The following is a 55151-nucleotide window of genomic DNA, read 5'->3' on the forward strand; positions in this document are numbered from 1 at the left end:
AGGTCGTCACCATGCCATTCTCGCCCAGATGCAAGGTGGCGGGCAAACGGGCCTGACGCAGAACCGCAGACGGTGGCAAGCCGATCCGCTCGACCGCACGCCAGAAGGCCTGCGGCACCTTGCATTTGTCTGCTGGCATCACACTCATCTCAGTCGATCCTCTAAGCTCGATCTCGCAGAATTACGCTCGTCTGTCATCCGCCGGCGGGAATGTTAGCGCATCTGGCTCATGATGATGCGATCAAACATCCGATCACCGAGCCATTTGCGGATCGCAATCATCGGCTTGGCATATTTGCCGGCGACGTAGCGCGTCCGCGGCCTTCTCGCATGCACGGCAGCCGAGACGACATCCGCGATCACTTTCGGATCCGTGCCGCGCCCATGACCATAGGTCGCCCTCGTGGTCTTGGCGACCGCCTGCGAAACCTTGGCATATGCGCCTGCTCCGGAACGTTTCACGAGACCGTCGGCGACCACATCGCCAAATCCCGTCTCGATGAGGCCCGGTTCGACGACAACGACGTCGATGCCGAACGGGGCCAGTTCCAACCGCAGGCTGTCCGACCAGCCCTCGAGCGCATGCTTGGTGGCATGGTACCACGCGCCGAGCAACGTATAGATCTTGCCGCCCATCGAGGTGATGTTGACGATGGTGCCGGAGCCCCTCTGGCGCATCGCAGGCAAGAGAAGCTGAGTCAGGCGAGCCGGACCGAAGACATTGACTTCGAACTGATATCTCGCCTCGTCCATGGCGATGTCTTCGACAGGTCCATACAGTCCGAAGCCTGCATTGTTGACAAGGACATCGACGCCGCCGCTTTCAGCGAGAATGATCCCCACGGCTGCCTTGATCTCGTCATCGTCGGATACATCCATCTGCAGGGCGCGTGCACCAAGGCGTTCGAGATCCAGCATCTTGTCGACGTTGCGCGCCGCCACATAGACCCTGAAGCCATCGCTGATGAGACGCTTGGCGATTTCCTTGCCCATGCCGGAGGATGCGCCGGTCACGAGCGCTGTTTTCTTGCGTGTATTGCTCATATCTGCCTCTCTGTTCGCAAGATCACAAATAGAAGCTCGCTGGCGGCAGATCATTGGCGAAACATGCCATCACTGTTGCATATTACGCCAATCGCGTTAATTAGCATCGCCAGCGCCTGCGGACGAAACGGGTCAGGCACTAGTCATGCGCCAGGATATCGCCAATGGGATGGGAAGCGCTCGGGCAATGGGGTGAGGACGCGGTTCGCCTCGAACCACTCACCGGTGGAGTTGCCAACGATGTATGGAGCGTTCGCATCCATGGACGGATTGCCGTCGCTCGTCTCGGCTTCAGAACCGACGCTGATCTCGCCTGGGAAACGGAGCTACTCCAATACCTCGACCGCGAAGGCATGACCGTTCCGACGCCGATCCCGACGACGGATGGCCGGCTCTTCGTGGATGGTCTGGTGGTAATGAAATACATGGAGGGCGGGCCGCCCGAAACGGGGGCCGATTGGCGTCGCGTTGCCGAGACGCTCCGCAAGCTGCACCGATTGACGCGAGGCTGGCCGCAGCGTCCCGGTTGGAGATCGTCAACCGACCTTCTGCATGTCGAAACCGGAACGAGGGTCAACCTTGCCGCAATGCCATCCGAGGGCGTCACCCGATGCCGAGCAGCTTGGGCGCGGCTTGTCGGGCGTCAAACATGCGTCGTCCATGGAAATCCTAACAACCCTGGCAATATCCGCATGACTGCAGATCGCGTCGCTTTGATCGACTGGGATGAGTCACATGTCGACGTTCCAGACCTCGACCTCGTGTTGCCCGACAACGCTGCCGATCTTGACGATGGTGCATATGATATCGCCGCACAGGCATCAGCCGCATGGGAAGCTGCTGTCTGTTGGCAGGACGAATACTCGGTCAAGCGGCTTGCCGAAGTTCGAGCGGTCTAAGCGGTTTCGGCGGATTGCGAAGCTCCTGCACAAGCGTTCGGCTTTATGAGCACTCGTCCCTACATCCAATTGCCCGATTTCGGCCACGAAACCGGCGGGAAATGATCCATTTTCATTGAAATTGTTGCTGCAGCAACATGCAGCAATATTCGGTCTGCCGAGCCTCAAACCCGTCATGCACGGTGCCCGGCCTTTCGACACATTTTATCGCTGAATCGGGCCTCGGGGCATCGGAGATAGCAGTTCAATCGTGTGAGGCACCGCTTGAAAATCGGCAGCGATATCGCGAGCATTCAATATCTGCGGGCCGTCGCCGCGATTTCCGTTCTTTGCTTCCATGTCTGCGAAACATATGGCCTGGAGTTCAAGAGCGGAGCAGCTGGGGTCGATATATTCTTCGTCATCAGCGGCTTCATCATGTGGGTCACGACCGACGGAAGATCGCTCGGTCCGCAGGAATTCATGTGGCGCCGGCTCATCAGGATCGTGCCGCTTTACTGGATCGCGACGGCGGCAACCTTCATCGTTGCCGTGCTGAAGCCGCAATTCTTCTTCGACACGAATTTGAGCATCGAGAACTTGATTGGCTCGCTGTTTTTCGTGCCCTTCATGAAGGACGAAGCCCTGCACCCTGTCGTCGAGCAGGGATGGACGCTGTCCTACGAGATGTTCTTCTATCTCATTTTTTCAATTTCGCTGCTTGTGCCGGAATTCAGGCGGCTATGGTTCTTGATGGTGGCCCTGGTGACCATTGTGATTGCGCATTACCTGCTGCCTCCCGGCTACCTCAGTGTTTTCACACAGCCGGTCATTCTGGAATTTGCCGCCGGCATCATCATCGGGCGCCTGTGGAAACAGGGTTTTCGACTGCCTTTTCCCGTTGCCATCGGCTTGATGATCGTCGGCGTTGTGCTGCTTGTGGCGAGCGATCCGCTGATCCATTTGGAGCGGGCGGTGCGCTGGGGCATACCGGCAGTGTTGCTGCTGTCAGGCGCTGTTTTTGCCGAGCGGGAACGAGGCGTGCCACAGCTGGCGTTCCTGCATTTCCTGGGGGATGCCTCCTATTCCATCTATGTTTGGCACGTCCTGACCGGCATCCTGGTCACTGCACTGCTTTTGCGCATCGGAGTGCCGCACGATATGCAGCCGATGCCTATCGCATTGGGTTCGCTGGCCTTTGCCGTCGTTTGCTACCTGGGCATCGAGCGCCCGATACAGCGAAAAATCCGATCATCGCGCCCGCAGCCGGCCTATCGCAGCTGACGCATGAAAGTAGACGGCGGGATCACGATGGGGATCGACCACTCGAGAAAACTTACGGCACCGCTCCGGATAGTTTTGCAGTCCCATCGATAACCGGGCAAGACGGCGGCACCGGTCGATCGAACAGAACGGCAATGCCGCAATCCGAGGCGAACATCCCTTCATCATCATGCCCCACGCCGGGTACCTCGACGACCTTCTGATCGAGATCGGAAGGATGCCGCTTCTTCATATAGTCGAAATAGGTGAGCCCGCGTGCAAGCCGATACGGCCCTTGCGCCATCGCCCCGCAGGAGCGGTCGATGAAATGGGTATAGGGATTCGTGTCCGCCTGCCCCAGCAGATAGACCACGTTGCGCGCGGCATATCTCGTTTCGAGAAGCTTCGGGTCCTGTGACGATACGTATGGTGGTGCGCCGGCGAGTCCGTATCGCCATTGCGTCGCCTTCGGGCAGGAAGCCAGCCCTGCCTGCTGATCCGGTAAGGCCGGCCGCTCGTTGTCGAAATAAAGATAGCTCGAGGGATTGGCCACGAGATAGCGGACGGCGATGCCGGCGCTCGTCAGATTTTCCGCCTCCCGTCCGGCGACGGCATAGCGCTGGACCAATTGTGCTCCGGCCGAATGCCCCATCACGACAATGGTCTTCAGCGAAGGGTACAGGCGACGGTCAGCGAAATGCTGCAGCAGGGCATCGAGCGCGGCGAAAGAACTGATCGGCGCCGGCTGGCGGGCGGGTTTTCCGGCTTTCCAGCCATTCTGCGTCCAGGCCAGCGTCTGCGCAGACAGCGAGAAAGCGTTCAAATCCGGTCTTATCAGGAATTGCGGCGCAACCACCATCGTACCGTCAGCGAGATCGCCTGCCTTTGCGAGCACCTCCTGCCCGGTCGCATAATAGGCATCGGCGTTTCGGAGCGTGCCGTGGACGATGATCAGCACCTTCGTCACGTCGGGCGACGCCGCTTCGATCGCATGATCCGCGTAGACGGGCAACTCACCCATCCCCTCGGGCGTATTAAGAAGCAGGCGCTGATCCGCAATCTCCTTGACTGGCTCATTGAGCCGCTGGTGTTGGGAAGCCGCATTGGCGGACCAAGCTCTGGATGATACCCCGACTGTGGCAAGCGCCGCGCTCAGTAACAGAACGCAAGCCAGATCCTCAACCTGCCGCAAAACGCGTCCCAATAAACTTGGATGACTGCTGGCTGAAACGGATAGCATCTTCGATCCTGTAGACCTTCGTTCGCTCTAAATATCAGCATTCCTTATGCGCACCGGCATTACTGATCCTTACAGCGACGCCTTTATAAACGTCAGGTCAAACCGAAATCCGTCGCATCCGCCAAAAATTTTTCCAAACAAATAATCGAATGTCGCGAGTGCCGATTTTTAACTACCCAAGACAGCTGGGAATGTGACTGATGAATGGTTGGTCGATGGCACGTCCCGCCCATATATGACAGTGCATATCAGGCAGGCCCTGCAGAGGCCTACGCAAATCAGCCAGACCTGACGCCATTTATATGGACAAGTTCCAGCGGCCAGAAAACAATGGGATCGTCAATGCGACATTGATCGAGACCTCAAAGATTTCACGACGTTTATCTAACGTATTTCAACATGATAGCGACCGCCTGAATGCGATCGCTTGGGATAGTTCTGATGGAAACATGGCTGCTAGTATCGAATTGCCAAACATTCGGTCTCGCGAATTCCTTGAAGCTTCTCGGCCCTCGCTTCCATATAGACGCGGTCGACATATGGGCGTTCAGAAAGAATATTGGAAAATATAAGGAGAAACTGTCCCAATATTTCAGGGTCATTATTCATCCGCAGTTTCGCGACATGGATTTCGACTTCGGTAGCGCTCAGAACCTCGACTTCATTCCCTCTATCAACTTCGATGCCTACCATCCTGATATCTGCTACGCCTTCTCGGACGGTCCGCTCGAGGGCCCCATGGGATCCTATCATTCCATGATCGTTCTGGCTTCATACGAAGCTGGCCTGAGCGTCGAAGCAACGCGCAAGCTCTTCAGACGTGATATCTTCGAGGCCTGCGGATTTTTCACGCGTTGGGAGCAAGAGCGGACGCAACTCTTTCGGCATTTTTCCGAACATGGCTTGGATATTTCATCGTCTTTCGTGCAATGGTCCCGCGGTGAGCCTTTCATGTATTCCGTCAATCATCCGAAGATCCGCTGTATCTACGATATTGCCCGAATATTCCTACGACGGTTAGGAGTCGATACCACCGACGGCGAAGTTCTGCCTGCCGATAATCTTCTGAACGGGCCGTGCTATCCCGTATATCCAGAGATTGCCGAGACGTTTGGTGCAGGGGGATCCTACCTTTTCAAATTGCCGAATGAATATCGCCTCATCTCGCTCGAGCAATTTATCGAATTCAGTTTCGCGATCTACTCGAGGCTCCCGCCCCGGTCGATCCTGGTCGAGCATGCGGTTCGCCCTCGATACGATAACGTCAAGGCAGTCATAGCGGAGGCAACTCGATGACAAATCCTTATGCGGCGATAGAAAGTTACCAGCTCTGGCGGCGCTCGATATCGCGCATCGAACCTCATCTTTTCGATCCAGTCGTCGATCCGAAATTCCGCATTAACAAGACGATGAAGATAGCTACGGCGGGCAGCTGCTTCGCTCAACATATTTCTCGTCAATTGCAGCGGATCGGATTCTATTATTTCGTAGCCGAAGATGGCAGAGGATTATCCGAAAACGAACGAATCCGGCGCAATTTCGGGGTCTTCTCGGCACGCTATGGCAATCTCTACACGGCCCGACAGCTGCTGCAATTATATGAAGAAGCTTTCGAGGGACGGGAGCTCTCTGAAGATTCATGGAAGCGGGCTGACGGGCGGTATGTGGATCCCTATCGGCCGCAGATAGAGCCTGACGGGTTCGAAACGGTCAAAGCGGTGAAAGATGCGCGGGTCGAACATCTTGCTGCCGTCCGCTCGGTTTTTACGAGGGCGGATGTGCTGGTCTTCACCCTTGGTCTTACCGAAGCATGGCGATCCAAGGTTGACGGCTCTGTATATCCTCTCGCGCCGGGCGTCGTAGCGGGCTCCTTTGATAGTAAGCGTCATGAGTTCGTCAATTTCGGTGTCACTGATGTTGAAGCCGATCTCCTCACTTTCCTGCGGAAGCTCAAGGCAAAGAGCCCGCACATCAAAGTGTTGCTGACAGTTTCCCCTGTACCGCTGATCGCTACGTATGAAAATAGAAACGTGCTCGTATCGACCACCTACAGCAAGTCTGTTCTAAGAGTCGTCGCTGATCAAATCGTTTCTCGCTTTGACTGGATTGATTACTTTCCCTCTTATGAAATCATTACTGGAAGCTACGCTGGCGGCCTTTACTACGAAGCCGACCATCGAGAGGTGAATTCACGTGGCGTCGCACATGCGATGCGTTGCTTCGTCAACAATTATACATCCGATCCGTCGCATCCAACGGACCAGCAGAACGCGGCGAGCCAGCCGATCACACCAGACCCCGTACGCCGGGACGTCATCTGCGACGAAGAGGCAATCGACGCAGTACGTGTATAACATAACTGAGCCTGCCTTGTTCTTTGGCAGCTATGCAAGGCTTGGCACATGGCGAAATCGGTTCGTCTTTGAATTGATGATTTCGATGCTGAACAGGGAGCCACTGATATGTCCGATGCCTTTGAATCCTTTATTGCCAGAGAGCGGTTCGTTGGGCCGCATAAGTTCGATGTCCATATTGAGGATGAGTTGGCGCGCCAGTGGTACAACTACCCCGATCAATGGCAGAGCGAACGGCAGTGGTGGGTTGACACCATCAAGCCGGGTTCAACGGTGCTCGAATGCGGCGCGCATCAGGGCCTTACAACAGTTATCCTTGCCCTCTGCACGGGACCAACGGGCGTGGTTCATGCTTGGGAGGCATCTCCCAGTAACGCAGCGATGATCGAGCGCAACGCAAAGCTGAACAATCTCCGCAATATTATAGTTCATCCGCGCGCAGCCGGAGACAGAGGTGGATTGCTCCCGGTCCAAGATAGCATGGGTTCATTCATGGTCCTGCCCTCGGACCAGGATCCACGTATGTCGACGAAAGTGGAAGTCGTTAGGCTTGACGATGATTATGATCATTCCAAAAAGGTCGACTTCCTGAAGATCGACGTGGATGGCGCCGAGCTGGAAGTTATGCTTGGGGCACAGCGAATCTTGTCTGATCGGCCCTTCATCAACCTTGAGCTGCACAACTTCCTTTTCGACGATCCGGCGAAAACAGTCTCCAAAATCGTCGAAATATTTCATGACCTGAAATACAGCTTCAAAGTAGACGCTTATGACGACAACTGCATCGTCGACGTCGGCACAACCCTCAATGTCTCTTGGCTGATGAGGTTTAAATTCGTGCAGCTGTTCTGCACACCCGTCTGAAATTTTCGCTTTGGCAGGTTCCACCGAAGGTATTTGGACGCACCGGAATATGTCTTGTTACCCGACTTATAGGAAGCGCCCAAGCTTGCCGCGGCGTGATCGTGCGATCTGCGACGTTCATGTCGCGTGCAACGACACCCGCGGCAATCGTTTACCAGGCAATTACATGACACCCTTTGGCCAATTCGCCGAAAACTTGCGACAGAGCGCCCCACCCATGGCATAAGGCCCCCGAAAAACTTTCTTTGGGCCTCGCGTAACCATGATTCGTATCGAAAATATCAGCAAGCAGAATAGCCATCGCATCCTCTTCATCGAGGCATCCGCGGCGCTCAACAGGGGCGAGAGCGTCGGTCTCGTCGGGCCGAACGGCGCAGGCAAGACGACGCTTTTCAGGATGATTACCGGCCAGGAGCAGCCCGACGAGGGGCAGGTTTCCGTCGATAAGGGCGTCACCATCGGTTATTTCAATCAGGATGTCGGTGAGATGGAGGGACGCAGTGCCGTCGCGGAAGTGATGGAGGGCGCCGGTCCCGTCAGCGCCGTTGCCGCCGAACTTCGCGAACTCGAAGCAGCAATGAGCGATCCGGACCAGGCCGACAGGATGGATGAGATCATCGAGCGCTATGGCGAAGTGCAGGCGCGCTATGAGGAACTCGATGGTTACGCGCTTGAGGGCCGCGCCCGTGAAGTGCTTGATGGCCTGAGCTTCAGCCAGGAGATGATGGACGGCAATGTCGGCGGGCTGTCTGGCGGCTGGAAGATGCGTGTGGCACTTGCCCGCATCCTCCTGATGCGCCCCGACGTCATGCTGCTTGACGAGCCGAGCAACCATCTCGATCTCGAAAGCCTGATCTGGCTCGAATCCTTCCTGAAGGGCTACGAAGGAGCGTTGCTGATGACCTCGCACGACCGCGAGTTCATGAACCGCATCGTCACCAAGATCATCGAAATCGATGGCGGCAATCTCACCAGCTATTCGGGCGACTATGAATTCTACGAGCAGCAGCGCGCGCAGAACGAGAAGCAGCAGCAGGCGCAGTTCGAGCGCCAGCAGGCGATGCTCGCCAAGGAAATCAAGTTCATCGAGCGCTTCAAGGCACGTGCCTCGCATGCCTCGCAGGTGCAGAGCCGCGTGAAGAAGCTGGAAAAGATCGATCGCGTCGAGCCGCCGAAGCGCCGACAGACCGTCGCCTTCGAATTCCAGCCGGCGCCGCGCTCGGGCGAAGACGTGGCCGTGCTGAAGAACGTCCACAAGAAGTATGGCAGCCGCACCATCTATGAAGGACTGGATTTCATGGTGCGACGCCGCGAGCGCTGGTGCATCATGGGCATCAACGGCGCCGGCAAATCCACACTCCTGAAGCTGGTTGCGGGCTCGACGCAGCCGGACGAGGGCAGCGTTGCGCTCGGCGCCAGCGTGAAAATGGGATATTTCGCCCAGCACGCCATGGATCTGCTGGATGGAGAGCGCACCGTGTTTCAGCAGCTCGAGCATGATTTTCCGCAGGCCGGTCAAGGCTCGCTGCGGGCGCTGGCCGGTTGCTTCGGCTTCTCTGGCGACGATATCGAAAAGAAATGCCGGGTGCTGTCGGGCGGCGAGAAGGCGCGGCTCGTGATGGCGATCATGCTTTTCGACCCGCCGAATCTCTTGGTGCTCGACGAGCCGACCAACCATCTCGATCTCGACACCAAGGAGATGCTCATTCAGGCGTTGTCGCAATATGAAGGCACGATGCTGTTCGTCTCGCACGACCGGCATTTCCTGGCCGCGCTCTCCAATCGCGTTCTGGAGCTGACGCCGGAAGGCATTCATCAATATCCCGGCGGCTATACGGAATATGTCGAGCGCACCGGTTACGAGGCACCCGGCCTCAGAAGCTGATGCCTTGCCGATTGGGCACTATTGCGTATTCACTGATGGGGCGGCACCGGCGTTGATGACGGCGACGGGCGTTGTCCTGCCGCGCACGCGGATTTCGATGCGGCGTCGTGCCTCGACGGCGCCGCTTTGGCCAGACGTGACAGTATCGCCGGGCAAGATCAGCTGTGCGGCGGACATCGGCAGGATGGTGGCGCTCTTCAGCTTCGGATTGGCCTTAAGCACATTGGCGACGGCAATGGCACGGGCAAGGCCAAGCCCGGCATTGTCGGCCGGCAGCAGGGCGGAGACCGGCAGCTTGCCATCCATTGCGCCGATGATCGTATCGTCGAGATTGGATTTTTCGCGCGCCACCGGCTGCTCGTCGGTGTGGCCGATCACCTCGACGATATTGGCGCCATAGAGGCTCAGATTGCTGGCGATTTCATCCGTGATGGTCGTGCTGAGCAGCTGGGCGAAGGTGCCCGTGAGTTCGGCGCTGCCCGATTGGAAATAGTTCTTCTTGGCATCGTCGAGATTGATGATGGGCGGCCAGTCGTGTGCGCCCTTGCCGCCCGCGTTGCCGGCCAAGAGCTTGTTGACCTCATCGGGTGCCGCCGCCAGCGAGACGCCATGTTCTTTTAGAACGGCGGCAACCTTGGAAAGCGATTTCAGATCGGCGGTTGTCGCGCCCTGATCCGCCATGCTGTCAAGTGTTTCTTTCGCTAGCACCAGTTCCCGCCATTGCTTGTCCACCACGGCCTTGTCGGCAGCGGAGAGATCGCCGGAGACGACCTTGGACTGCAGCAGGACGATTTCGGCTGCCTGCTCCGCTCGCTTCTTCTCCAGCACCGCGACTTGCTGCTCGACCTTCTCAAGCTTCCGCTCGACCTCGTAGCGCTTGTTTCTCTCCGCCGAAATCATGGCGGCAGCCACGAGCAGCAGGCAGAAAACCAGAAGGAGCATGGATTCGGCCATCGTCAGGCCAAGGATGAGGCCACGATTATAGCCCTTGTGCTCCAGTTTCGGCGTGCTGCCCGGGCCTCCAGCTACCATAGCGGCCACCAGCGTTTTCGCGGCACGACTTGGGGCTCAGCAGCGATATCGCCATCGGGCTTCGGCAGCGGCGTTTGCCCCATCGCTTCGGCCACACGACCGAGCGCCAGCTCGATATTGCGCAATGGCTGTAATTGCGCCTCCGACATCTCCTTGATGGCGGCAATCGCCGGTGCCAGCTCGGCGCGTACGACGTCCTCCGGCGCGCGGATCTCTTCCAGCTTCTTGCCGACATTCTCGACGGCGGCACCGAATGTGCCGATGATCTCGGACAGCTGCGATGTCGTCGTCGTCAACTGGGCGGCTGCGTCGTTGATCGGGGTTACCGCCTGCTTCGCCAGCAATTCCAGGATCTTGTTGATCTCCTGGCCATTGCGCTCGGCCTGCCGCGCGATCTCCTCGAACCCTTCCGACAGCATCTGGTTGCTGACGCGGCGGTAATGGGAGAATTCGCGCGAGGAGGAATCGAGTTCGGTGCGGACACGCCGCGTCATCTCGGCAAGCTCATGGCGTACGCTGCGTTCGATGTCGATCGGATCGCGCCGCATCTGGTTGAAGAGGATGCGCAGCGTCACGCCGGCAATGGTCGAGGTAACCGCGATGCCGAAATTGCGGACTATGGTCTCGATCGATGTTTCCCCGGCAAAGAGATAGAGGGATACGCCGAGACTCGATAGGGTGAAGAGAAAACCCATGTAATAGAGGTTGTCGCCCGCCTGCTCATTGCGCAGCCGGAACCCGGCAACGGCCAGCGATACGATGAAGTAGATCCCCATCAACACCAGCGGCACACCGGTTACGATTGGCAGTGACCAGCCCATGAGCTTCGACGACCAGATGAAAATCATGCCGCCAATGGTGATGGAGGCGAATAGCACCATCGGCCCATAATCCCGGACGAGATATCTGGCGTCGGTATTGGCCATCAGCGTATCCCCTCCAGCCGCACGAAGCCGCCAAAATCACCTTTGTTGTTCTTGATCCATTGCGCCCAGAAATTCGCAAGATCCTCCATGCTGAACTTCATGTTGGGCCTTTGAAAGGCAAGGATCTTGACCGTGACACCGTCCAGTGACGTGCGGAAACGGTCATTTGCCGGGCTTTGCTGGTATTTCTGATAGGAGACCCCATCTCGATAATTCGAGAAGGCGGCCGTGTGCTCGATCATGTCGGAGGCAATGTAGAGCCGCTTCGAGATGCCGATCGGTGCATTTGCGAAAACCTCCAGATTGATCTTCTGAATGGCGGCCATGATCGGCGACAGTCGGCCGGACTCGCCCGCCGTCAGCTTGCCGGCGATATCGGCGAGCGGCTTCTGGAAGCCCTTTTCCCAGCGCGCCTGCGCCAGCCGCGGATTGCTGGTCCATTCGTCGACGTTCGCGCCGCTTCCAGGATTGCAGCCATGGAAGGTCTGGATCAGCTCACCTTCCTTTTCGGTGAGCGCATAGATATCGATGGCGCCGCCGATCGGCACGTCCGCGACGATCTTCTGGAACTGGTTGCGCAGATCGAGCGCCGTCGTGTCTGATATCGGATCGGTGACATCGAGCAGGATGGCCGTTTCCGCCTTCGGGCCATCCACGGGGCAGAGCGAGGCCTGGTCGACGGCGACATTGCCGCTTGCCTTGTAGCGCAGCCAACCATAGGCGCCGACGATCCCGAGGGACAGGACGGCGAGACAAACCGTTGCGATGATGAGACCGGCGGATCCGCCGCGCCGGCTACGCCGCTTGCGTCGCGCCAAGGATGCTCTCCGGGAAAAGATTATCGAGCTGATGGTATTTTTCGATGGCGCGCTCGAATTCGTCGCCGATCCGCTTGATCTGCTCCGAAAGCTCCGCTTGGGCGCTCTGGATACGCGAGCCCAGCACTTTGTCGTCCCATTCCTCTTCCGTGCGAATAACGGGCGTCAGGCGCTCCATCTTGTAAGCGGCTTTGAAGTATGACGGCTCCGGCTCGGTGCGCACGGCCCGGTTCGCATCGCGATAAGAGGTGAGCAGCACATTGGCGGCACGCTCGAGATGGTTCTGGTGTTCGGCAAAGAGGCCTGCGGTCCTGGCGCGATGCGCGATGATGGCAGCCGTTTCCTGCCGGCGCAGCGAGAGGTCGCGGATGATCTCCTCGATCTTGCTGTTGTGATCGTCGCGGATTTCGCGGAGATCTTCGATCAGATCAAGCTTGCGGTCGATGTAGTTGTCTCTGGCCGCATCTAGACGCTTCTGGACGCCGGCAAAGCCGGGATAAGGATCGGTCAGATAGCAGCCGTCGATGAAGGCGACGAGCGAGAACATCAGACCAATGGCAAAGAGCATCCAGGAGTTCAGTTCCTGCAACCCGAGCGGTGCGGTCTTGAGCCGCTGGATCACCTCGGCACCGGCTCCGCTCAGGATCGTCGCGGAGACCTCGCGATAATGTGCCAGCGCGATATTGATGCCCAAAGCCACGGCGACATAGGCGACAAGCCCCAGCAGGCCGATCAGCTTCAGCGCAAAGGAGCGATGTACCAGAAAACGGACGCAGAAGAAAGAAAAAATCAGCGTCATGCCGATGTTCAGGAAGGCGAAGGCGGCCGCCTCGGTTACACCACCGACGAGACCCTGCTCGCTTCCTTTGGCGAGAAAACTGCCGTTCATCACCATTTCGATGAGCACGAGGAAGACGATCAGCGAGACCTTGAAGCCCCAGGCTGCCCTGCTTGAAACCTTGGCGGCCCGCTGCAGCTTATGTCTGGCCTTGAAGCCCACCATTTCATCCTCGGCCGTCTTCAGCTTGCGGCGCAGGCCATGAAGCTCGTCCACGCCGCTTGCCACTTCCGCCTTGAAATCCGAAACGCTTGATGCGTTCGCCTGGCGGATCAGTCCGAACTGGCCCTCGAAATCGAGGTTGCGCAAGCGGCTGTCAAAAGTCTGGAACTGATCTTCGAGGATTTGGTAGGAGCTTTTCTTTTCCGCCTCGACCCAGGCGATGATGCGCTGCTCCGTCTCGTCATGCGATTGCGCATCCGGCGGCGGCCGGTTCTGACGCCCGGCAGCGGCACCCCTTTCCTTCAGGTCGAGAGTCGTGCCCAGCTTTTCGATATCGACGACGGGAAACACATCCGTCGAGGCACGGAAATCATGGCTGGTCTCCCGAACGCTATCCCAGAGACGGTTGAGGGCTTCGAAACGCAACGATCTTCCCCGGCGAATTCATCAACTTAGAAAGGACAATTGAGAAATCGATACCGCACTGGTTGTCCACGGTCCAGAGCGATATGGCAGAGGTTAGGATGCGATTGTGGTAAAGACTAGCCCGACCCTGTGTCGATCGGAAAACACTGACGTGAGTAAGGACGACGCTTACACCCGATGGCGGACTGCTGCTATGCCATGGTCACGTTCGGGATTGCCTTCCAGAAACCTGCCCGGCGCAGCCCTTCCCGATAGATGTCACGCTGCCATTGCTCCTTGAACGGCACGACGGAAAGCCATCGATCAACATCGAAATCCGGGTTGGTTCTTTGGACGCGCCGAACGAAAAAGCCTGCCTTTTCCTCATGCCCGAGCATCGCCCAGCTGGCCGCGGAAATCCTGTCCGCCAGGCATGCATTCGCCATTCGGCCGATATAATCGAGGGCAGCTTCGAAGCGACCGAGCGTATAGCTCGCCACGGAAGCAGTCCAAAGATAGGTATCGGGGCTTACCGGATTGAGCGCCATGGCGCTTTCAATCTTCGTCAGCGCCAGATCCGGCCGGGACGCATGAAGCAAAGCCTCTGCATGGTCGGCAATGATGCCGGCATGGCCCGGATTAAGGGCTTCAGCCAGTTTCAAGGCCTCGATGCTCTCCTCACTCGCCTTCCGGAAGACCTTCGTCATGCCAAGCTCGCGATAGCCGTCGGCGATATCGCGCCGCGCTGCGATGGCCTGCATCGCATAGCTTTCCGCCTCGTCCAGCAAGGCCGCATCGCCACCGAAGGTCAGTACCCATTCTTTGGAGTAGGTGCGGGCCATTGAGCTCAAGGCAGGCGCGAAGTGGCCGCCGATGCGCAGCGCCATCTCAAGCTCCCCACGCGCCCTCTGCAGATCGGGTACGGAGAGGCGCTCGATGTAACGCTTGCCGGCGAGATAGCGCTGATAGGCCGCTGGATTTTCCTCGAAATGCGACCTCATCATCTCCCGCCTTTCGATCTGCCCTGCAAGCGACAGCACGATATGACGTGCGACCGCCTGTCTCCGCTCTTCGGGCGAGGATTGTCCGAGGCTGGTGCGCTCGGCCCAGATGATTTCATCGCTTGCGGCGTCGACCAGTTGCGAAAACAGCAGCGGTCCGTTGTCGCGAAGGCTAAGCCGCATCTCGAGAAGGTAGGAGCGATCCCATTGGTCGAAAGTTGCAACGGCACGTTCCCCAGCCCTGCCAACCCGGACCGCCGTGTAACGATCCGCAATCTGAAGACTGTCCAGCGCGCAGAAACCGATTGTGATATCGTTCACGAGGGATGAGGCATCATAATCTTTCCCTTGACCCTCCGTGGAAGGCAGGAGCAGGAGGGGTATCTTCACCCTCGCTCGCGCAGCTGAAATCCGTTCATGGTGGGCATCCCCGGCTCGAATTTCCGAAGCATATTCCCGCTGCGCCGACCATGAGGCCAGCAGCGCGGCACGCTGCGCGAAAATCTGCCTGAAGTGCTCCACCTCACCTTCCGCATCGAATATCCGCAACAGGATGCGATGAATATCGCGATCTTCGGGATCTATACCAAAGACCAGGAGTGCCGCCTCTCTCACCAGAGCGACGTCCGCCATACCATTGGCTTCGGCGGCAGCGGCATTCAGCGCCGCCTTCAGTGCCGACAGATGCCTGCCGCTTTGCGCCTCCCGCCAATGAAAGAAAACCGCGCTCTGGCAATCTGTACCCTGCAGGAACTCCGCCGCGAGCGTCCTCACCAGCGATTGCAATCTTACAAAGATCGGTCTGCCATCATCCGTGCGCGCGAACCAGAGATCGGAGGTGGTTGGAGGCGCGTCGAGTTCGACGGCTGTCTCGCTGAAACGCAGAAATGATCTCCCGAGTGCTTCCTGACGAACCCTGACACGCGAAACCAGCTTGCGCAGATTGACCTGCGCACTGCCATTGTCGTCTCCCCACAAAAACCGGGCGATCGCGCTGCGCGACGCGCGCGACGTTGGTTCCAGCATCAGATAGACCAGGATCAACAGACCCTTTTCGGGAAAGGCGACCTCGTGACCATCGCCGTCCAAAAGCTTCAAACCGCCAAATGTATGGAGTGAAAACATAATCTGTTCACAAAATCCGGGTGAAGCAGCGACGGCTGAGAAGGTATTTCCTTTACCTGTTAACCCCATTCGCGCTTGGACGAGTATGGTGAAATTTCGATAAGGCTGTAGTGTGTCGGAAGGTCTGGCGATTTTCAATTCCAATTGCCGACAATCTGATAAACCACTCGCTGAATCACGGGCTCGCCATATCTTGGCAGAGCATGCGACTTCTTTCGGAGCATCAAATCATGACGCCCTCTCCCTTCAAGAACATCTGTGTCTACGGCGCCGGCGCACTCGGCGGGGCGATCGCGGCCAAGCTCGCCTCCGCCAAAGAAGCGCAGACCAGGATTTCCGTCGTAGCGCGCGGAGCCCATCTGGAGGCCATTCGCGCAGGCGGCATAAGCCTGTGGGAGGCGGATGCGGATAGTCCCCTCGTCGCGCAGATGACCGCAACGGCCGATGCTGGCGAACTTCCGCCGCAGGATCTTGTCATCACCGGCCTCAAAGGCCATCAGCTTGCGGCAGCTGTCCCCGGCATTGCGAAACTGCTGCATTCGGGCACCCGCGTCGTCATGATCCTCAACGGCGTTCCATGGTGGTATTTCCACCGGGACCGTCAAAGCGGCCATGCCGAGTACCAGATGGAAGAGCTCGATCCGAACGGCGATCTCTGGCGCCTGATCGGGCCGGAGCGCGTCATCGGCTGCGTTGCCTATCAGGGAGCGGAAGTCGTCGCACCCGGCGAGGTCAAGCTCGCCAACAACGGACATTTTATTCTTGGCGAACCTTCCGGCGAGACGACGGGCGATATCGAAGCCATCGCAGCACTGCTGCAGCGGGCCGGCGTCAATGTCTCGATTTCCTCGCGCATACGCGACGATATCTGGAGCAAGCTCATGGGCAACGCCGCCTTCAATCCAATCAGTGCGCTGACCCGCGGTTTGATGTCCGATATCATGGACGATCCTGCGCTTGCGACCATGGTCGGCCAAGTGATGAGCGAGGTAAAAGCCGTTGCCGAGGCTTTGGGATCGAACATCGCCATGTCCGTGGCGGAACGTCTTGAGCGTTCCCGTCAGATCGGACCCGTACGCACCTCGATGCTGCAGGATCTGCTTGCCGGCAAGGCGCTGGAAATCACGCCTCTCGTTGGTGTGGTCGTTTCGCTCGGAAAGCTCGTAAATGTGCCGACACCGGTCTCGGCGACGATCCTAGCGCTGGTGACGCAGCTCGACCGCAAGAACCGGCAAGGCGCCGAGTAAGCGGCGGCAGACTACACCAGATAATTTTTCGATGCTCCGGCAGCGGTCCGCAGACCAGTCTCCGGAGGAACTCCGGGCATGTCGGTTCTTTATATTTCACTTACGCCTTCGTCCTTGGCCCCGAATGGATTTCCTATGGGAGCCAGCGTTACGCTTACGGTGGAATATGGAGACAATCCCATGCTCGACATGCACGCCCCCAATCTTACGGAATCCATCCGCGTCCTCGTTCACAACAGCGACGAGAAGCATCATCGTGTTGCGGCATCAGCAGCAACAACGAAAAGATCACGCAAGCGCCCGCTTCATTCGCGCCAGGTCCGGGAAAAGCGCACCTTTCAGGCGATGTTCGCCTTCGGGCTGCTGCTCGGCGCCCTCGAGCTGTACATCGTGCTGCATTACCTCTGAGATCTCACAGAAATGACTAGACCGACTTTTCAAAGGCGCATCGGCGGTGCGATCACCGCGCTTGTGACGCCTTTCCGCGACGGCGTTTTCGATGGCGTCGACATGATGGCCCATATCGAGTGGCAGCTGCTAAGCGGGATCGATGGGCTTCTCGTCTGTTCGCTGATTGGCGAAGGCCCGACGTTGACTGAGGCCGAGCGCATTCGTGCCATCGAAATCTGCATCGAACTTTCGGAAGACAAGGTGCCCGTCATCGTCGCGACCGGAACCAACGACACGAAGACGACCCTGGAGGAAACGATACAGGCACAGCGCCTTGGCGCCGATGCGGCCTTCGTGACGGTCCCCTATTATTCCAAGCCGACGCAGAAGGGAATCATCCACCATTTCGAGCAGCTGGCGGCGCAGACCGAACTGCCGATCATCGTGCATAACCAGCCATCGCATACCGCAGTCGATCTCGCTCCCGCAACCGTCGCGCGGCTCGCCGAAATTCGAGGGATTATCGGGATCGCCGATAGCAGTAGCGACATCTCGCGCGTCGACCTCTGGCGCCCCCTTCTGCCGGAGCGGTTCGGCCTGTTTACCTCGAATGACGCCAGCGCATTCGGCTTTACGGCCGCAGGCGGTCATGGCTGCTTCTCGGGTGCGGCCAATATCGTTCCGCGGCTCTTTCAATCGATGCAGCATTCGGCTGCCTGCGGCAATGTCGGCGCGGCACAATCCATCGACGAGCGGTTGCAGCCATTGTTCAGCGCGCTCGCCCGCGAAAGCGAGCCGGCGACGGTCAAGCACGCCCTGTCACTGGTGAGAGATATCGAGGCGGAAGTTCGCCTGCCATTGGTCCGCGTCGGCACAGAGACGGCTGCGGCCATCCAGGCGGCAATCACCCCGTTTCAACTCGACGGCAGCGGCCGGTTCGCCTCGCGTCATGGCTATCGCCTGGGATTGTGAAATCGCCGCATCCCTATGAGATTTTTATATTTTTGCCGCTTCAGGCAAATGGAAAACCTAGCAACTCCCCCATAGATTCAACAGCGTAGCACCGGAAATGGTCTTATCGGACCCATGGTGCTGGTGGCACTGAAAGGAACTATGATGTCACGCTACAGGCATGTCGGCCTATCCGCCGACCCTCTCCAACGCCCTCGTGCCGCCGTGTTTGCGCGCAACGAGCGGCTCTTCTCTTCGGACGCATTGCTGGACGGAATTCGCTCCGTCGCTCCGCGCCTCGGACTTGTCCTTCTGATCGCTGCCGCTCTGCAAATGGCGCTGTATCTGACCGGACACTGAGTAAAATCGAAGAGATCCAAGAGGAAATAACAATGGCAAACGCACAGCATATTCAGCGGCGCTCGGCTCACAGCACGATTTCCCCGGCTCCGGCCCGCTTCATCATCGGCCGCGACCGCCGCGGCAGCTGGATCGTTCAGGACCGGCAAGGCCTTGTCGGCGGCCTGTTCCGCAATGAAGCAGCCGCCCTGCACTTCGCAGCTGAAGAATGCAACCACAATCCGGCTGATATCTGCCTGGCGCCCGAAGGTGCTGTCCTCGATCTGGACAGCTTCGTCCAAGCCGCTTCCAATCTGCACTGAATTGACCCTTGGCAGGCTTCGACAGCATCTCGCCGAACGCTTCCTTAACCGCCCTTAGGTAAGCTTTCGGCCAGATATCCAAAGAACAGAAAGCCATGTCGAAGCCTGCCTTCCGCTACAGCCACTACGATCTCGGGGAACAGCGCGCCGGAACGGTGATCGAAATCACGCTCTCGGCCGTTGCCAATGTCAGGCTGATGAACGGCTCGAATTTCGAGCGCTTCACCGAAACGCTGAAGCATCAGTTTCTCGGCGGTGTCGCCAAGAAATCGCCGATACGGCTGGTCATTCCGGAGGCCGGCCATTGGCATCTGGTGGTCGATATGGAAGGTCATAAGAGCCTGGCGGAATCGAGCGTCAAAATGGTGGACAGGGTAACCGTTCCACGCATGCAAAAAGCATAGCGGCAATCCGTCACCGTCAGGTGATATATGGACTAGCGTTCACCGCGTTCCTTGCGCAGCTTCGACCACCAGTCCAGCCGCTTGCGGATCTCACGCTCGAAACCCCGCTCCGGCGGATCGTAGAAGGTCTGGCGACCCATCTTCTCCGGAAAGTAATTCTGGCCTGAAAAGGCATCTGGCTCGTCGTGATCGTAGCGATAACCATCGCCATAGCCTTCGGTACGCATCAGCTTGGTCGGTGCATTCAGAATGTGCTTGGGCGGTAGAAGCGAGCCGTTCTGCTTGGCGGCCTGGGTCGCGGCCTTGAAGGCCGTGTAGACGGCATTGGATTTCGGGGCGGTAGCGAGATAGACGCAGGCCTGGGCCAGCGCCAGCTCACCTTCCGGCGACCCCAGATAATCATAGGCGTCCTTAGCAGCATTACAGATGACAAGCGCCTGCGGATCGGCAAGACCGATATCCTCCACCGCCATGCGCACCAGTCGGCGTCCAAGATAGAGCGGATCCTCGCCGGCATCGAACATACGGGCGAGATAGTAGAGAGCGGCATCGGGGTCGGAACCGCGGACAGATTTATGCAACGCCGATATCAGATTGTAGTGACCGTCCTGCGCCTTGTCATAGACGGGCGCGCGGCGCTGGACAATTTTGACCAGCATGTCGGGATCGAAAAGCTCGTCCTTGCGGGCAGCACGCCAGACTTCTTCCGCCAGCGTCAGCACCGAGCGGCCATCGCCGTCGGCCATGCGGATCAGGCTGGCGCGAGCATCCTCCGTCAGCGGCAGCGGCTTGCCTTCCACCGTTTCGGCGCGGCGCAGCAGTTCTTCCAGGCTTTCCTCATCATGCGAACGGAATGTCAGAACGCGGGCCCGGGAAAGAAGAGCGGCGTTGAGTTCGAAGGATGGATTTTCCGTGGTTGCGCCAACGAGAATGACGGTGCCGTCTTCCATAACGGGCAAGAAGCTATCCTGTTGGGCGCGATTGAAGCGATGGATCTCGTCAACAAACAGCAGGGTCTGGCGGCCATCCATTCGCCGCAACCTTGCCGCCTCGAACACCTTCTTCAGATCGGCGACACCGGAGAAAATTGCCGAGATTTGCTCGAAGGCGAGACCCGCCTCGCCCGAAAGCAGTCTTGCAACGGTCGTCTTGCCGGTGCCTGGCGGCCCCCAGAAGATCATCGATCCCAGCGAGCCCGCCTCGATCATCCGGCGCAATACGCCGTCCTCGCCCGTCAGATGTGCCTGACCGGTGACTTCGGCCAATGTTTGCGGCCGCAGACGGTCGGCGAGAGGCCGCTTATTGGCGACCTCCTCCGGTATCCGCGGTGCAAACAGGTCATCGCTCATCGGAAGAACTGCCTGATACGCTGGCCGTCGCGCTCGATCTCGACGCGCCAGAAGCTGGGGTTTGACGTGACGGTCTTCTGAAGGATTTCCGTCGTGTTGATCGCCACCCCATTTATGGAAATGACGATATCGCGGGCGGCAAATCCAAGCCGGTCGGCCGGCGAATTCGGCTTCAGGCTTTCGATGACGACACCCGTGGAATCCGGCGGCATATGCAGGTCATCGGCAACGCGCGGTGAAAGATTGGCAACGGTCGCGCCGGAGAAAGGATTGTTACCCTCGATCACCCGCTCGTCGCGCGGCGTGGATTCGGGGGCGGCGGCGAGCGTCATCGTGGCCTGATGCTCCTTCCCATTGTCGAGCACCGTCAATGCCACTGTCGCACCAAGGCCAGCCGTCGTCAGGCGATAGCCTAGCGCATCGGGATGCTCGATTGAAATGTTATTCAGCGCCGTGATCACCTCACCGGGCTTCAGGCCCGCCTTGGCCGCCGGACCGCCATCGACGACCTTGGTCACCAGCGCACCGCGCACCTTGTCAAGGCCGAGTGCTTCGGCAACATCGGATGTCACCGGCTCGAAGGAGGCGCCGATATAGGGCCGCTCGAAAGACTTGTCGCCACGATCGGCGGCGGCGAGGAAGACCTTGACCAGATTGGCGGGGATGGCGAAGCCGATACCATTGGAGCCGCCGCCCTGGGAGAAGATCGCCGTATTCAGCCCGATCAGCTCGCCGGTCATGTTGACGAGCGCGCCGCCCGAATTGCCGGGGTTGATCGAAGCGTCGGTCTGAATGAAGAAGCCGACCTCGTTCTTGACCTGATTGCGGGCAAGGGCCGAAACGATGCCGCTCGTTACCGTCTGTCCCACGCCGAAGGGATTGCCGATGGCGAGCACGAGATCGCCGACCTCGATGCCATCGGAATTGCCGAGCGGCAGAACCGGGAAAGTCTCATTCTTCGACTGGATCTTCAGGACGGCGAGGTCCACACGATCGTCCTTCAGCACGACCTTGCAGGGAAATTCGCGGCCGTCCGAAAGCGCGATCTTGATGTCGTCAGCGCCGTCGACAACGTGGTTATTGGTGATGACGGTGCCATTTGCCTCCACGATGACGCCGGAGCCCAGCGACGACTGCTTCTCGGTGCGATTCGGCATGCGCTGTCCGAAGAATTGCTCGAAGAAGGGATCGCCGGCAAAGGGGGACTGACGCTGCACGACACGCTCGGCATAGACGTTCACGACAGCGCCCGCCGTCTGTTTGACCAGCGGGGCGAAGGAAAGCTGCATCTGAGTCTGGCTTTGCGGCAGCGTCTTCGCTGTCTGAGCCTCAGCGGAAAGCGGCATCGCCATGACGAGGGCAATCATCGAAACGGCAGTGCGCTTTAGGAGGAGGTGCATGAAATTTCCCTTTTTAATTCTCTTTAAACAACGTTGTAGCGCCCGAAGCTAGAAAGAAAAGGGGGCGGAACCATGAAGCATAAATGGAGTTTTGCAGCGATAAAAAACAGGCTCGCTGAACAAAAACATGCTGTCATGCATTTCGCGTTGGGAATCGTTAAAAGGGAACCAGACATGCGATTGATCCATCTTGCCGCCGCCACTTTTCTCGTCTCTCTGGGTATGGCCGGCACTTCCCGTGCCGCCAGCTTCGATTGCGAGGCGCAGAATCTGAAGCCGGACGAGAAGACGATATGCGACGTTCGCGCTCTCAACGATGCCGATGTGAAAATGGTGACGACCTTCGACCTGCTCTCGGGCCTCCTCGCCATGGGTGCACGGGGCACGATGCAGGACCAGCAGACGGAGTGGCTGAAGAAGCGGCAGGCTTGCGAGGCGGATGTCGCCTGCTTGAAGACGTCCTACGAGGAGCGCCTGAAGGTGCTGAACGACACCTACAAGCAGATCAATCGGCCGCTGTAAGAGTTTGGTTTGAATGGCTTAAAGGTTTTCGCTGGGATGTCCCCTCGCCCCGCCTGCGGGGAGAGGGCTAGGGTGAGGGCCAAGCACAGCGACAGCCAAATTCCGCCGCTGCGATAAAGCTCGAAGGCCCCTCATCCGTCCTCTCGCGGCCGAGCCATGCTCGACCGTTCGAGTCCACCTTCTCCCCGCTGTGCGGGGAGAAGGGGTCTAGTTACTTCCCACCCAGATCGCGAACTGCGCCGCGATCCGCGCTGGTCGCGAATGCAGCATAGGCCTTCAACGCCGTGGTGACGTTGCGCTTGCGCACTTCCGCCGGATGCCAACCCCTAGCATTCTGGGCTTCGCGGCGAGCGGCAAGCTCCTTGTCGTCGACGCGCAGGCTGATGATGCGGTTCGGGATGTCGATGTCGATCATGTCGCCTTCGCGCACCAGACCGATCGTGCCGCCATTGGCCGCTTCCGGAGAAACGTGACCGATCGACAGACCCGAGGTGCCGCCGGAGAAGCGGCCGTCGGTGATCAGCGCGCAGGCCTTGCCAAGGCCTTTCGACTTCAGATAGCTCGTCGGATAGAGCATTTCCTGCATGCCGGGACCGCCCTTCGGGCCTTCGTAGCGGATGACGACGACGTCGCCGGCCTTGATCTCATTGCTGAGAATGCCCTTGACGGCAGCATCCTGGCTTTCGAAGACCTTGGCCGGGCCGGAGAACTTCAGGATCGATTCATCGACACCGGCTGTCTTCACGATGCAGCCATCGAGCGCCAAGTTGCCCTTGAGGACAGCCAAACCGCCATCCTTGGAGAAGGGATGCTCGACGGAGCGGATGACGCCCTTCTCGCGATCGGTATCGAGCTCCTCCCAGCGGGCGTTCTGGCTGAAGGCAACCTGGGTCGGAATGCCGCCCGGAGCCGCGCGGAAGAATTCGCGCACCGTCTCGCTGTTGGTGCGGGTGATGTCCCAGCGATCGATGGCGTCGCCGATGGTCTCGGAATGCACGGTCGGGCAATCGCGGTTGATGAGACCGCCCTTATCGAGCTCGCCGAGGATCGACATGATACCGCCGGCGCGGTGCACGTCTTCCATGTGGACGTCGTTCTTTGCCGGTGCAACCTTGGAGAGGCATGGTACGCGGCGCGACAGCGCATCGATGTCGGCCATGGTGAAATCGACTTCGCCCTCATGCGCGGCCGCCAAGATGTGCAGAACCGTGTTGGTCGAGCCACCCATGGCAATATCGAGCGCCATGGCATTCTCGAAGGCCTGCTTGGAGGCAACGGAACGCGGCAGGATCGATGCATCGTCCTGCTCGTAATAACGGCGGGCGAGATCGACGACCAGATGGCCGGCTTCGACGAAGAGGCGCTTGCGGTCGGCGTGGGTGGCGAGCGTCGAGCCGTTGCCAGGCAGCGATAGGCCGAGCGCTTCGGTCAGGCAGTTCATCGAATTGGCCGTGAACATGCCCGAGCACGAGCCACAGGTCGGACAGGCGGAGCGCTCGATGACCTGAACATCTTCATCGCTGATCTTGTCGTCAGCGGCGGCAACCATGGCGTCGACGAGATCGAGCGCATGCTTCTTGCCGTGCAGGACGACCTTGCCGGCCTCCATCGGGCCGCCGGACACGAAGACCGTCGGAATATTCAGGCGCAGCGAGGCCATCAGCATGCCGGGGGTGATCTTGTCGCAGTTGGAGATGCAGACCATGGCGTCGGCGCAATGCGCATTGACCATATATTCGACGCTGTCGGCGATCAGCTCGCGCGACGGCAGCGAATAGAGCATGCCGTCATGGCCCATGGCGATACCGTCGTCGACGGCGATGGTGTTGAATTCCTTGGCAACACCGCCGGCGGCCTCGATTTCGCGCGCGACCAGCTGGCCGAGATCCTTAAGGTGAACGTGGCCGGGCACGAACTGAGTGAAGGAGTTGACCACCGCAATAATGGGCTTGCCGAAATCGCTGTCCTTCATACCCGTTGCGCGCCAAAGGCCGCGCGCACCGGCCATGTTGCGGCCGTGGGTGGTTGTTCTGGAACGATAAGCTGGCATGGTGTCTTCCTCGTCATCTTGGAAATTGTGCGGCGCCGGGCATCGGCCAAGGGTTTCAGGCCGAAGAGCGCCGGCAACTCCGCTTTTTGGAATTGTCGTAATCCAATCGTGCAGTACTGTCACTATCAACTCAAGCGAATCCGGTACGCCGCCGGGCAAGGGCCACGTCCGGGCAAACAAGTCGCTCGACCAAAGTTGGGAACGAAACAGCCCGATCACAAGCGCACACAAAAAGTTGCTTTCACTTCCAAAGAAATGCCGGCCTAAGAGTGTAACAAAACCTGTGTCCGTTGCGTATCGCTCATATCGAAGCTGCTATCGCATAAAGGAATTGTTCCATGGCCGCCTATCGCCCGCCGAAAATCGCATCCTCCGAGATCACACCCCGCTCGATCTATCTGAAGCGGCGCGAGTTCCTGACGGCGGCCGCGGCCGGTATCGGCGTGGCGGCTATCGGCGGCAAGACGGCGCTGGCCGAAGCCCTGACGGCGACCAAGAGCAATTACACGGTCGATGAGAAGCTGACGCCGCTCAAGGACGTCACCACCTACAACAATTTCTACGAATTCGGCCTCGACAAGTCCGATCCGGCCAGCCTCTCAGGCAAGTTCAAGCCGCGTCCCTGGACGGTCAAGGTCGACGGCATGGTCAACAAGCCCGGCACGTTCGATATCGATGCGCTGATCAAGGAGTTCCCGCCGGAAGAGCGGGTCTATCGCATGCGCTGCGTCGAAGCCTGGTCGATGGTGATCCCATGGGACGGCTTCCAGCTTTCCGCCCTGCTCGACAAGGTGGAGCCGCAGGGCAGCGCCAAATATGTGGCCTTCGAGACTGTCGTGCGGCCGGAAGAAATGCCGGGGCAATCGGGCCTCCTGCAATCTCTCAACTGGCCCTATGTCGAGGGGCTGCGCCTGGACGAGGCGCGCAATCCGCTGACGCTGCTTGCCGTCGGCCTCTATGGCGAGACCCTGCCGAACCAGAACGGCGCGCCGATCCGGCTCGTCGTGCCGTGGAAATATGGCTTCAAGGGCATCAAGTCGATCGTGCGCATCACGCTCACCGACAAGCAGCCGCTGAATACATGGCAGGCGACCAACAGCCAGGAATATGGCTTCTACGCCAACGTCAATCCGGCTGTCGATCATCCGCGCTGGAGCCAGGCGACGGAACGGCGCATCGGCGAAGGCGGCTTCTTCGGCTCCAATCGTCACCCCACCCTGCCCTTCAACGGCTATGCCGATCAGGTTGCCAGCCTCTATAGCGGCATGGATCTCAGGGTGAATTTCTGATGGCCCTCTCCTTCGCTCTCCCAAAACGCTGGCAACCCGCCTCCGTCTGGGCGCTCTACTTTGTCGGACTTTTACCGGCCGCCTGGGAGTTCTATCTCGGGGCGACGGATCAGCTCGGCGCCGACGCGGTGAAGACGTTCGAGCTCTTCCTGGGACTATGGGCGATCCGCTTTCTGCTGCTGACACTTGCTGTCACGCCGCTTCGCGATCTCTTCGGCTGGAACTATCTGCGCTATCGCCGCGCACTCGGTCTGCTCTGCTTCTACTACGCGCTGATGCACCTGACCGTCTATATGGTTCTCGATCAGGCGTTGGACGTGCAGGCCGTCATCGATGACGTATTGAAGCGGCCCTTCATCATGTTCGGCATGGCAGGGCTTGTCATGCTGCTGGCCTTGGCCGTGACGTCGAACAATTTCTCGATCAAGCGTCTCGGCAAGAAATGGATCTGGCTGCATCGCCTCGTCTATATCATCGCCGCCTGCGGTGCTCTGCACTTTGCGCTATCAACTAAGGTCCTCTCGGTGGAGCAGTTCATCTATATCGGCCTGCTGATCGCCATGATCCTATACAGATCCTACCGGCCGATCATGATGGAGAGGCGGCGGGCAGCACGTAGGCCAGCTGCGGCCTCTAGCTCCAGAGCGGCCTGAGGGAGGCCGCTCTCCCTTCAAGCGAAGTCATTCCGCAGCGCTGGCGATCTTTGCTTGGCCCTGTTCCTGCACTTCGACGGTCGCCGTGAGGCCGGCGATGAGCTTCGTGCCATCGGGTACCTTGTCGAGCGCGATGCGCACCGGCACACGCTGCGCCAGGCGTACCCAGCTGAAGGTTGGCGTGATATTGGCAAGCAGGCTGCCGGAGGTGCGCTCGCGGTCCTCGATGCCGTAAGCGATGCTCTCGACATGACCGGTCAGCTTCTCGGCCTGCCCCATCAAGTGGATATGAACTTCGTCGCCGATCTGGATGCGCGGCAGCTTGGTTTCTTCGAAATAGCCTTCGACGCGCAGGGAATCGCTGTCGATGAGCGCGACCTTTGCGGTCCCGGCGGAAACATAGTCGCCCGGACGCAGGCTGAGGTTCGAGATCGTGCCGTTGACGGTGGCGCGAACCTCGGAGCGGTCGAGATTGAGCTGGGCGAGTTCGCGATTGGCAGTCGCCTGACGAACGGCAGCCTCATCCTGCTGCACGGTGGTCAGCGCCTGCTCCTTCTGCTGCAGGGAAGCGGCATCACCAAGGCGAGCCTGCCGCGCGCTTTCGCGCTGAGCTTGCTCAAGAGCCGCCTTGCTGCTTGCAAGGGCTGCATCCGCCTGTTCAAGCGCGATGGCGAAACGATCGCGATCGACGCGGAAGAGGATATCGCCCTTCTTGACGGTCTGGTTGTCCTTGACGAGGACCTCGCTCACGAGACCGGAGACATCGGGGGCGATGCCGACGACATCGGCCCTGAGACGCGCATCGCGCGTCCATGGTTCATCCATGTAATGGCCCCAGAGCTGGCGGCCGACATAGACGGCGGCAATAACGAAGATGAGAGTGACGGCCACACGGCCGATGAGTTTGAACGCGTTCATGTGAAATACCAACGGGAGACTGAGGAGACGGCGCCGAGCAGCAGGACGTAAAGCGCGAGATCGAAAAGACCGCGATGCCAGACCAGAGTGTAGACTCCGATCCATGCCAGCAGGCGTCGAACGACAATGACGACAAACAGCGTCAGGAGCATGAGAACGAGAAGGCGCGGGATATAAACGCCATAAAGATCGAATTCTGCGGGCATGATATTACTCGGCGGCAATGGGAAGAGGTTGAGTTGTATCGGATAGCGGTGGCCGCCAGCTCGCCGGCGGCTCGGCATGGGGGAAGAGCGCCCGGCGAAGGCCGACGAGCGCATCAAGGCTCGCCCGACCGGATTGCCGCTTTTCCTGTGCGACGGCTTCGAGGCTATGGTCGATCGACACACGCAGTTCCTCGGCCGGATCCACAGCCCGTTTTGCCTTCAGCCGCGAACGATAGAAATCCGATACGCCGATCAGGACTTCGCTGACCGATGCAGCGGCAGCCGGCTTCAGCTGGCCACGCTCTTTCTGAAGCATCAGCACGTTGAAGCCGAGACGGACATCGGCGTAACCGTCGACCTTTTTCAGTTCGCGGTCCTCGATGCCTGCAAGACGGGGGACGAGCTGGCCCAGGCGGTCGAGGATGCGGCCTGAGAGGCGTTCATGATCGGCACGGCGGATGCCGGCGGCAGTTTCGGCCAGATCTCTCCAGCCGGCCCGCACCAGCCGCCAGGCGGCAAGCTCGGAACCGAATGGGCGGGTAAGCAAAGTCCAGACCAAGGCGAAGCCAACACCGGCCAGAGCGGCGATCGCACTGTTGGTGAAGCTGGCGAAATCGGCGGTGTAACGATCCTGCAGCGCGATGAAACTTGCGCCGTTCACCGCCAGCAGCATACCGAGCATGTTGGTCTGCGGGCGAGTAATCAGGATGCCCATCACCAGGAAGGGCGGCGCAAAGACCAGCACCAGCATCTCGAAGCCGGAAATCGACGGCAACACGCCGAAAATATAGACGCAGGCGATGACCAGGCTCGCCGCAGTCCAGATGAACATGGTGGTGATGAAGGGCGCGGGACGATCGAGCGCGGCGAAAAACGAGCAGGCAACGGCCACCATGGCGATGAAGCCGGCGCCATCCGCCCAGCCGGAATAGATCCAGAAGAAGCAGGCGACGGCAATTCCGGCGATGACGCTACCGGCCGAGAAGGCAAGCAGGGCGTAATCATAATGCCTGCTGCGACCGACGACATTGCGATAGCGGAAGGCGGGGCGCCAGGTGCCGACCTGCTGTCCCGAGACGATCTGGGCGCGCAGCGTCAGGCAATCCTGCCACAAGTCGACGATTTCCTTGAGGCGAGCGAGAGCGCTCGACCGGACGAGATCGTCCCAGCCGATATCGAGGTCGTTCTCCTGCAACTCCTCGATCTTCCGCGACAAGGTCTCAGCGGTCTCGTCGGCCTTGCCGCGACCACCCTGCCCCAGCCAATCGGCCACCTCATTCAATACAACGACCAATTCCTGCGGTAGCGGCTTGCCACCAGCCTTCAAGGCGTGCAGGCGATCGGCAAGGGAGGAGAAGAGCGGCAGCAGCATCAGCAGGCGGCCGCGCAGCTCGCGCGAATGCCTGACGATGTCGCGGCTGCCGGCATCATAGCGCAACTGGCTGATGACGAGATCCAGGCCGGAAACGTCGGCGGCAAGCTTCTGCCGCTTCAAGGGCGTTGCCGGCGAAGCGCCCTCGCCGCGCAGGATCTCGTCGGCCCAGGTGCCGGCGTCGTCCAGCCAGGAACCTATACGCTGGCCGAGGACGGTGCCGACGCTGCTCGGAAAGACGACGGCGCTAACCACGCTCGCACAGACGATGCCGATGAGAATTTCCTCAGAGCGGGCAAGCGCGACATCGAAAATGGTTTCGGGCGAGCCGACGGTCGGCAGCGCGATCAGCGGCAACGTATAGCCGGCCAGCATGAAGACATAGCTGCGCGACGTGCGGTCGAGCATCGAGATGAACAGCAAGGTGCCGGTCCATAGCGCGACAACGATCGAAAGCAGTTCCGGCGCGTTGACGAAGAGCGGGATGAAGATCACCGATGCGGTGGCACCGATAAGCGTGCCGAGCGCGCGGTAAAGCCCCTTGGAGCTGGTCGCGCCGGCAAGAGGATTGGCGACCACATAGACGGCGGCCATCGCCCAATAGGGACGCGGCAGATCGAGCGACAGGGCGATGAACAGCGCCATAATCGCAGCGATGAAGGCTTTGACGGAAAATAACCACTCGCGCCAGGATGGAATGCTCATGAGACCTTCTCCGGCTCCGGTTCGACGGCTTTGGATGCCTCAAACTCCTCGAAAGCCTTCAGGACGCGAACCGCAGCTTCGATATCCGCGGGGTCGACATTGGCGAGGATCTTGCCACGCAGCTCATCAAGTACGTCTTCCATACGGGAGGCCAGCTTTTCGCCTTCCGGCGTCAGCCACAGGCCTTTCGCGCGTCGATCCGTCGGATCATCCTTGCGGATGACAAGATCCATGCTTTCGAGCTGATCGATCAGCCGAACCAGAGACGGGCCTTCGATGCCGACATAAGTGGCGAGCACCACCTGCCGCACGCCTCCTCCCAGGCGACCGATCCAAAGCAGCGGCGCGGCCACCGCCTCAGATATGCCATGGGAGCTCAGCGCGAGATCGACCGCCCGTCGCCATTGGCGGCCGGTCGTCAGCAGGTTTGCGGTGAATACGCGTTGCAGGGCATTGGACGAGTTCATGAGAACCTATTAGCACTAAACTAATTAGGATTCAAATTATTATTATCGAAAGCGCTATATGGAATGCGAAATGCAGCTATGCAGATATCGAGAGAGCCGTGGTAACCGGCCCGGATCGCAAGCGACCAATAGTCTAATAAATCACTTAGTAATGATCGACGTCGCCGAGATAAAAGTGGGCAAGAACATCATGCTGAGCGCTTCGGCCCGAATAGGATGCGATGAAGCGCCAACGCCAGCGCGATGCCGGCGGCATAGGCGACGATATTCCAGAGCGAGAATACCCTGCCCAGCAACAGGGCTCCGGCGGCAGTCAATCGAAAGGCGTCAAGATCAGGCGTGTGCCAAAGCCTGAAAAACTCTACGGCGATCGCGACGAGCAACGCCGCCACGGCAATCCTGACACGTCCCGAAGACACGAATATTGTCGCCAGGAGCCAATAGACCATCGCTCCCCACAATAACGAGCCGCCATATTTGACGATCGCGAAAGGCAGATCGAGCGCATAACCATAGCGCCGCAATGCAAGACCGGCGGCGATGGTCACCAGGAGCGCGAGGAACAGAAGCGGTCTCTCACGCGTCAATTTTCGCTGCATGTCCCACGATGCTCCCTGCTCTAACGCCACCTGAGCCGAATGCGACTCAGCAAGGCTGATTGCGATACTCCAAAGCAATCAGGGAGATTGAAAGACCGCTCCAGTCGCGGAAACGACAAAAGGCCGGATGATCGCTCATCCGGCCTTCAATTTCTGATCCGAAGCTTAGCCTTAAGCGGCTGCGGCTTCTTCTTCAGCGGCAACGCGAGCCTTGTCGGCTGCGCCCTTGGCATTGACGTCGCGATCGACGAACTCGACGACTGCGAGAGCGGCATTGTCGCCCTGGCGGAAGCCGGCCTTCATGATACGCAGGTAGCCGCCATTGCGGGTGGCGTAGCGGGTTGCGATCGCGTCGAACAGCTTCGAAACGACGGCGACGTCGCGGATCTGCGAGATGGCCTGACGACGAGCGTGCAGGTCGCCGCGCTTGCCGAGGGTTACCAGCTTCTCGACGATCGGGCGAATTTCCTTCGCCTTCGGGAGCGTGGTGACAATCTGCTCATGGGTGATGAGCGAAGCCGCCATGTTGGCGAACATCGCCTTACGATGGCTAGCGGTTCTATTCAGCTTGCGGCCGGCTTTACCGTGGCGCATGGCTATTCTCCTTCACTTGCAGGCATCGTTCGCCCGCAGTTTGATTGGTTAGTATTGGTCTTCGTATCGCTTGGCGAGATCTTCGATGTTCTCAGGCGGCCATGCCGGCACTTCCATGCCGAGGTGCAGGCCCATGGAAGCGAGAACTTCCTTGATTTCGTTCAGCGACTTGCGACCAAAATTCGGCGTGCGGAGCATTTCTGCTTCGGTCTTCTGAATGAGGTCGCCGATGTAGACGATGTTGTCGTTCTTCAGGCAATTTGCCGAGCGAACGGACAGTTCCAGCTCGTCCACCTTCTTGAGGAGCGCCGGGTTGAAAGCGAGTTCGGTGACTGCTTCTTCTTCGGCTTCCTTCTGCGGCTCGTCGAAGTTGACGAACACGCCAAGCTGATCCTGGAGGATGCGAGCCGCAAAAGCGACGGCATCTTCACCGCTGATCGAACCGTCGGTTTCGATCGACATGCTCAGCTTGTCGTAGTCGAGAACCTGTCCTTCGCGGGTATTTTCGACCTTGTAGGACACCTTCTTGACCGGCGAATAGAGGCTGTCGACCGGGATGAGGCCGATCGGAGCGTCTTCCGCACGATTGCGCTCGGCGGGCACATAGCCCTTGCCGTTGTTGACGGTGAATTCCATGCGGATTTCGGCGCCCTCGTCGAGCGTGCAGATGACATGCTCGGGGTTGAGGATTTCGATATCGCCGACCGTCTGGATGTCGCCAGCCGTTACAACGCCTGGGCCCTGCTTGCGGACGACCATGCGCTTGCTGTCATCGCCGTCCATCTTGATGGCGATTTCCTTGATGTTCAGCACGATATCCGTCACGTCTTCCCGGACGCCCGGGATAGAGGAGAACTCATGCAATACGCCGTCGATCTGCACGGCCGTCACAGCGGCGCCACGCAGAGAGGACAGCAGAACGCGACGCAGCGCGTTGCCGAGGGTGAGACCAAAGCCACGCTCCAGCGGTTCCGCCACGAGCGTTGCCTTGGTGCGGCCGCTCGAGGTGAACTCGACCTTGTTGGGCTTGATCAGTTCCTGCCAGTTTTTCTGAATCATGTTTTTGCCTTCCGTTCGTTGCCACCATCCAATCGTGGCAACCGAGCTTGAGTAACACCAAGCCGGGCGCATCTACCCCGGCCGGTGTCGTGAGTGGCGATGATCAGACGCGACGCTTCTTGCGCGGGCGGCAACCATTGTGCGGGATCGGGGTCACGTCGCGGATGGACGTGATCATGAAACCAGCAGCCTGGAGCGCGCGCAGAGCGGATTCACGACCGGAGCCCGGACCGCAAACTTCAACTTCGAGCGACTTCATGCCGTGTTCCTGAGCCTTCTTGGCGCAATCTTCGGCAGCGATCTGGGCGGCGAACGGGGTCGACTTGCGCGAACCCTTGAAGCCCTTGGCACCAGCGGACGACCAGGCAATCGCGTTGCCCTGTGCGTCGGTGATGGTGATCATCGTGTTGTTGAAGGTCGAGTTGACGTGTGCGACGCCCGACGTGATATTCTTGCGCTCGCGACGACGAACGCGGACGGCTTCCTTGGCCATGTTAGTCCTTTCTTGGATCTCTGCACCGCCGTAATCCCAGCGGCTACACCGAAGCGGCACCCATGGAGCACCGCTTCAAACTCAAAAGAGGCCGGCGGACCGCCAGCCTCCCAAATCCGGTTGCCCGGAAATTACTTCTTCTTACCAGCGATCGCCTTTGCCGGACCCTTGCGGGTGCGGGCATTGGTGTGCGTGCGCTGGCCACGAACCGGCAGGCCGCGGCGATGACGCAGGCCACGGTAAGAACCCAGGTCCATGAGACGCTTGATGTTCATCGCGGTCTCGCGACGCAGATCACCTTCGACCTGATAGTCACGGTCGATGGTTTCGCGGATCTGCAGAACCTCAGCATCGGTCAACTGGTTGACGCGACGCTCGGCCGGAATACCGACCTTCTCGCAGATTTCCTGTGCAAACTTCGGTCCGATCCCGTGAATGTAACGAAGCGCAATAACTACGCGCTTTGCAGTCGGGATGTTGACGCCAGCGATACGAGCCACGCCTGTTCTCCTTGCATTCCTTTTGCCTTGGCAAAGGGTCTTGTTATGCAGCCCGGGAGCTGCTTGTTCAATGTGTGTCCGCCACATGTCAAAACGACCGTACCCGGACTTCCCGTTGGAAATCCGCGCCGATCGCATGGCATGTCGCGAGTTGGCGCGGTGTTTAGCGGAATCAGCGCAAAAAAGCAACCGCTCCGGCAAGTTTATTTTAGGCTATCTAAAGCTTAGCCAGGATAGCCTCTATGCTCTCAGTCACATGCTCGATATCGGCCATGCCGTCGATGCTCTGCAACTTGCCCTTGGCATAGTAGTAACCGATCAGCGGCGAGGTCTCCTTGTAGTAGACCTGAAGACGGGTCGCCATGGTTTCGGCATTGTCATCCGGGCGGCGCTTGAAATGCGTCGAGCCGCATTTGTCGCAGACACCGGCATTTGCCGGAACCTTGTCAGTGTCGTGATAGACGCTGCCGCAATTCGAGCAGGAATAGCGGCCAGAGACGCGGCGAATCAGTTCGGCGTCGTCCACTTTGAGCTCAATCACGACGGAGAGCTCGAGGCCCTTCGCGCTAAGCATCTTCTCCGTGGCATCAGCCTGTACAAGAGTGCGCGGGAAACCATCGAGAATGAAACCCTTGGCACAATCCGGCTGATCGATGCGTTCGGAAACGATCGCGTTGACGATCTCATCCGAAACAAGCTTGCCGGCGTCCATGACAGCCTTGGCGCGCTTGCCAACTTCCGTGCCGGCCTGAACGGCCGCACGCAGCATATCGCCAGTGGAAAGCTGCGGAATGCCATGCTTTTCCACGATGCGCTGGGCCTGGGTCCCCTTACCTGCTCCCGGCGGCCCTAAAAGTATGAGTCTCATCGCCCCCTCTTTCCTCCACGCAACTTCGATTTCTTGATCAGGCCTTCATATTGCTGTGCGATCAGGTGACCCTGAATCTGCGCCACCGTATCCAGCGTTACGCTAACCACGATCAGAAGCGAAGTGCCACCCAGAGACAAGGGAATACCTGTCTGGGATACGAGAATTTCGGGCAGGATGCAGACGAAGACAAGATAGATCGCGCCGATGACCGTGATGCGGGTCAGCACGTAATCGATATATTCGGCGGTGCGCTCACCCGGACGGATACCGGGAATGAAGCCGCCGTGCTTCTTCAGATTGTCGGCCGTGTCCTTCGGATTGAAGACGAGAGCCGTGTAGAAGAAGGCGAAGAAGGCGATCAGAGCGGCGTAGAGCACCATATAGACGGGCTGTCCGTGGCCGAGCGCTGCAACGATGGACGTTACCCAGGCCGGAAGCGCGGTGTTGTTGCCGAGACCGGCGACGGTTGCCGGCAGCAGAAGCAGCGACGACGCGAAGATCGCCGGGATGACGCCCGAAGTGTTCAGCTTCAGCGGCAGGTGCGACGTATCGCCCTGGAACATCCGCGTGCCAACCTGGCGCTTCGGATACTGGATCAGAAGGCGACGCTGCGCGCGCTCGACGAAGACGATGAGCGCGATGACCAGAATAGCGACGACCAGAACGGCGAGAATAAGAGGCGTGGAAAGCGCGCCCGTGCGGCCAAGCTCAAGAGTGCCGGCGAGCGCAGTCGGAAGACCGGCAGCGATACCGGCGAAGATGATCAGCGAAATGCCGTTGCCGATACCGCGCGACGTCACCTGTTCGCCAAGCCACATCAGGAACATGGTGCCGCCAAGCAGCGTTATGACGGTGGAAATGCGGAAGAACCAGCCGGGATCGACAACGACGCCGTTGCCATGCTCCAGGCCGATCGCAATGCCATAGGCCTGCAATGCACCGAGCAGCACCGTGCCGTAGCGGGTGTACTGGTTGATGATCTTGCGGCCCTGCTCGCCTTCCTTCTTCAGGTTCTCGAGCGAGGGAACGACCGACGTCATCAGCTGAACGATGATCGAGGCAGAAATATAAGGCATGATGCCGAGCGCGAAGATCGCCATGCGCTGCACGGCGCCGCCCGAGAACATGTTGAAGAGACCGAGAATGCCGCCCGACTGATTCTGGAAAGCCTGGGCATAGGCGGCAGGGTTGAGGCCAGGAAGCGGAATGTGGGTGCCGAGCCGGTAGACGAGGAGAGCGCCGAGGGTAAACCACAGGCGCTTCTTGAGATCCTCGGCTTTGGCAAAGGTCGAAAAATTGAGGTTGGACGCCAATTGTTCCGCTGCAGAAGCCATGCAAATCTCCGCATCACCAATTCCGGCATAGTCGGCCGAGTCCAGAATCGGTCTGTAAATTGTTCAAAAGCCGGGCTTCGGACGGATTGCGCTGCAATCGGGCGCCTCACCCTTGGTTCCCGTTATCGATCGGAAAGACACTTGCCGCATCGATCAGATTCGTGAGGCTCACATATGGGAGCAAAATCGCCCGAAGTGAAGTCACTTCGGGCGATTATTGATAATATTATTCTGCGGCAGCAGCGAGCAGCTTGACGGAACCGCCAGCCTTTTCGATCTTCTCGACTGCGGACTTGGAAGCGCCTGCAACTTCAAGAGCAAGCTTCGCCTTCAGTTCGCCGTCCGAGAGAACCCGAACGCCATCCTTGACGCGGCGAATAACGCCGGCAGCCTTGAGAGCTGCTGCATCAACAGTGCTCTTGGCATCGAGCTTGCCGGCATCGACGGCAGCCTGGATGCGTGCCAGCGATACGACAACGTAGTCGGATGCGAAGATGTTGTTGAAGCCGCGCTTCGGCAGACGACGGTAGATGGGCATCTGACCGCCTTCGAAGCCGTTGATCGCAACGCCCGAACGGGACTTCTGACCCTTCACACCACGGCCACCGGTCTTGCCGGAGCCGGAGCCGATGCCGCGGCCGAGGCGCTTGCGGCTGTGGGTCGAGCCTTCGTTATCCTTGATTTCATTCAGTTTCATAGCGAATTACCTCCGGCTCACTTCTCGTCGACAACGCGAACGAGATGCTGGACAGCACGGATCATGCCACGAACAGCCGGAGTATCTTCCAGCGTGCGGCGACGGTGCATTTTGTTCAGTCCGAGACCGATCAGCGTCTTCTGCTGAACATCCGGACGGCGGATCGGGCTGCCAATCTGCTCGACCGTAACGGTCGCCTTAGCTTCAGCCTTCTTGGTCGTCTTGGCCATAGGTCAAACTCCCTTATTCTTCGGAGGCGTTGCCCGAAGCGGCGCGGCGAGCCTGCAGGGTGGCATACTTGATGCCGCGCTGAGCTGCGATGTCCTTCGGGTGAACCTGGTGCTTCAGGGCGTCGAACGTGGCGCGAACCATGTTGTACGGGTTCGACGAACCGGTCGACTTGGCAACGACGTCATGAACGCCGAGCGTTTCGAAAACGGCGCGCATCGGGCCGCCGGCGATGATACCGGTACCGACCTTGGCCGAGCGCAGCAGAACCTTGCCGGCGCCATGACGGCCATGAACGTCGTGATGCAGCGTACGGCCGTCGCGCAGCGGTACGAAGATCATGTCGCGCTTGGCGCTTTCGGTTGCCTTGCGGATGGCTTCCGGCACTTCGCGTGCCTTGCCATGGCCGAAGCCTACGCGGCCCTTCTGGTCGCCAACGACGACGAGAGCGGCGAAGCCGAAGCGACGGCCACCCTTAACAACCTTGGCGACGCGGTTGATCGCGACCAGCTTGTCGACGAATTCGCTATCGCGCTCTTCACGGCTCTGACGGTCTTCCCGCGGAGCCCTCTTTTCCTGTGCCATTGTCCTCTTCCTTTTTCTTTTCCGGGTGCAACGGGCAAACAAAACGAAGACCGCATGAACCTCCCAACGGAGATTTGCGGTCCGGTGAATATCCGGCCGGCATCCTTGAGATCACCGGCCGGAAATCTGATTAGAAGGTCAGGCCGCCTTCGCGGGCTGCTTCAGCCAAGGCCTTGATGCGGCCGTGGTAGATGAAAGCGCCGCGATCGAACACGACTTCCTTCACGCCGGCCTTGGAGGCGCGCTCTGCAACGAGCTTGCCAACGAGGGCTGCGGCTGCGGTATCGGCACCGGTCTTCAGAGAACCGCGCAGATCCTTGTCGAGGGTAGAGGCAGCCGCGAGGGTCTTGCCAGCCACATCATCGATGATCTGAGCGTAGATGTTCTTCGACGAGCGATGAACCGACAGGCGCGGACGGCCATTGGCCACCGCCTTGATTTGACGGCGCACGCGGTTGGCGCGACGCGCAAGTGCTTCTTTCCTGCTAGCCATTTCGCGTGTTCCTTACTTCTTCTTGCCTTCTTTGCGGACGATCCGCTCTTCGGCATACTTAACGCCCTTGCCCTTGTAGGGCTCAGGACCGCGATATTCGCGGATTTCAGCGGCAACCTGACCAACTTGCTGCTTGTTGATGCCGGTGACGACGATTTCCGTCGGCTTCGGCACAGCAATGGTGATGCCCTGCGGCGGCTGATAAATCACGTCGTGGCTGAAGCCGAGCGCCAGCTGCAGGTTCTTGCCCTGCATGGAGGCACGGTAGCCGACACCGTTGATTTCGAGCTTGCGCTCGTAGCCGTCCTTAACACCCTTGAAGATGTTCTCGATCATGGTGCGGGACATGCCCCACTTTGCGCGAGCATCCTTGGAGTCGTTGAGCGGCGTCACGACGATTGCATTGTTTTCCAGCTTGAGACCGATTTCGTCGTTAGCGACGAAAAACAGCTCGCCCTTGGGGCCCTTGGCAGTCACTTTCTGGCCATCAACCGTGGCCGTGATCCCTGCAGGTACCTGAACGGGCTTCTTACCGATACGAGACATTTTTCAAACCTGTCTGTTTCGAAGGAGATATCTCTGTTCGATCTTAGAAGACCGAGCAGAGAACCTCGCCACCAACATTCTGTTCGCGAGCCTGGTGATCGGCCATCACACCCTTCGGAGTCGAAAGGATGGTAATGCCGAGACCGTTCGCGACCTGCGGAATGGACTTGACCGAGACGTAAACCCGGCGGCCCGGCTTGGACACACGGCCGATCTCGCGGATCACCGATGCGCCTTCGTAGTACTTGAGTTCGATGTTGAGCTCAGACTTGCCGTTGCCGAAATCGACGACGGAATAGCCACGGATGTAGCCTTCAGCTTGGAGCACATCGAGAACGCGTGCACGGAGCTTGGACGCAGGCGTCGAAACCGACGACTTGCGGCGCGAAGCGCCATTGCGGATGCGGGTGAGCATATCGCCCAAAGGATCAGTCATAGACATCTAATCTGCTCCTTACCAGCTGGACTTGACGATGCCCGGCACCTTGCCGAGATTGCCGAGTTCACGCAGCGCGATACGCGACATGCGCAGTTTGCGGTAGTAGGCGCGCGGACGGCCAGACACTTCGCAACGGTTGCGAATACGGGTCTTCGATCCATCGCGCGGGAGCGATGCCAGCTTCAGAGTGGCCTTGAACCGGTCTTCGATCGAGAGAGACTGGTTCATGATGATTGCCTTGAGAGCAGCCCGCTTCGCGGCCTGGTTGGCAACCGTATTGCGGCGGCGCTTGTTCTTTTCAACTGCGCTTGTCTTCGCCATATCAGGGTTCCTTTTCTACGCTCGTCGTTACGGTTATTGACGGAACGGGAAGTTGAACTCTTTCAGAAGAGCCCGTGCTTCGTCGTCGGTCGTCGCCGTCGTGCAAACGATGATGTCCATGCCCCACATCTGATCAACCTTGTCGTAGTTGATCTCAGGGAACACAATGTGCTCCTTGATGCCCATGGCAAAATTGCCACGACCGTCAAAGCTCTTCGGGTTCAGGCCGCGGAAGTCGCGAACGCGCGGAAGCGCGATGTTGACCAGACGATCCAGGAACTCATACATGCGGGCGCCGCGCAGGGTAACCTTCGCGCCGATCGGCATATTTTCGCGGACCTTGAAGCCAGCGATGGAGTTGCGTGCGCGGGTGATGACCGGCTTCTGGCCAGCGATGGCCGCCAGGTCGGCAGCAGCAACGGTCGGCTTCTTCGAATCAGCCGTCGCTTCGCCAACACCCATGTTGATCACGATCTTGTCCAGCTTCGGGATCTGCATCTCGTTAGCGTAGGAGAACTGCTCCTGCATGGCTGCACGGATGCGAGCAACATATTCCTTCTTGAGCCGCGGCTCGTACTTTGCCTCAGCCATCGATCACTTCTCCCGAGGTCTTGGCCACACGGACCTTCTTGCCATCCACAACCTTGAAACCGACGCGGGTCGGCTTGCCGTCCTTGTCGACGATCGCAATGTTGGACAGGTGAAGCGGGGCTTCCTTGCTGATGATGCCGGCTTCCTGGTTCTGCGTCTGGCGCTGATGGCGCTTGATGACGTTGACGCCACGAACGACCGCACGGTCTTCCTTCGGCAGCACTTGAATGACTTCGCCGGTACGGCCCTTGTCCTTACCGGTCAATACGACAACCTTGTCGCCTTTACGGATCTTCTGCATCGCTCCGCTCCTTACAGTACTTCTGGAGCCAGCGAGATGATCTTCATGTGGTTCTTGGCGCGAAGTTCGCGCGGAACCGGTCCGAAGATACGGGTGCCGATCGGCTCTTTCTTGTTGTCGATGAGGACTGCTGCGTTGGTATCGAAGCGGATGACGCTGCCATCCGGACGACGGATGTCCTTGGCGGTACGAACAACAACCGCCTTCATCACGTCACCCTTCTTCACACGGCCGCGCGGGATAGCTTCCTTGATCGAAACGACGATAACGTCGCCGATCGAGGCATACTTGCGCTTCGAGCCGCCCAGCACCTTGATGCACATGACACGACGTGCGCCGGAATTATCCGCCACGTCGAGGTTTGTTTGCATCTGAATCATGTCAGGTCGCCTTCTTGTTGTTACCGGAATGGTTGGGCCAATCGACCCCCTACCCCGGCTTATGGACTAGTGTCTTGTCTGATTATGCCTGGGCTTCGGAACCGCAACGGGTCGCCTCTGCCGGCCATCAATAAAGCAAAAGAACGCCCGTTCGCGAGCGTCCTGCTTCCAAGCTCGTGCTTCATACAGATATTTCGCCCAAGCGCAAGGGCCTGAGCGAAATTCTGTTACTTGGACTGGGCGGAAACGACCGTCCAGGTCTTATCCTTGGAGATCGGCGCGCATTCCTCGATGGAAACGACGTCGCCGGTCTTGTACTGATTGTTTTCGTCGTGAGCCTTGTACTTCTTGGAACGACGAACGGTCTTCTGGAGCAGCGGGTGAGCGAAACGACGCTCAACGCGGACAACTACCGTCTTCTCGTTCTTGTCGCTGACCACGACGCCCTGCAGAATGCGCTTCGGCATGTTATTCTTCCTTTAGGCCTTTGCTTCTGCCGCCTTCTGGCGGGCAATGGTTTTTACGCGAGCGATGTCCTTGCGGACTTCGTTGATGCGCGAGGACTTCTCGAGCTGGCCGGTCGCCTTCTGAAAGCGCAGGTTGAACTGCTCCTTCTTCAGCTTGGCAAGCTCGTCCTTGAGTTGGTCGGCGCTCAGGGCGCGAACATCTGCGGCTTTCATGAGCTTCTTCCTTACTCTGCAATGCGCTGAACGAAGCGCGTCTTGACCGAGAGCTTGGCAGCGCCGAGGCGCAGGGCCTCACGAGCGATTTCTTCGCTCACACCGTCGATCTCGAACATCATACGGCCGGGCTTGACCTTGCATGCCCAGTATTCGACAGAGCCCTTACCTTTACCCATACGGACTTCGGTCGGCTTTGCGGTTACCGGAACATCCGGGAACACGCGGATCCATACACGGCCGGCGCGCTTCATATAGCGCGTGATCGCCCGGCGGGCCGCTTCGATCTCGCGAGCGTTGACGCGGTTAGGCTCCTGCGACTTCAGGCCGAATTCGCCGAACGCCAGATCAGAACCACCCTTGGCAACGCCCTTGATGCGGCCCTTGAATTGCTTGCGGTACTTCGTACGCTTTGGCTGCAACATTTTCTTATTCTCCGAACTTATCTGCCACGTACGCTATCAAGCGTTGTCGCGGCGACGGTCTCTATCGCGATCGCGGCTAGCCGGACCCTGGGCGTCGCCTTCGAGCGCGCGGCGTTCGGAGGCCATCGGATCGTGCTCAAGGATTTCGCCCTTGAAGATCCAGACCTTGATGCCGCAGATACCGAAAGCGGTTTCTGCTTCAGCCGTACCGTAGTCGATGTCGGCGCGCAGCGTATGCAGCGGCACGCGACCTTCGCGGTACCATTCCGTACGAGCGATTTCAGCACCGCCGAGACGGCCGGCGCAGGTGATCTTGATGCCTTCGGCGCCAAGACGCATCGCGGACTGAACGGCGCGCTTCATGGCGCGACGGAAAGCAACACGGCGTTCCAGCTGCTGAGCGATCGACTGGGCAACCAGCGTCGCGTCGATTTCCGGCTTGCGAACTTCAACGATGTTGAGGTGCGTTTCGGAATTCGTCATGTCCGACAGCTTCTTGCGGAGCTTGTCGATGTCAGCGCCCTTCTTGCCGATGATCAGGCCCGGACGAGCCGAGTGGATCGTGACGCGGCACTTCTTGTGCGGACGCTCGATGACCACCTTGGAGATACCAGCCTGCTTCAGTTCGTTCATGACGAACTTGCGCATCTTCAGGTCTTCGTGGAGGAGTTGGCCGTACTCGGCATTATCCGCGAACCAGCGGCTATCCCAGGTACGGTTGATGCCAAGACGAAAGCCGATCGGATTGATTTTCTGACCCATTATGCGGCCTCCCCTTGAGCTTCCACTTCACGAACGACGATCGTCAGGTGCGCAAACGGACGCTCGATGCGAGATGCGCGGCCGCGGCCACGAGCGTGGAAACGCTTCATGACGATCGACTTGCCGACGTAAGCTTCTGCAACGACCAGCGAGTCAACGTCGAGATCGTGATTGTTTTCTGCATTGGCGATCGCAGATTCGAGCGTCTTCTTCACGGCGCCAGCGATACGCTTGCGCGAGAATTCCAGCTCTGCGAGCGCGCGGTCAACCTTCTTGCCGCGGATCGAAGCCGCGACCAGGTTGAGCTTCTGCGGGCTGACGCGGAGCGTGCGCGCAACTGCCTGCGCCTCGTTGTCCTTCAGCCGGCGTTCGGTTTTTGCCTTGCCCATTGTTACTTCCTCTTCGCCTTCTTGTCCGCACCGTGACCATAATAGGTACGGGTCGGGGCGAACTCGCCGAACTTGTGTCCGACCATGTCTTCATTGACGCTGACCGGAATGTGCTTGCTGCCGTTGTAGACGCCGAAGGTGAGACCAACGAACTGCGGCATGATGGTGGAGCGACGGCTCCACATTTTGATTACTTCGTTACGTCCGCCTTCACGCACCTTCTCAGCCTTCTTGAGAAGATAGCCGTCAACAAACGGACCTTTCCATACTGAACGAGCCACTTGAGACTTCCTCTCTTACTTCTTGCGCTGATGGCGCGAGCGCATAATCATCTTGTCGGTCGACTTGTTCGACCGCGTACGCTTGCCCTTGGTCGGCTTGCCCCACGGGGTCACCGGATGGCGACCACCGGAGGTGCGGCCTTCACCACCGCCGTGCGGATGGTCGACCGGGTTCATGACAACGCCGCGGTTATGCGGCTTCTTGCCACGCCAACGCGAACGACCGGCCTTACCGTCGTTGATGTTGCCGTGATCCGGGTTCGAAACCGCACCGATCGTGGCAAGGCAGGTGCCGTGCACAAGGCGCTGTTCACCCGAGTTCAGGCGAAGGATCGCCATGCCCTGGTCACGGCCGACGAGCTGAGCGTAGGAGCCGGCGGAGCGAGCGATCTGACCGCCCTTGCCAGGCTTCATTTCCACATTGTGGATGATGGAGCCGACCGGGATGAACTGAAGCGGCATGGTGTTGCCAGGCTTCACGTCCACTGCCTTTTCCGAAGCGATGACCTTGTCGCCCGAAGCGAGACGCTGCGGAGCGAGGATGTAGGCCAGTTCGCCGTCCGTGTACTTCACCAGAGCGATGTAAGCGGTACGGTTCGGATCGTATTCGATACGCTCGACGGTTGCTTCGACGTCGAACTTGCGACGCTTGAAGTCGACCAGACGATAGCTGCGCTTGTGACCACCGCCCTGGAAACGGACGGTGATGCGGCCGGTGTTGTTACGGCCACCCTTGGAGGTGAGGCCTTCGGTCAACGACTTGACCGGCTTGCCCTTGTAGAGCGAGGAGCGATCGACAATGACCAGCTGACGCTGGCTCGGGGTCGTCGGATTGAATGTTTTCAATGCCATTTTCTTATTCCTCAGAGACCGGTGGAGACGTCGATCGACTGGCCTTCGGCGAGCGTCACAACAGCCTTCTTCACGTCCTTCTGCTTGCCGACGAGACCCTTGAACCGCTTGGTCTTGCCGAGGCGCAGCAGAGTGTTAACGGCCGTCACCTTGACGCCGAAGAGCGCTTCGACGGCAGCCTTGATTTCCGGCTTCGTCGCGGTCTTCGCAACGTTGAAAACAACCTGGTTATTGTCCGACAGCAGCGTGGACTTTTCGGTGATCGCCGGAGAAACGATCACATCATAATGGCGAAGATCCGTCACTTGAATCGCTCCTCTAGAGCTTCAACTGCAGCCTTGGACAGCACGAGCTTGCCGCGGCGCAGGATGTCGTAAACGTTGATGCCCTGAACCGGCAGAACATCGATGTTCGGGATGTTCTGGGCTGCGAGCTTGAAGTTGCTGTCGAGCTCAGCACCGCCGATGAACAGAGCGTTCGTCAGGCCGAGCGTCTCGAAAGCGCCAGCGAGTGCCTTGGTCTTGGCTTCGGTAGCGACGAGATTGTCGATGACAATCACGTCTTCAGCCTTGAACTTGGCAGAGAGAGCGTGACGCAGGCCGAGGGCGCGAACCTTCTTCGGCAGATCATGCTCGTGGCTGCGAGCGACCGGGCCGTGAGCCTTACCACCGCCGCGGAACTGCGGAGCGCGAGCCGAATGGTGACGAGCGCGGCCCGTACCCTTCTGCTTGTACATCTTGGCACCGGTGCGCGCTACGTCTGCGCGGCCCTTGGCCTGATGCGTGCCCTGCTGCTTCTTGGCAAGCTGCCAGCGAACGACGCGAGCGAGAATGTCTTCACGCGGCTCGAGGCCGAAAATCGCATCAGAAAGGGAAACCTTCCCGGCGTCTTTGCCCTCAAGGGTCTTGACGTTGAATTCCATTGGTTTGGCTCCCTTACTTCGCTGCCGACTTGACGGCGTCGCGCACGATGATCCAGGCGCCCTTGGAGCCGGGAACCGCACCCTTGACGAGGATTAGACCGCGATCTTCATCGGTCGATACCACTTCAAGGTTCTGCGTCGTGACGCGGGTCTGGCCCATGTGACCAGCCATCTTCTTGTTCTTGAACACCTTGCCCGGGTCCTGGCGCGAGCCGGTCGAACCGTGCGAGCGGTGCGAAACCGACACACCGTGCGTGGCGCGCAAACCGCCGAAGCCGTGGCGCTTGATGGCGCCGGCAAAGCCCTTACCGATCGTCGTGCCGGTCACGTCGACGAGCTGACCCGCCGTGAAGTGACCTGCGTTGAGCTCGGTGCCAACTGCGAGCAGATTGTCTTCCGTGACACGGAATTCTGCGAGCTTGGCCTTCGGCTCTACGCTTGCGACGGCGAAATGGCCGCGAAGAGCCTTCGTCGTGTTCTTAACTTTAGCCTGGCCGGCACCGAGCTGAACTGCGGTGTAGCCATTCTTTTCAACTGTGCGCTGGGCTACGACCTGGCAGCCTTCCATACGCAATACGGTAACCGGGACATGCTCGCCGGCGTCGTTGTAGACGCGGGTCATTCCCACCTTCTGTGCAATCACACCTGAACGCATCGGTTCAATCCTTCTCACTCAGCTCGAGGACCGGAGGCCTTAGAGCTTGATCTCAACATCGACACCGGCGGCGAGATCGAGCTTCATCAGCGCGTCTACCGTCTGCGGGGTCGGGTCAACGATGTCGAGGAGGCGCTTATGCGTGCGCATCTCGAACTGCTCGCGGCTCTTCTTGTCGATGTGCGGGGACCGGTTTACCGTAAACTTCTCGATACGAGTCGGAAGCGGAACGGGGCCCCGGACGCTTGCACCGGTGCGCTTCGCCGTCGACACGATCTCGCGCGTGGAAGCATCGAGAATCCGGTGATCGAACGCCTTCAGGCGAATGCGGATATTTTGGCCGTTCATTCGACGTTATCCTTGTGTTTGTTATCTCGCGTGCCTTTCGAAAAGGCACGGTTTGTTCTGTTTCCTAAGGCGGACCACCGGTTTCAAAGATCGAGAGGGACGCCGGCTACGGCATCCCCATCCACTCTTTAGGCCTTTCGGCCCACCTTATTGTTAATTTCATTGGCCGCTTCGTCATCCGAAGCAGCGCGCAAATCGCGCTCGCGCGCCATTTGCAACATTTCTATGTCATAAGCAAGCGGCTAGAGCCGCTTACATCATAATATTGTCATCGAATCGGCCACTCGAATGGAGTGGCCGTCTTCGAATTACTCGACGATGGAGGCGACGATGCCAGCGCCGACGGTACGGCCGCCTTCGCGGATCGCGAAGCGAAGCTTTTCTTCCATCGCGATCGGAACGATCAGCTCGACGTCAACCGTGACGTTGTCGCCTGGCATAACCATTTCCGTGCCTTCCGGAAGCGTCACGATGCCCGTCACGTCCGTCGTACGGAAGTAGAACTGCGGACGGTAGTTCGTGAAGAACGGCGTATGACGGCCGCCTTCTTCCTTCGTCAGGATGTAGGCTTCGGCCTTGAACTTCTTGTGCGGCTTGACAGAACCCGGCTTGCACAGGATCTGACCACGCTCGACGCCGTCACGGTTCACACCGCGGATCAGCGCGCCGATGTTGTCGCCGGCCTGGCCCTGGTCGAGCAGCTTGCGGAACATTTCAACGCCGGTAACCGTCGTCTTCGACGTCGGACGGATGCCGACGATCTCGACTTCTTCACCAACCTTGATCACGCCACGCTCGACGCGGCCCGTCACAACCGTACCACGGCCAGAGATCGAGAACACGTCTTCGATCGGCATCAGGAACGGCTGGTCGATCGGACGCTCAGGCGTCGGGATGTAGGCGTCAACCTGAGCCATCAGCTCGCGGATCGCGTCTTCGCCGATCTTCTTGTCCGAATCTTCAAGAGCAGCAAGCGCCGAACCCTTGACGACCGGGATGTCGTCGCCCGGGAAGTCGTAGGACGACAGAAGTTCGCGAACTTCAAGCTCGACGAGCTCGAGAAGCTCAGCGTCGTCAACCTGGTCGACCTTGTTCAGGAATACGACGATTGCCGGAACGCCAACCTGGCGGGCGAGCAGGATGTGCTCGCGCGTCTGCGGCATCGGGCCGTCAGCAGCAGAGCAAACCAGGATCGCGCCGTCCATCTGGGCGGCACCCGTGATCATGTTCTTCACGTAGTCGGCGTGGCCGGGGCAGTCAACGTGCGCATAGTGACGGTTCGGCGTCTCGTATTCAACGTGGGCCGTCGAGATCGTGATGCCACGAGCCTTCTCTTCCGGAGCCGCGTCGATTTGGTCATACGCCTTGAACTCGCCGAAGTACTTCGTGATCGCTGCCGTCAACGACGTCTTGCCGTGGTCAACGTGACCGATCGTCCCGATGTTAACGTGCGGCTTATTGCGCTCAAACTTACTCTTTGCCATTTTCGGCTCTCCGTTTTCCTGTCCCCTGAGGGATCAATTCTTGTTATCGGTCAATTGGTATTCCGGTCACTTCTGACCGGAATACTTTGCCTGGATTTCCTGTGCGACGTTCGACGGAACCGGCGCATAATGATCGAAGGTCATCGTGTACTGTGCACGGCCCTGAGACATCGAGCGCAGGTTATCGACGTACTTGAACATGTTCGCCAGCGGGACGTTCGCGCTGATGACGACGGCGATACCGCGGCTCTCCTGGCCCTGGATCTGACCACGGCGAGAGTTCAGGTCGCCGATAACGTCACCGACGTAGTCTTCCGGCGTTACGACTTCGACCTTCATCATCGGCTCGAGGAGCTGAGCACCGGCTTCGCGAGCTGCTTCACGGAAGCAAGCGCGAGCGGCAATTTCGAAGGCCAGAACCGACGAGTCGACGTCGTGGAAGGCACCGTCGATGAGCGTCGCCTTGACGCCGAGCATCGGGAAGCCAGCCAGCGGGCCCGAAGACAGAACGCTTTCGATACCCTTCTGAACGCCCGGAATGTATTCCTTCGGAACAGCACCACCGACGATCTTGGATTCGAACTTGAAGTCTTCGCCTTCCGGGTTCGGCTCGAATACGAGCTTGACGCGTGCGAACTGACCGGTACCACCGGTCTGCTTCTTGTGCGTGTAGTCCTTTTCCGTCAGGCGCGTGATGGTTTCGCGGTAAGCAACCTGCGGCGCGCCTACGTTTGCTTCAACCTTGAACTCACGACGCATGCGGTCGACGATGATGTCGAGGTGCAGTTCGCCCATGCCGGCGATGATCGTCTGACCGGATTCCTGGTCGGTCTTAACGCGGAAGGACGGGTCTTCTGCAGCCAGGCGGTTGAGCGCGAGGCCCATCTTTTCCTGGTCGCCCTTGGACTTCGGCTCGATCGCGATCTGGATGACCGGCTCCGGGAATTCCATGCGCTCGAGGATAACCGGCTTCAGCGGGTCGCAGAGCGTGTCACCCGTCGTGGTTTCCTTGAGGCCGGCGAGAGCAACGATGTCGCCAGCATAGGCTTCTTCGATGTCTTCACGCGAGTTGGAGTGCATCTGCAGCATGCGGCCGACGCGCTCGCGCTTGTCCTTGACCGTGTTCATGACCGAAACGCCCTTCTCCAGCTTGCCGGAGTAGATACGGGCAAAGGTGAGCGAGCCGACGAACGGGTCGTTCATGATCTTGAACGCGAGCATGGAAAGCGGCTCGTTGTCGTCAGCGTGACGCTCGATCTCGGCTTCCGTCTTGGCATCGATGCCCTTGATCGCCGGAATGTCGAGCGGCGACGGCAGGTAATCGACAACGGCGTCGAGGAGCGGCTGAACACCCTTGTTCTTGAATGCGGTGCCGCAGAACATCGGATGGAACTTGACGTCGATCGTGCCGCGACGAACGAGTTCGCGGATCTTGTCGTTGTCAGGCAGATTGCCTTCGAGGTAGGCTTCCATCGCGGCTTCATCGATCTCGACAACGGTCTCGATCAGCTTTTCGCGATATTCTTCAGCCTTGGCCTTCATGTCTTCCGGGATTTCGACGACGTCCCACTGGGCGCCGAGCGACTCGTCGCGCCAGATCAGAGCGTTCATCTCGACCAGGTCGATAACGCCCTTGAAGTCGCTTTCAGCGCCGATCGGCAGCTGCATGACAACTGCGGTCGCACCGAGGCGCGTCTTGATCATCTCAACCGAGCGGTAGAAGTCGGCCCCGGTCTTGTCCATCTTGTTGCAGAAGATCATGCGCGGAACATGATACTTCTCAGCCTGACGCCAAACGGTTTCCGTCTGCGGCTCAACGCCGGCGTTGGCGTCGAGCAGCGCGATGGCACCATCGAGAACACGCAGCGAGCGCTCGACTTCGATGGTGAAGTCAACGTGGCCGGGGGTGTCGATGATGTTGAAGCGGCGGGTCTTGCCGTCACGGCCCTTCCAGAAGGTCGTGGTAGCAGCAGAGGTGATCGTGATGCCACGCTCCTGCTCCTGCTCCATCCAGTCCATCGTGGCAGCGCCATCATGAACTTCGCCGATCTTGTGCGACTTACCGGTGTAGTAAAGAATACGCTCGGTCGTCGTGGTCTTGCCGGCGTCGATATGCGCCATGATACCGAAATTGCGGTAGTCTTCGATTTTATATGCGCGAGCCATTGTGGACTGCCTTTCCGAAACCGTTCGGGATTACCAGCGATAATGCGAGAACGCACGGTTGGCATCAGCCATCTTGTGCGTGTCTTCGCGCTTCTTGACGGCAGCGCCGCGGTTGTTGGAGGCATCGAGAAGTTCGCCGCACAGACGGTCGATCATCGTCGTCTCGTTACGCTTGCGAGCAGCGGTGATCAGCCAGCGGATGGCCAGAGCCTGGCGACGCTCAGGACGCACATCGACCGGAACCTGGTACGTAGCACCACCAACGCGGCGCGAGCGGACTTCAACGTGCGGAGCGATGTTATCCAAAGCCTGATGGAACACGCCGAGCGGTTCCTGCTTTGCCTTGCCCTGCACGGCGTCAAACGCGCCATATACGATGTTTTCCGCTACGGACTTCTTGCCGTCCAGCATGATGGCATTCATGAACTTGGTAACAACCAGATCGCCGAACTTCGGGTCCGGATTGATCTCGCGCTTTTCTGCTCTATGACGTCGGGACATGTAACTTCTCGTCTCTCAACTGTTGCGACGCTTAACCACGCGGAGAACCTCGCGCAGCGCCGGATTATCTAAAAATCCGAATTACTTCGGACGCTTTGCACCGTACTTCGAACGGCGCTGCTTGCGGTTCTTGACACCCTGGGTATCGAGAACGCCACGGATGATGTGGTAGCGAACACCCGGAAGGTCCTTAACGCGGCCGCCACGGATCATGACAACAGAGTGTTCCTGAAGGTTGTGACCTTCACCGGGGATGTAACCAATGACTTCGAAGCCGTTGGTCAGGCGGATCTTTGCGACCTTACGCAGAGCCGAGTTCGGCTTCTTCGGCGTCGTGGTGTAGACGCGGGTGCAAACGCCGCGCTTCTGCGGGTTCTCCTGAAGAGCGGGAACCTTGTTACGCTTTACCTGCGCCTGGCGAGGCTTGCGGATCAGCTGGTTTACGGTAGGCATTCAACCATCCCTTGTAAATCTATCTCGACACCCTTGCGGGCATGACTTTCGCCGTCACCGGCACGACACACGTTCGTCTCAATGCGCAAAACGTGGCCCGATCCGCTCTCGCAGATGGACCACAGAAAAGCAGAGGACACCGAAGGTGGCGTCGTGCGAGCAGCATTCGTGTCTTCAACGTGCGTTTAGAACCTTGTTTGAGGTGAACTCCAGGGCGCGTCGCCCCGAATAGCCATGCCTCACATGGGTTCCGATGGCGGCGGTACTACTGGTTTCCCACCGGTTCGTCAAGGCCGGTTAAGAAATTATCTTTGTCATAAAGCCCGGAAACCCCGGCCAAACCAGCCATTTGGCGCATTGGATAGGGAAATGCCGCCCCTTCGGCAAGATGGACTTTGGTATTTCGGCAAAATCCCTATAAGGAATCACGGAAGAACATTTCCATCTGACGGACCCACGCGGCGAAAAGGAATCGCCGGGTCGATTCGATACTCCCGAAGGAAGATCCATGATTACTGCGCCAGACAATGACAACAAATCCGACGGCCCCATGGTCTTCATCATCATCGGCAAGGGTTATGAGACCGATGGCGGCGAAGGCATCGACCTGCACGTCATGCTGAAAGCGCCCGACGATGATACCGCCGTGCGCGAGGCACTGAACGCTCTTGCCGAAGAGGGCTTCATCGAGGCCGACCTCGACCAGATCGGACTCCTGACGGATATTCCGGACGAGGAGCCGCATGCCTCCGCCTATCAAGGCGCACTCGAAGGCGAAGTCGCAATCATCCGCTTCCGCTGATCGGACAACCGTCTGAGGAAGGCGGCCCCCCTCACCTTGCCGATTTCATTATGCACAAAAAGAAACCGCCCGGATCGCTCCGGGCGGTTTTGATTTTTGTCAATTCAGACCAGCTTATTCAGCCGGGCTGTTCTCGCTGGCGAGATCCTGCAGCATCGGCGTTGCAACGCCGGCGCCCGTGCCCTTGCGACGCTCTTCGAGGATGAGCTCGTCGCGGGCCGTAGCGATACGGCGGATCTGCGTCATGGTACCGCCGGTACCGGCCGGGATCAGGCGGCCGACGATGACGTTTTCCTTCAGGCCCTGCAGACCGTCGGTCTTGCCGGCGATTGCAGCTTCGGTCAGCACCTTCGTCGTTTCCTGGAAGGATGCAGCCGAGATGAAGGACGGCGTCTGCAGCGATGCCTTGGTGATGCCGAGCAGAACCGGATCGCCATAAGCAGGCTTCTTGCCTTCTTCGATCAGGCGGTCGTTGGCGTCTTCCAGCTCGATACGGTCGACGTTGTCGCCGACGATGTACTGGCTGTCGCCCGCATCGGTGATTTCCACCTTCTGCAGCATCTGACGGACAATCACTTCGATGTGCTTGTCGTTGATGACAACGCCCTGCAAGCGGTAGACTTCCTGGATTTCGTTGACCAGGTAAGAAGCCAGAGCCTCCACGCCCTTGATCGCCAGAATGTCGTGCGGAGCCGGGTTACCGTCGAGGATGTAATCACCCTTTTCGATATAGTCGCCTTCCTGAAGGTGGAAGGGCTTGCCCTTCGGGATCAGGTATTCGACCGGCTCGACACCGTCTTCCGCCGGCTCGATGATGACGCGGCGCTTGTTCTTGTAATCGCGGCCGAGGCGGATCGTACCATCGATCTCTGCGATGATGGCGTGGTCCTTCGGACGACGAGCTTCGAACAGTTCGGCAACACGCGGCAGACCACCGGTGATGTCCTTGGTCTTGGCGCTTTCCAGCGGCGAACGGGCGAGAACGTCACCCTGAGACACCTTCTGCCCCGGCTCGACCGACAGGATCGCGTCGACCGAAAGCAGGAAGCGTGCTTCACCACCGCGCGAGAGCTTGGCGACATTGCCGCTGGCGTCCTTGATGACGATCGCCGGCTTCAGATCCGAGCCGCGCGGCGTCGAGCGCCAGTCGATAACCTGACGCTTGGTGATGCCGGTGGATTCGTCCGTCGCTTCGAGGACCGAGAGACCGTCGACGACATCTTCGAAGTGAACCGTACCGGCCACTTCCGTCATCATCGGACGGGTATAGGGGTCCCACTCTGCGAGACGCTGACCGCGCTTTACCTTGTCGCCATCGTCGACATAAAGCTTCGAGCCGTAGGCAACGCGCTGCGAGGAGCGTTCAACGCCACGTTCGTCCAGGATCTGCACCGTCATGTTGCGGCCCATGGCAACGAGGTTGCCTTCGGAGTTGCGCAGCATATTCCGGTTCTTGATCTGAACCGTGCCCTCGTAAGAGGCTTCCAGGAACGACTGGTCGACCACGGTCGCCGTGCCGCCCAGGTGGAAGGTACGCATGGTCAGCTGCGTGCCCGGCTCACCGATCGACTGTGCGGCGATGACGCCGACAGCTTCACCGATGTTGACAGGCGTACCGCGAGCAAGGTCGCGACCGTAGCAGACCGAGCATACGCCCGTCTGGATTTCGCAGGTCAGAGCCGAACGGATGCGGATGGACTGGATACCAGCCTTCTCGATCTCGATGACATCGGGCTCGAGGATCATCTTGCCGGCATCGACGATGCGCTCACCCGTGACCGGATGATCGATGTCGTCCAGGGCCGTACGGCCGAGGATGCGGGCGCCGAGCGAGGCAACGACCTGACCGGCATCGACGATGGCGGTCATGGTGAGGCCGTTTTCGGTACCGCAATCGATCTGCGTGACGATGCAATCCTGCGCGACGTCGACCAGACGGCGGGTCAGGTAGCCCGAGTTCGCGGTCTTCAAGGCGGTGTCGGCCAGACCCTTACGGGCACCGTGCGTCGAGTTGAAGTACTCGTTAACGGTGAGGCCTTCCTTGAAGTTCGAAATGATCGGCGTCTCGATGATTTCGCCCGACGGCTTGGCCATGAGGCCGCGCATGCCGCCCAGCTGGCGCATCTGGTTCGGAGAACCACGAGCACCCGAGTGGCTCATCATGTAGATCGAGTTCATCGGCTTCTGACGACCGGTCTTTTCGTCGAATTCGACGGCCTTAATGCGGGCCATCATTTCTTCGGCGACCTTTTCGGTGGCCTTACCCCAAGCGTCGACAACCTTGTTGTACTTTTCGCCCTGGGTGATCAGACCGTCGTTATACTGCTGCTCGTATTCCTTCACGAGCGCTTCGGTATCGCCGACGATCTTGGCCTTGGTGTTCGGGATGACCATGTCGTCCTTGCCGAACGAAATGCCGGCGCGGCAGGCATGGGCAAAGCCGAGCTGCATGATGCGGTCGCAGAAAATGACCGTGTCCTTCTGGCCGCAATGACGGTAGACCGTGTCGATCATCTTGGAGATGTTCTTCTTGGTCATTTCCTGGTTGCAGATGTCGAAGGTGACCTTTGCATGCTTCGGCAGAAGTTCGCCGATCAGCAGACGGCCGGGGGTCGTTTCATAGATCTTCGAATATGGCTTGCCATCTTCGCCGACCGACTTGAAGCGGCCGCGGATCTTCGAATGCAGCGTCACGACCTTGTTCTCAAGTGCGTGATGCAGCTCGCCGAGATCAGAGAAGGCCATGCCTTCGCCCGGCTCGTTCTGGTTCAGGATCGACAGATAGTACAGGCCGAGAACCATGTCCTGCGAGGGAACGATGATCGGCGCGCCGTTTGCCGGGTGCAGAATGTTGTTGGTCGACATCATCAGCACGCGGGCTTCAAGCTGGGCTTCCAGCGAGAGCGGAACGTGAACGGCCATCTGGTCACCATCGAAGTCGGCGTTGAAGGCCGTGCAGACGAGCGGGTGCAGCTGGATGGCCTTGCCTTCGACCAGCGTGGGTTCGAAGGCCTGGATGCCCAGGCGGTGCAGCGTCGGTGCGCGGTTCAAGAGAACCGGATGCTCGCGGATGACCTCGTCGAGGATATCCCAGACTTCCGGCTTTTCCTTTTCGACCAGCTTCTTGGCCTGCTTGACGGTCGAGGAGTAACCCTTCGCATCGAGACGGGCATAGATGAACGGCTTGAACAGCTCGAGCGCCATCTTCTTCGGCAGACCGCACTGATGCAGCTTGAGCTCCGGACCGGTCACGATGACCGAACGGCCGGAATAGTCGACGCGCTTGCCGAGCAGGTTCTGACGGAAGCGGCCCTGCTTGCCCTTGAGCATGTCGGACAGCGACTTCAGCGGACGCTTATTGGCGCCGGTGATGACGCGGCCGCGACGGCCGTTATCGAACAGCGCATCGACAGATTCCTGCAGCATGCGCTTTTCGTTGCGGATGATGATGCCCGGAGCGCGCAGTTCGATGAGACGCTTCAGACGGTTGTTACGGTTGATGACGCGACGGTACAGATCGTTCAGATCCGAGGTCGCGAAACGGCCGCCATCGAGCGGAACCAGCGGACGCAGGTCCGGCGGGATGACCGGGACGACCTTCATGATCATCCATTCCGGGCGATTGCCGGATTCCATGAAGTTCTCAACGATCTTCAGGCGCTTCATCAGCTTCTTCTGCTTGAGATCCGACGTCGTGTCGGCAAGCTCGGAGCGCAGGTCGCCGGCGATCTTTTCGAGATTCATGCTGGCCAGCATCTCGTAGATCGCTTCAGCGCCGATCATGGCGGTGAACTGGTCCTCGCCATATTCGTCGACGGCGAGCATGTACTCTTCTTCCGTCAGGAGCTGATGCTCCTTGAGCGCGGTGAGACCCGGCTCGGTGACGATGTAGTTTTCGAAGTAGAGAACGCGCTCTACATCCTTCAGCGTCATGTCGAGCAGCGTCGAAATGCGCGAAGGCAGCGACTTCAGGAACCAGA

Annotated in this window: 63 protein-coding genes (1 of these 63 running past the window's edge); 16 read left to right on the forward strand and 47 right to left on the reverse strand. The window is 59.1% G+C overall.

What is annotated here, in order from left to right:
* Positions 1-213: 213 nt before the first annotated feature.
* Positions 214-1044: an oxidoreductase gene (locus tag JJQ51_RS25610; RefSeq protein WP_152096436.1), complete on the reverse strand. Its 831-nt coding sequence runs from the start codon at positions 1042-1044 to the stop codon at positions 214-216.
* Between the two features lie 164 nt (positions 1045-1208).
* Between JJQ51_RS25610 and JJQ51_RS25615 the strand changes: the two genes are divergently transcribed.
* Positions 1209-1943: a phosphotransferase enzyme family protein gene (locus tag JJQ51_RS25615; protein WP_152096435.1), complete on the forward strand. Its 735-nt coding sequence runs from the start codon at positions 1209-1211 to the stop codon at positions 1941-1943.
* A 264-nt stretch (positions 1944-2207) separates the two neighbouring features.
* On the forward strand, positions 2208-3206 hold the full coding sequence (locus JJQ51_RS25620; RefSeq protein WP_233788740.1) for an acyltransferase family protein: 999 nt from the start codon (positions 2208-2210) through the stop codon (positions 3204-3206).
* Between the two features lie 52 nt (positions 3207-3258).
* Here JJQ51_RS25620 and JJQ51_RS25625 read toward each other — a convergent pair whose 3' ends face one another.
* The gene (locus tag JJQ51_RS25625) at positions 3259-4206 is read right to left on the reverse strand and encodes an alpha/beta fold hydrolase (RefSeq protein WP_233788739.1); all 948 of its coding nucleotides are present in this window, start codon (positions 4204-4206) and stop codon (positions 3259-3261) included.
* Positions 4207-4866: 660 nt separating this feature from the next.
* On the opposite strand from JJQ51_RS25625, the gene JJQ51_RS25630 reads away from it, so the two are divergent.
* The 4 genes from JJQ51_RS25630 (at position 4867) to JJQ51_RS25645 (ending at position 9528) form a co-directional block, all read left to right on the forward strand.
* The gene (locus JJQ51_RS25630) at positions 4867-5721 is read left to right on the forward strand and encodes a WcbI family polysaccharide biosynthesis putative acetyltransferase (protein WP_113352653.1); all 855 of its coding nucleotides are present in this window, start codon (positions 4867-4869) and stop codon (positions 5719-5721) included.
* Positions 5718-6779 (forward strand): GSCFA domain-containing protein, encoded by a 1062-nt coding sequence (locus JJQ51_RS25635; protein ID WP_113352654.1) that lies wholly within the window; start codon positions 5718-5720, stop codon positions 6777-6779. The genes JJQ51_RS25630 and JJQ51_RS25635 overlap by 4 nt, the downstream gene beginning before the upstream one ends.
* A gap of 108 nt (positions 6780-6887) precedes the next feature.
* On the forward strand, positions 6888-7643 hold the full coding sequence (locus JJQ51_RS25640) for an FkbM family methyltransferase (RefSeq protein WP_113352655.1): 756 nt from the start codon (positions 6888-6890) through the stop codon (positions 7641-7643).
* A 262-nt stretch (positions 7644-7905) separates the two neighbouring features.
* The gene (locus JJQ51_RS25645; protein WP_113352656.1) at positions 7906-9528 is read left to right on the forward strand and encodes an ABC-F family ATP-binding cassette domain-containing protein; all 1623 of its coding nucleotides are present in this window, start codon (positions 7906-7908) and stop codon (positions 9526-9528) included.
* Positions 9529-9546: 18 nt separating this feature from the next.
* Here JJQ51_RS25645 and JJQ51_RS25650 read toward each other — a convergent pair whose 3' ends face one another.
* The 5 genes from JJQ51_RS25650 to JJQ51_RS25670 all read right to left on the reverse strand — a co-directional run bounded on the left by JJQ51_RS25650 (position 9547) and on the right by JJQ51_RS25670 (position 15835).
* Positions 9547-10560 (reverse strand): OmpA family protein, encoded by a 1014-nt coding sequence (locus JJQ51_RS25650; protein WP_113333523.1) that lies wholly within the window; start codon positions 10558-10560, stop codon positions 9547-9549.
* Positions 10554-11486 (reverse strand): hypothetical protein, encoded by a 933-nt coding sequence (locus JJQ51_RS25655; RefSeq protein ID WP_113352657.1) that lies wholly within the window; start codon positions 11484-11486, stop codon positions 10554-10556. Before JJQ51_RS25655 ends, JJQ51_RS25650 begins: the two co-directional genes overlap by 7 nt.
* Positions 11486-12304, reverse strand: a complete 819-nt coding sequence (locus JJQ51_RS25660; protein WP_113352658.1) for a hypothetical protein — start codon at positions 12302-12304, stop codon at positions 11486-11488. Before JJQ51_RS25660 ends, JJQ51_RS25655 begins: the two co-directional genes overlap by 1 nt.
* Complete coding sequence (locus tag JJQ51_RS25665; RefSeq protein WP_269245485.1) at positions 12282-13730, reverse strand: hypothetical protein; 1449 nt, start codon at positions 13728-13730, stop codon at positions 12282-12284. Before JJQ51_RS25665 ends, JJQ51_RS25660 begins: the two co-directional genes overlap by 23 nt.
* A gap of 191 nt (positions 13731-13921) precedes the next feature.
* Positions 13922-15835: a hypothetical protein gene (locus JJQ51_RS25670; RefSeq protein ID WP_113395823.1), complete on the reverse strand. Its 1914-nt coding sequence runs from the start codon at positions 15833-15835 to the stop codon at positions 13922-13924.
* Between the two features lie 230 nt (positions 15836-16065).
* Here JJQ51_RS25670 and JJQ51_RS25675 point away from each other — a divergent pair, with 230 nt between their 5' ends.
* The 6 genes from JJQ51_RS25675 to JJQ51_RS25700 all read left to right on the forward strand — a co-directional run bounded on the left by JJQ51_RS25675 (position 16066) and on the right by JJQ51_RS25700 (position 19489).
* Entirely contained in the window at positions 16066-17082 is a 1017-nt protein-coding gene (locus JJQ51_RS25675; RefSeq protein ID WP_113352693.1) for a ketopantoate reductase family protein, read from the forward strand.
* A 78-nt stretch (positions 17083-17160) separates the two neighbouring features.
* Positions 17161-17490 (forward strand): hypothetical protein, encoded by a 330-nt coding sequence (locus tag JJQ51_RS25680; RefSeq protein WP_162750796.1) that lies wholly within the window; start codon positions 17161-17163, stop codon positions 17488-17490.
* A gap of 12 nt (positions 17491-17502) precedes the next feature.
* On the forward strand, positions 17503-18444 hold the full coding sequence (gene dapA / locus JJQ51_RS25685; protein ID WP_113352662.1) for a 4-hydroxy-tetrahydrodipicolinate synthase: 942 nt from the start codon (positions 17503-17505) through the stop codon (positions 18442-18444).
* A 144-nt stretch (positions 18445-18588) separates the two neighbouring features.
* Positions 18589-18783 (forward strand): hypothetical protein, encoded by a 195-nt coding sequence (locus JJQ51_RS25690; protein ID WP_145651006.1) that lies wholly within the window; start codon positions 18589-18591, stop codon positions 18781-18783.
* A gap of 32 nt (positions 18784-18815) precedes the next feature.
* Complete coding sequence (locus tag JJQ51_RS25695; protein ID WP_113352664.1) at positions 18816-19085, forward strand: hypothetical protein; 270 nt, start codon at positions 18816-18818, stop codon at positions 19083-19085.
* A 95-nt stretch (positions 19086-19180) separates the two neighbouring features.
* Positions 19181-19489, forward strand: a complete 309-nt coding sequence (locus JJQ51_RS25700; RefSeq protein ID WP_113333532.1) for a DUF1883 domain-containing protein — start codon at positions 19181-19183, stop codon at positions 19487-19489.
* Between the two features lie 32 nt (positions 19490-19521).
* Here the strand turns inward: JJQ51_RS25700 and JJQ51_RS25705 are convergent, their stop codons facing one another.
* Positions 19522-20838: a replication-associated recombination protein A gene (locus tag JJQ51_RS25705; protein ID WP_112341028.1), complete on the reverse strand. Its 1317-nt coding sequence runs from the start codon at positions 20836-20838 to the stop codon at positions 19522-19524.
* Positions 20835-22238 carry a DegQ family serine endoprotease gene (locus JJQ51_RS25710; RefSeq protein ID WP_113333533.1) on the reverse strand — a complete coding sequence of 468 codons (1404 nt, stop codon included), beginning with the start codon at positions 22236-22238 and terminating at the stop codon, positions 20835-20837. The genes JJQ51_RS25705 and JJQ51_RS25710 overlap by 4 nt, the downstream gene beginning before the upstream one ends.
* 174 nt (positions 22239-22412) lie before the next feature.
* Between JJQ51_RS25710 and JJQ51_RS25715 the strand changes: the two genes are divergently transcribed.
* The gene (locus JJQ51_RS25715; RefSeq protein WP_113352666.1) at positions 22413-22760 is read left to right on the forward strand and encodes a lysozyme inhibitor LprI family protein; all 348 of its coding nucleotides are present in this window, start codon (positions 22413-22415) and stop codon (positions 22758-22760) included.
* A gap of 211 nt (positions 22761-22971) precedes the next feature.
* Here the strand turns inward: JJQ51_RS25715 and ilvD are convergent, their stop codons facing one another.
* Positions 22972-24810, reverse strand: coding sequence for a dihydroxy-acid dehydratase (gene ilvD, locus JJQ51_RS25720; protein ID WP_113352667.1), 1839 nt, complete (start codon positions 24808-24810; stop codon positions 22972-22974).
* A 338-nt stretch (positions 24811-25148) separates the two neighbouring features.
* Between ilvD and msrP the strand changes: the two genes are divergently transcribed.
* Both msrP and msrQ read left to right on the forward strand, forming a co-directional pair.
* Positions 25149-26099, forward strand: coding sequence for a protein-methionine-sulfoxide reductase catalytic subunit MsrP (gene msrP, locus JJQ51_RS25725; protein ID WP_113352668.1), 951 nt, complete (start codon positions 25149-25151; stop codon positions 26097-26099).
* Positions 26096-26752, forward strand: a complete 657-nt coding sequence (gene msrQ / locus JJQ51_RS25730; protein ID WP_113333536.1) for a protein-methionine-sulfoxide reductase heme-binding subunit MsrQ — start codon at positions 26096-26098, stop codon at positions 26750-26752. Before msrP ends, msrQ begins: the two co-directional genes overlap by 4 nt.
* A gap of 27 nt (positions 26753-26779) precedes the next feature.
* Here the strand turns inward: msrQ and JJQ51_RS25735 are convergent, their stop codons facing one another.
* The 36 genes from JJQ51_RS25735 to rpsL all read right to left on the reverse strand — a co-directional run bounded on the left by JJQ51_RS25735 (position 26780) and on the right by rpsL (position 50369).
* Positions 26780-27670 carry an efflux RND transporter periplasmic adaptor subunit gene (locus tag JJQ51_RS25735; protein ID WP_113333537.1) on the reverse strand — a complete coding sequence of 297 codons (891 nt, stop codon included), beginning with the start codon at positions 27668-27670 and terminating at the stop codon, positions 26780-26782.
* The gene (locus JJQ51_RS25740) at positions 27667-27876 is read right to left on the reverse strand and encodes a DUF1656 domain-containing protein (protein WP_092715835.1); all 210 of its coding nucleotides are present in this window, start codon (positions 27874-27876) and stop codon (positions 27667-27669) included. The genes JJQ51_RS25735 and JJQ51_RS25740 overlap by 4 nt, the downstream gene beginning before the upstream one ends.
* A gap of 4 nt (positions 27877-27880) precedes the next feature.
* A complete protein-coding gene (locus tag JJQ51_RS25745) occupies positions 27881-29953 on the reverse strand; it encodes an FUSC family protein (RefSeq protein ID WP_269245486.1) in 2073 nt (690 codons plus the stop codon).
* Positions 29950-30420: a MarR family winged helix-turn-helix transcriptional regulator gene (locus tag JJQ51_RS25750; protein WP_113352670.1), complete on the reverse strand. Its 471-nt coding sequence runs from the start codon at positions 30418-30420 to the stop codon at positions 29950-29952. Before JJQ51_RS25750 ends, JJQ51_RS25745 begins: the two co-directional genes overlap by 4 nt.
* Positions 30421-30608: 188 nt before the next feature.
* Positions 30609-31019 carry a ribosomal maturation YjgA family protein gene (locus tag JJQ51_RS25755; protein ID WP_113333540.1) on the reverse strand — a complete coding sequence of 137 codons (411 nt, stop codon included), beginning with the start codon at positions 31017-31019 and terminating at the stop codon, positions 30609-30611.
* A 171-nt stretch (positions 31020-31190) separates the two neighbouring features.
* Complete coding sequence (rplQ, locus tag JJQ51_RS25760; RefSeq protein ID WP_069611907.1) at positions 31191-31613, reverse strand: 50S ribosomal protein L17; 423 nt, start codon at positions 31611-31613, stop codon at positions 31191-31193.
* 48 nt (positions 31614-31661) lie between these two features.
* On the reverse strand, positions 31662-32672 hold the full coding sequence (locus JJQ51_RS25765) for a DNA-directed RNA polymerase subunit alpha (RefSeq protein ID WP_047634789.1): 1011 nt from the start codon (positions 32670-32672) through the stop codon (positions 31662-31664).
* Positions 32673-32775: 103 nt separating this feature from the next.
* Positions 32776-33165, reverse strand: a complete 390-nt coding sequence (gene rpsK, locus JJQ51_RS25770) for a 30S ribosomal protein S11 (protein ID WP_004118426.1) — start codon at positions 33163-33165, stop codon at positions 32776-32778.
* A gap of 131 nt (positions 33166-33296) precedes the next feature.
* Positions 33297-33665, reverse strand: a complete 369-nt coding sequence (gene rpsM / locus JJQ51_RS25775) for a 30S ribosomal protein S13 (RefSeq protein ID WP_004118424.1) — start codon at positions 33663-33665, stop codon at positions 33297-33299.
* 217 nt (positions 33666-33882) lie between these two features.
* Entirely contained in the window at positions 33883-34533 is a 651-nt protein-coding gene (locus JJQ51_RS25780) for an adenylate kinase (protein WP_113333541.1), read from the reverse strand.
* Entirely contained in the window at positions 34530-35870 is a 1341-nt protein-coding gene (gene secY / locus JJQ51_RS25785) for a preprotein translocase subunit SecY (RefSeq protein ID WP_069611905.1), read from the reverse strand. The genes JJQ51_RS25780 and secY overlap by 4 nt, the downstream gene beginning before the upstream one ends.
* Before the next feature lie 226 nt (positions 35871-36096).
* Complete coding sequence (gene rplO, locus JJQ51_RS25790) at positions 36097-36567, reverse strand: 50S ribosomal protein L15 (protein ID WP_069611904.1); 471 nt, start codon at positions 36565-36567, stop codon at positions 36097-36099.
* 17 nt (positions 36568-36584) lie between these two features.
* Positions 36585-36797: a 50S ribosomal protein L30 gene (rpmD, locus tag JJQ51_RS25795; protein WP_007690786.1), complete on the reverse strand. Its 213-nt coding sequence runs from the start codon at positions 36795-36797 to the stop codon at positions 36585-36587.
* A gap of 13 nt (positions 36798-36810) precedes the next feature.
* A complete protein-coding gene (gene rpsE, locus JJQ51_RS25800) occupies positions 36811-37380 on the reverse strand; it encodes a 30S ribosomal protein S5 (RefSeq protein WP_004118414.1) in 570 nt (189 codons plus the stop codon).
* Between the two features lie 130 nt (positions 37381-37510).
* On the reverse strand, positions 37511-37873 hold the full coding sequence (gene rplR, locus JJQ51_RS25805; protein ID WP_113333543.1) for a 50S ribosomal protein L18: 363 nt from the start codon (positions 37871-37873) through the stop codon (positions 37511-37513).
* Between the two features lie 12 nt (positions 37874-37885).
* Positions 37886-38419, reverse strand: coding sequence for a 50S ribosomal protein L6 (gene rplF, locus JJQ51_RS25810; protein ID WP_069611902.1), 534 nt, complete (start codon positions 38417-38419; stop codon positions 37886-37888).
* A gap of 43 nt (positions 38420-38462) precedes the next feature.
* A complete protein-coding gene (gene rpsH / locus JJQ51_RS25815) occupies positions 38463-38861 on the reverse strand; it encodes a 30S ribosomal protein S8 (protein ID WP_015339607.1) in 399 nt (132 codons plus the stop codon).
* Positions 38862-38873: 12 nt separating this feature from the next.
* Positions 38874-39179 (reverse strand): 30S ribosomal protein S14, encoded by a 306-nt coding sequence (gene rpsN / locus JJQ51_RS25820; RefSeq protein ID WP_004118406.1) that lies wholly within the window; start codon positions 39177-39179, stop codon positions 38874-38876.
* A gap of 33 nt (positions 39180-39212) precedes the next feature.
* Positions 39213-39770: a 50S ribosomal protein L5 gene (rplE, locus tag JJQ51_RS25825; protein ID WP_069611901.1), complete on the reverse strand. Its 558-nt coding sequence runs from the start codon at positions 39768-39770 to the stop codon at positions 39213-39215.
* Positions 39763-40071 (reverse strand): 50S ribosomal protein L24, encoded by a 309-nt coding sequence (gene rplX, locus JJQ51_RS25830; protein WP_069611900.1) that lies wholly within the window; start codon positions 40069-40071, stop codon positions 39763-39765. Before rplX ends, rplE begins: the two co-directional genes overlap by 8 nt.
* A gap of 11 nt (positions 40072-40082) precedes the next feature.
* Positions 40083-40451 (reverse strand): 50S ribosomal protein L14, encoded by a 369-nt coding sequence (gene rplN / locus JJQ51_RS25835; protein WP_003573790.1) that lies wholly within the window; start codon positions 40449-40451, stop codon positions 40083-40085.
* Positions 40452-40678: 227 nt separating this feature from the next.
* Positions 40679-40918: a 30S ribosomal protein S17 gene (rpsQ, locus tag JJQ51_RS25840; RefSeq protein ID WP_069611899.1), complete on the reverse strand. Its 240-nt coding sequence runs from the start codon at positions 40916-40918 to the stop codon at positions 40679-40681.
* Positions 40919-40930: 12 nt separating this feature from the next.
* Complete coding sequence (gene rpmC / locus JJQ51_RS25845; RefSeq protein ID WP_007690763.1) at positions 40931-41131, reverse strand: 50S ribosomal protein L29; 201 nt, start codon at positions 41129-41131, stop codon at positions 40931-40933.
* An 11-nt stretch (positions 41132-41142) separates the two neighbouring features.
* Positions 41143-41556 (reverse strand): 50S ribosomal protein L16, encoded by a 414-nt coding sequence (rplP, locus tag JJQ51_RS25850; protein ID WP_004118395.1) that lies wholly within the window; start codon positions 41554-41556, stop codon positions 41143-41145.
* A gap of 36 nt (positions 41557-41592) precedes the next feature.
* Positions 41593-42318 (reverse strand): 30S ribosomal protein S3, encoded by a 726-nt coding sequence (rpsC, locus tag JJQ51_RS25855; protein ID WP_004118393.1) that lies wholly within the window; start codon positions 42316-42318, stop codon positions 41593-41595.
* Entirely contained in the window at positions 42318-42707 is a 390-nt protein-coding gene (gene rplV, locus JJQ51_RS25860; protein ID WP_004118391.1) for a 50S ribosomal protein L22, read from the reverse strand. The genes rpsC and rplV overlap by 1 nt, the downstream gene beginning before the upstream one ends.
* Positions 42708-42709: 2 nt before the next feature.
* The gene (gene rpsS / locus JJQ51_RS25865) at positions 42710-42988 is read right to left on the reverse strand and encodes a 30S ribosomal protein S19 (protein ID WP_037199970.1); all 279 of its coding nucleotides are present in this window, start codon (positions 42986-42988) and stop codon (positions 42710-42712) included.
* Positions 42989-43003: 15 nt separating this feature from the next.
* A complete protein-coding gene (rplB, locus tag JJQ51_RS25870) occupies positions 43004-43840 on the reverse strand; it encodes a 50S ribosomal protein L2 (RefSeq protein ID WP_069611898.1) in 837 nt (278 codons plus the stop codon).
* A gap of 11 nt (positions 43841-43851) precedes the next feature.
* Positions 43852-44145: a 50S ribosomal protein L23 gene (locus JJQ51_RS25875; RefSeq protein WP_015339600.1), complete on the reverse strand. Its 294-nt coding sequence runs from the start codon at positions 44143-44145 to the stop codon at positions 43852-43854.
* Positions 44142-44762, reverse strand: a complete 621-nt coding sequence (rplD, locus tag JJQ51_RS25880; RefSeq protein ID WP_015339599.1) for a 50S ribosomal protein L4 — start codon at positions 44760-44762, stop codon at positions 44142-44144. The genes JJQ51_RS25875 and rplD overlap by 4 nt, the downstream gene beginning before the upstream one ends.
* Positions 44763-44775: 13 nt before the next feature.
* A complete protein-coding gene (gene rplC / locus JJQ51_RS25885) occupies positions 44776-45417 on the reverse strand; it encodes a 50S ribosomal protein L3 (RefSeq protein ID WP_075852342.1) in 642 nt (213 codons plus the stop codon).
* Between the two features lie 39 nt (positions 45418-45456).
* Positions 45457-45765, reverse strand: a complete 309-nt coding sequence (gene rpsJ, locus JJQ51_RS25890) for a 30S ribosomal protein S10 (protein WP_003547547.1) — start codon at positions 45763-45765, stop codon at positions 45457-45459.
* Between the two features lie 308 nt (positions 45766-46073).
* Positions 46074-47249, reverse strand: a complete 1176-nt coding sequence (gene tuf, locus JJQ51_RS25895; RefSeq protein ID WP_095434658.1) for an elongation factor Tu — start codon at positions 47247-47249, stop codon at positions 46074-46076.
* A 66-nt stretch (positions 47250-47315) separates the two neighbouring features.
* Positions 47316-49415, reverse strand: coding sequence for an elongation factor G (fusA, locus tag JJQ51_RS25900; RefSeq protein WP_106997622.1), 2100 nt, complete (start codon positions 49413-49415; stop codon positions 47316-47318).
* A 30-nt stretch (positions 49416-49445) separates the two neighbouring features.
* A complete protein-coding gene (gene rpsG, locus JJQ51_RS25905) occupies positions 49446-49916 on the reverse strand; it encodes a 30S ribosomal protein S7 (protein ID WP_069614847.1) in 471 nt (156 codons plus the stop codon).
* An 81-nt stretch (positions 49917-49997) separates the two neighbouring features.
* Positions 49998-50369: a 30S ribosomal protein S12 gene (gene rpsL, locus JJQ51_RS25910; RefSeq protein ID WP_003507760.1), complete on the reverse strand. Its 372-nt coding sequence runs from the start codon at positions 50367-50369 to the stop codon at positions 49998-50000.
* 508 nt (positions 50370-50877) lie between these two features.
* Here rpsL and JJQ51_RS25915 point away from each other — a divergent pair.
* Complete coding sequence (locus tag JJQ51_RS25915; RefSeq protein WP_113353737.1) at positions 50878-51171, forward strand: transcriptional regulator; 294 nt, start codon at positions 50878-50880, stop codon at positions 51169-51171.
* 114 nt (positions 51172-51285) lie between these two features.
* On the opposite strand, the gene rpoC is transcribed toward JJQ51_RS25915, so the two are convergent.
* Positions 51286-55151 carry the 3' portion of a DNA-directed RNA polymerase subunit beta' gene (gene rpoC, locus JJQ51_RS25920; RefSeq protein WP_113353738.1) on the reverse strand. Its footprint extends 343 nt past the window's final position, so the window shows 3866 of its 4209 coding nt (coding positions 344-4209); its start codon lies beyond the right edge, outside the window — the gene reads right to left on this strand; the stop codon is at positions 51286-51288.

The organism is Rhizobium sp. AG207R (assembly GCF_027109195.1).
GTDB classification, from domain to species: domain Bacteria; phylum Pseudomonadota; class Alphaproteobacteria; order Rhizobiales; family Rhizobiaceae; genus Rhizobium; species Rhizobium dioscoreae.

Excerpts from the sequence above, each read along its gene's own strand:
- rpsH (WP_015339607.1), bottom strand. The coding sequence starts at position 38,861 with ATGTCTATGACTGATCCTTTGGGCGATATGCTCACCCGCATCCGCAAT.
- JJQ51_RS25745 (WP_269245486.1), bottom strand. The coding sequence starts at position 29,953 with ATGAGCATTCCATCCTGGCGCGAGTGGTTATTTTCCGTCAAAGCCTTC.
- JJQ51_RS25645 (WP_113352656.1), top strand. The coding sequence starts at position 7,906 with ATGATTCGTATCGAAAATATCAGCAAGCAGAATAGCCATCGCATCCTC.
- rpsQ (WP_069611899.1), bottom strand. The coding sequence starts at position 40,918 with ATGCCGAAGCGCATTCTGCAGGGCGTCGTGGTCAGCGACAAGAACGAG.
- ilvD (WP_113352667.1), bottom strand. The coding sequence starts at position 24,810 with ATGCCAGCTTATCGTTCCAGAACAACCACCCACGGCCGCAACATGGCC.
- JJQ51_RS25765 (WP_047634789.1), bottom strand. The coding sequence starts at position 32,672 with ATGATTCAGAAAAACTGGCAGGAACTGATCAAGCCCAACAAGGTCGAG.
- dapA (WP_113352662.1), top strand. The coding sequence starts at position 17,503 with ATGACTAGACCGACTTTTCAAAGGCGCATCGGCGGTGCGATCACCGCG.
- rpmC (WP_007690763.1), bottom strand. The coding sequence starts at position 41,131 with ATGAAAGCCGCAGATGTTCGCGCCCTGAGCGCCGACCAACTCAAGGAC.
- rpsG (WP_069614847.1), bottom strand. The coding sequence starts at position 49,916 with ATGTCCCGACGTCATAGAGCAGAAAAGCGCGAGATCAATCCGGACCCG.
- rplD (WP_015339599.1), bottom strand. The coding sequence starts at position 44,762 with ATGGAATTCAACGTCAAGACCCTTGAGGGCAAAGACGCCGGGAAGGTT.
- JJQ51_RS25635 (WP_113352654.1), top strand. The coding sequence starts at position 5,718 with ATGACAAATCCTTATGCGGCGATAGAAAGTTACCAGCTCTGGCGGCGC.
- rpmD (WP_007690786.1), bottom strand. The coding sequence starts at position 36,797 with ATGGCCAAGACGACCAAGAAGGCTGAAGCTAAGGCGACCGTTACGGTC.
- rplO (WP_069611904.1), bottom strand. The coding sequence starts at position 36,567 with ATGAAACTGAATGAAATCAAGGATAACGAAGGCTCGACCCACAGCCGC.
- JJQ51_RS25680 (WP_162750796.1), top strand. The coding sequence starts at position 17,161 with ATGTCGGTTCTTTATATTTCACTTACGCCTTCGTCCTTGGCCCCGAAT.
- JJQ51_RS25915 (WP_113353737.1), top strand. The coding sequence starts at position 50,878 with ATGATTACTGCGCCAGACAATGACAACAAATCCGACGGCCCCATGGTC.
- JJQ51_RS25735 (WP_113333537.1), bottom strand. The coding sequence starts at position 27,670 with ATGAACGCGTTCAAACTCATCGGCCGTGTGGCCGTCACTCTCATCTTC.
- JJQ51_RS25740 (WP_092715835.1), bottom strand. The coding sequence starts at position 27,876 with ATGCCCGCAGAATTCGATCTTTATGGCGTTTATATCCCGCGCCTTCTC.
- secY (WP_069611905.1), bottom strand. The coding sequence starts at position 35,870 with ATGGCTTCTGCAGCGGAACAATTGGCGTCCAACCTCAATTTTTCGACC.
- rplE (WP_069611901.1), bottom strand. The coding sequence starts at position 39,770 with ATGGCTGAGGCAAAGTACGAGCCGCGGCTCAAGAAGGAATATGTTGCT.
- rplF (WP_069611902.1), bottom strand. The coding sequence starts at position 38,419 with ATGTCTCGTATCGGTAAGAAGCCCGTTCAGGTACCTGCAGGGATCACG.
- JJQ51_RS25670 (WP_113395823.1), bottom strand. The coding sequence starts at position 15,835 with ATGTTTTCACTCCATACATTTGGCGGTTTGAAGCTTTTGGACGGCGAT.
- msrP (WP_113352668.1), top strand. The coding sequence starts at position 25,149 with ATGGCCGCCTATCGCCCGCCGAAAATCGCATCCTCCGAGATCACACCC.
- rplR (WP_113333543.1), bottom strand. The coding sequence starts at position 37,873 with ATGGCTAGCAGGAAAGAAGCACTTGCGCGTCGCGCCAACCGCGTGCGC.
- rpsN (WP_004118406.1), bottom strand. The coding sequence starts at position 39,179 with ATGGCGAAGACAAGCGCAGTTGAAAAGAACAAGCGCCGCCGCAATACG.
- JJQ51_RS25640 (WP_113352655.1), top strand. The coding sequence starts at position 6,888 with ATGTCCGATGCCTTTGAATCCTTTATTGCCAGAGAGCGGTTCGTTGGG.
- JJQ51_RS25610 (WP_152096436.1), bottom strand. The coding sequence starts at position 1,044 with ATGAGCAATACACGCAAGAAAACAGCGCTCGTGACCGGCGCATCCTCC.
- JJQ51_RS25690 (WP_145651006.1), top strand. The coding sequence starts at position 18,589 with ATGTCACGCTACAGGCATGTCGGCCTATCCGCCGACCCTCTCCAACGC.
- JJQ51_RS25705 (WP_112341028.1), bottom strand. The coding sequence starts at position 20,838 with ATGAGCGATGACCTGTTTGCACCGCGGATACCGGAGGAGGTCGCCAAT.
- JJQ51_RS25780 (WP_113333541.1), bottom strand. The coding sequence starts at position 34,533 with ATGAGACTCATACTTTTAGGGCCGCCGGGAGCAGGTAAGGGGACCCAG.
- JJQ51_RS25700 (WP_113333532.1), top strand. The coding sequence starts at position 19,181 with ATGTCGAAGCCTGCCTTCCGCTACAGCCACTACGATCTCGGGGAACAG.
- rplX (WP_069611900.1), bottom strand. The coding sequence starts at position 40,071 with ATGCAGAAGATCCGTAAAGGCGACAAGGTTGTCGTATTGACCGGTAAG.
- JJQ51_RS25615 (WP_152096435.1), top strand. The coding sequence starts at position 1,209 with ATGGGATGGGAAGCGCTCGGGCAATGGGGTGAGGACGCGGTTCGCCTC.
- fusA (WP_106997622.1), bottom strand. The coding sequence starts at position 49,415 with ATGGCTCGCGCATATAAAATCGAAGACTACCGCAATTTCGGTATCATG.
- rpsC (WP_004118393.1), bottom strand. The coding sequence starts at position 42,318 with ATGGGTCAGAAAATCAATCCGATCGGCTTTCGTCTTGGCATCAACCGT.
- JJQ51_RS25630 (WP_113352653.1), top strand. The coding sequence starts at position 4,867 with ATGGAAACATGGCTGCTAGTATCGAATTGCCAAACATTCGGTCTCGCG.
- rpsE (WP_004118414.1), bottom strand. The coding sequence starts at position 37,380 with ATGGCACAGGAAAAGAGGGCTCCGCGGGAAGACCGTCAGAGCCGTGAA.
- JJQ51_RS25675 (WP_113352693.1), top strand. The coding sequence starts at position 16,066 with ATGACGCCCTCTCCCTTCAAGAACATCTGTGTCTACGGCGCCGGCGCA.
- JJQ51_RS25715 (WP_113352666.1), top strand. The coding sequence starts at position 22,413 with ATGCGATTGATCCATCTTGCCGCCGCCACTTTTCTCGTCTCTCTGGGT.
- JJQ51_RS25755 (WP_113333540.1), bottom strand. The coding sequence starts at position 31,019 with ATGCAGCGAAAATTGACGCGTGAGAGACCGCTTCTGTTCCTCGCGCTC.
- rplV (WP_004118391.1), bottom strand. The coding sequence starts at position 42,707 with ATGGGCAAGGCAAAAACCGAACGCCGGCTGAAGGACAACGAGGCGCAG.
- rpsL (WP_003507760.1), bottom strand. The coding sequence starts at position 50,369 with ATGCCTACCGTAAACCAGCTGATCCGCAAGCCTCGCCAGGCGCAGGTA.
- rpsK (WP_004118426.1), bottom strand. The coding sequence starts at position 33,165 with ATGGCCAAGGAAGCCGTCCGCGTTCGTCGTCGCGAGCGCAAGAATATC.
- JJQ51_RS25655 (WP_113352657.1), bottom strand. The coding sequence starts at position 11,486 with ATGGCCAATACCGACGCCAGATATCTCGTCCGGGATTATGGGCCGATG.
- rplQ (WP_069611907.1), bottom strand. The coding sequence starts at position 31,613 with ATGCGCCACGGTAAAGCCGGCCGCAAGCTGAATAGAACCGCTAGCCAT.
- rplB (WP_069611898.1), bottom strand. The coding sequence starts at position 43,840 with ATGGCATTGAAAACATTCAATCCGACGACCCCGAGCCAGCGTCAGCTG.
- rplN (WP_003573790.1), bottom strand. The coding sequence starts at position 40,451 with ATGATTCAGATGCAAACAAACCTCGACGTGGCGGATAATTCCGGCGCA.
- rplC (WP_075852342.1), bottom strand. The coding sequence starts at position 45,417 with ATGCGTTCAGGTGTGATTGCACAGAAGGTGGGAATGACCCGCGTCTAC.
- rpsJ (WP_003547547.1), bottom strand. The coding sequence starts at position 45,765 with ATGAACGGCCAAAATATCCGCATTCGCCTGAAGGCGTTCGATCACCGG.
- rplP (WP_004118395.1), bottom strand. The coding sequence starts at position 41,556 with ATGTTGCAGCCAAAGCGTACGAAGTACCGCAAGCAATTCAAGGGCCGC.
- JJQ51_RS25750 (WP_113352670.1), bottom strand. The coding sequence starts at position 30,420 with ATGAACTCGTCCAATGCCCTGCAACGCGTATTCACCGCAAACCTGCTG.
- JJQ51_RS25650 (WP_113333523.1), bottom strand. The coding sequence starts at position 10,560 with ATGGTAGCTGGAGGCCCGGGCAGCACGCCGAAACTGGAGCACAAGGGC.
- JJQ51_RS25710 (WP_113333533.1), bottom strand. The coding sequence starts at position 22,238 with ATGCACCTCCTCCTAAAGCGCACTGCCGTTTCGATGATTGCCCTCGTC.
- tuf (WP_095434658.1), bottom strand. The coding sequence starts at position 47,249 with ATGGCAAAGAGTAAGTTTGAGCGCAATAAGCCGCACGTTAACATCGGG.
- JJQ51_RS25625 (WP_233788739.1), bottom strand. The coding sequence starts at position 4,206 with ATGGGTGAGTTGCCCGTCTACGCGGATCATGCGATCGAAGCGGCGTCG.
- JJQ51_RS25695 (WP_113352664.1), top strand. The coding sequence starts at position 18,816 with ATGGCAAACGCACAGCATATTCAGCGGCGCTCGGCTCACAGCACGATT.